Source organism: Pullulanibacillus camelliae (assembly GCF_014642655.1).
In the GTDB taxonomy this organism is placed as follows: domain Bacteria; phylum Bacillota; class Bacilli; order Bacillales; family Sporolactobacillaceae; genus Pullulanibacillus; species Pullulanibacillus camelliae.
The window spans coordinates 1-55342 of the sequence record NZ_BMIR01000014.1 but is presented as its reverse complement, the minus strand read 5'-3'; the positions used below and the strand labels follow the sequence as shown (position 1 = coordinate 55342).

The following is a 55342-nucleotide window of genomic DNA, read 5'->3' as shown; positions in this document are numbered from 1 at the left end:
ATACCGTTTCAAAAATGGATGAGATTCAGAGGGAGGCAATCGGTATATGAGCATAGAAAACAAAGTGCTTCCAGGAGACTTAAAAGAGGCGGTCGAACTGCTTGAACGCATAGAGGATGCAAATAGCAGGGCAAACATGGCTATCGTCAACAAAAATAGATTTCTTCTCCACGTCAGCCAAAGAGAGATTGAGCAATATTCAAGGAGATTGAATGAGTTGATGACAAAAAAAGATGACCATGACAAATTTATGCAAATATTAAGCGATCTTGATCAACGCGGATTAGTAGAGATCAAAAAAGTCATATTGGAGGTACATATTCATGGGTAAATTTGTTTGGTTCGTAACGCCAGTGTTAAAGGCTAGTGAAGTGAGAGATAACGCTCGGGCTTATATGGCGACTGAGGACAAAAGAAAAGCTATCACTTCGGGAAAAGTGACAGCTTAATACTAACTCACGGCAATAAATTCAAATTAATTTTACCATGCACGGGTAGAAACAGCAAGCTCGGTCTTGCTGTGAGAGGTACAAAGCAATGTGTCTCTCACAGTGCGACTAAGCACTCAACCGAGCGGAGCACGCGATGATATGAGCGGCGCCACAATACATGTGATGGTCACGCCACGACGGTTATTAAACTTTAGGAGGTTAAACATGGAAGATTTAGTTTTTGTCAACAATGGGCGACCGGCAACTGATAGTTTGATTGTCGCCGAAACATTTGGGAAAAGTCACGACAAAGTATTACGCGACATTCGTGAGCTTGAATGTTCAAAGGAATTTTCACTCTCCAATTTTGGAGAGTCAACATATACGAATGATCGAGGTCGTGAATATTCAAAAGTCATCATGACTGAACAAGGGTTCACACTTTTAGTTATGGGCTATACAGGCAAAGAGGCAATGAAATTTAAGGAAAAATACATTAAAAAGTTTCACGAAATGCGTGAAAAGCTTCAACAAAATGTAGTTCCGATGGATGAAAAGCAATCCTTAATCGCAGCCATGAAACTTTCGACAATGGTTGCAGAAGAAACGGAAGAATTAAAGTCAATTACTGCACAGCATTCTAAAAAGCTTTTGGAGCTTGATGGAAAGATTGAGGAACAAATCACACTTGATCATGGTGAACAAAGAAGGCTTCAAAAGGAAGTCGCCAAACGTGTTTACCATTTCACTGAAGATAAACATGAAGCAAGTCGATTGTTCAAAGAACTTTATCGTGAGATTAAAGACCGTTTCGGTGTTTCTTCTTATAAAGATGTTAAAAGAAAGGAACTCAATCAAGCTATTCAATACGTTGGTCATTGGATTCCAAGGAAAGTTTCATAAGTTATCCAGTCCAACAGTTTTAAGGAGGTGATAACATGCAACAAACCATCGAAAACCCGATGGTGCTCGCGCCGATCCCGGAATCAAAAGTCATCGACAACTGTGCTTGTGGATGCGGTGAGGAGATCGTCGAGGGATATGAGTACATCTATATGGATGGTTACTGGTTTGCAGATTACCCGTGTTTAATGCGCTATATCGGTGCTGACTGGCGCGGGGCATGAAAAAATCGACTGCGGGAACAGTCGATCGGAGGTTCTTGTTTATAGATCTACTTTTAATTTAACAAGAACCTCCCAAAGAATCAAGGAGGTTAGGGATGAGAGAGATTAAGTTTCGTGCTTGGGATAGAAACGAAAAGAATATGGTAAAAGTCACTGGGATTATATTCAGCGCTGTGCAACACACCCTTGTGCGTTATCGATATGTTAATGACAAAGGAAAAACAATCGACGAACAATCGCATATTGATGAAGAAGGATTCGGGAGTGTTGTCCTCATGCAATACACAGGTTTAAAGGACAAGAACGATAAGGAGATTTATGAAGGGGATATTGTTGTTCTTTACAACACGCAGGAAGGAAATGTGTCTGGAAGAGTTTACTGGGATGAACTGTTAGGGCGATATTTGGTTTTTCGTGATGAAGATAAACTCTACGATTTGTACGAGTTTTTATCTGAAGAAATGAATATAATCGGCAACATTTATGAGAACCCAGAACTTTTGAAAGGTGATGCACCATGAAACCCATAGAGATCCCATACAGCCCCCAACGCTTCGACCAATGGCGACTCTCACAAGTCGGCGGTGAAATCGTTTTTGATAAACGCGGGCTGCCAAAGTTTCGGTTTAAAACACGTCAGCAGTTGAACCAATACATGAAATTGAATAAAGAAAGGGGCTTACAGCATGCCTGAGTCAGCAATTGTCTTTACACCCACAAGTGATCTAAATCATCAAGAATGGTTAAAGGCTCGAAAAAAAGGCATCGGTGGATCTGATGTCGGCGCTATTCTCGGATTAAATAAGTGGCGTTCCCCGATCCAAGTTTACATGGACAAGATCGGCGAAGCTCCGGCAGTCCCGGAAAACGAAGCGATGTACTTCGGAAACATTTTGGAAGAGGTTGTTGCCCGAGAATTTTCAAAAAGAACCGGCAAGAAAGTCCGAAATCGCAATGCTATCCTGCAACACCCCGATTACCCGTGGATGCTTGCAAACGTTGATAGATTGATTGTAGGCGAAAAGGTTGGACTTGAGTGTAAGACGGCTTCGGAATACATGAAAGACGAGTGGGAGGGCGATGAGGTCCCGACATCTTATCTCCTTCAATGTCAACACTATATGGCCGTAACCGGTTATGAAGCTTGGTGGATCGCCGTACTGATCGGCGGAAATAAGTTTCGGTACAAAAAGATTGAGCGTGATGAAGAGATCATCCAAATGCTTATTGAAGCTGAGGAAGAGTTCTGGAACGCTCACGTGGTTCCGAGAATACCCCCGGAAATTGATGGTTCAGAAGCGTCTGAAAAACTTCTGAAATCCATGTATCCGGAGTCTGAGCCGGACAGCGAGACCGAACTTCCGGATGAAGCGGACAAGCTCATTGAAGCGCTCGAACAAGTCAAAACGGAGATTGACGAGCGCGAAGCATTGAAAAAAGAATATGAGAACAAACTCAAGCAGATGCTCGGCGAATTTGAGACGGGTCTCGCTTCAAATCACGTTATCAGGTGGAAGACATATGTTTCGAATCGCATCGACACTAAGCGGCTGAAAGCTGAACAACCCGATATATACGAAAGATACATTAAACCATCGAAATCACGTCGTTTCACCATAAAGGAGGCCAAATAAATGGCAACAAATCAAGATGTTAAAAACCAACTGGCAAATCGCCAACAACAAGCGCCAGCAACCAATCCTGCCAACACCATCGCGGCTTATCTCAAAAAGATGGGGCCACAAATCGAAAAGGCGCTGCCGAAACACATGGACCCGGATCGGATGGCCAGAATCGCTTTAACGACCATACGGCAGACACCAAAATTACTTCAATGTGAAATCCCTTCTTTGCTAGGAGCGGTCATGCAAGCGGCGCAGTTAGGTCTTGAACCCGGCTTAATCGGCCACTGCTATATCATTCCGTACGGAAATCAAGCGCAGTTCATCATCGGATATAAAGGCATGATAGACCTTGCTAGACGCTCGGGACATATTGAAAGTATTTATGCTCAAGTGGTTTATGAAAACGATGAATTTGAATATGAGTTTGGACTAGATCCTAAATTGGTTCATAAACCTTTGCTTGATGGCGATCGAGGAGCATTTAAAGCGGCTTACGGTGTGGCTAAATACAAAGATGGTGGCTTTCATATAGAAGTTATGGGTAAAGGAGACATCGAGAAAATTAGACAGCGTTCCAAAGCTTCGAATAATGGTCCTTGGAAAACAGATTATGAGGAAATGGCTAAAAAGACAGTTATCCGGCGCATGTGGAAGTACCTACCTATCTCCATCGAGATTCAACAACAGGCCGCACAAGATGAAGTGGTTAGAAAAGACATTACCGAAGAAGCAAAGTCAGTGTACGACGATGATTATATTGATGTAGAGATTTCTAATCCACAGGACTATGAAAATCAACCAGAACAATGAATCAAACAATAAATATCCCTCACGTCTATATCAGTCTCACAGAAGGCTATCAGAGACGTGGGGAGCTCTTTAAAAAGTATGTGGAAGGTTATCTATCCAAGAGTTATCCGGAGTTTAAATTAGTGAAGATAAAAGGCATGAAAGCGATATGTGAGAGGAAATAAGGGGTGATATCCAATTGTCGGGTTACATCAAGGATTATAGAAAAGAACTGGACAGTGATATATGGATGATGCCACCTCTCTATCATAGGATTTGGCAGTACCTCAAGTACAAAGTCAATCATCAGCAAGCTAAGATCCCGATGAGAGACGGAACGTTTTTAAATATACAACCAGGTCAGCATTTAACTTCTGTAAGAGATATCGCAAAAGCTGTCGGATGGTATGAAGGGGTTAAGTGGAAGGAACCTAATCCAAAAACAGTATCTACAATATTAGATTGGTTAGTGAAACAGTCAATGATCTCCATAGATAGAGGTAAGGGTAACAGACAGTATACACTCATAACCCTTATACAGTGGGAATCATACCAAGCGAAACAAGTAGAGGGTAACAGTAAGGTAACACCTAGGGAACACCTCGTGGATATAAACAAGAATGATAAAGAATGTCTTAATAATGATTTTACTACTACTACTACTACAAATGAACCGGATGGAGAAAGTGACGGGACGTTGTATCCCGACCCATCAAGTGGTGATCATCAACTGGTCGGAGTTGATGCAGAAATATCACATACTCCAGTGGATAAGCTATTAGATCATTATGCTGATTTGAGGAAAATTAGAACTGGTAAAGATGAATTTCCCACACTAGAAGATATTGATGCTGTAAAAGACATATTGGATAAAGTACCAGTTGACCAAGCTATGAAACTATTAACCAGTTGCTTTAATGACTTTGATCGTCGTAACAGTAAATATCCGGGTAAGCGTATTACATCGTTTAGATACTGTTACCCATACATTTTAGATCATTACAAGAGGAGTCAAGCTCGGAAGGAGGTAAAACATGGAGGCCATAAACAAAACCATCGAACAGATAGTGAGCCAAAACGAGGTAGTCTTAGAAGCCTCTCCCTATAAGTGTCCTTACTGTGGACGAGTAGTAGAACCAATTGAGGTCAACGTGTTTGGACGTAAGAGAACTGTCCAACCTAAGTGTGGTTGTGAGTGGCGAGAGGAAAAGAAAAAGATTGATGCGGCTGCTGATCTTAGACAAAAGCATGAGACCGAGAGACTGTTTGGGATATCCAATCTGGGCAAGCGATTTGAGGAAGCAACTCTCGAAAACATCCTCCCTCGTCCTGGTACAGAGAAAGTTATTAAACTAGCACATCGATATGTGCGTGAGTTCAAGAAGTGGGGGCAACAGTCCTTGCTTGTGTGGGGATCGCCAGGGAACGGTAAGACACATATAGCTTCGGCCATCGCTAACAAACTTCACCGACAAGGCTATACAGTGGTCTTTCAGAGTGTTCCAGAACTTCTTGGTAGGATAAAGAGCACCTTCAACAAAAGTAGCCGAGATACTGAGGCGCAGATCATGAAGGCGTTGCTCACATGTGACTTGCTCATCCTCGATGACATAGGCGCCGAAAAGTTATCGGAGTGGGTAGAGGATGTTATGTTTCGGGTTATCGATGGCCGTTATCGCAAGGAGCTTCCTATCATGTACACCTCGAATCTCGAGATTGACCAGATAGCTGACAGAGTGAGCGACAGAACTTTCGACCGGATTATGGAGACATCGGTCATCGTAGAAAACAAAGCGACTAGTTATCGTTTTGAACAGGCCCAAAAGAGAGCAAGGATGTTTTCTGGTGAATGACTTAAATATCGATAATAGAGCAATAAAAGGTATCGAAAAACTCCACATGAAACATGAGAGACGGAACATCCATACCTGCCTTGAGGATTACGACTTCCAATGGGATGAGGACCAAGTAAAGCAGTTCAGAATGATGTGGAATAACGGTACAGACATCTTCAAGATAGCACGCTTCTTTGGTCGCTCTCTTATCGAAGTAGTGATACTCATTATGGATCAGGCAGAGCTAGGGAAGATAAAGCAAAGGGAAAACGGATTAGGTTTTATGCACGCGATTGTTTATAAGGATTAGGAGGTAGAGGATGAGAGAGATTAAGTTTAGGGCGTGGGTTAAAAACCGAAGAAGAATGTATGAGGTTTTGCATTTACATTTAAAAACAATCATGAACGGCGGTATATGGGCAACGGTAAAAGGATACGACATTATCGATCAAAAAGACATACACCTTCAGATTCAGCCAGGAGATATTGAAGTTATGCAATACACAGGCCTTAAAGACAAGAACGGCAAGGAGATTTATGAAGGGGACGTTTTAGAAGCTGAACACAAACTAAAAACTCAAAAATTTAAGCGCAAGTATCAAGTTATTTTTAACGAAAAAGGGTATTGGGATGCGATTTCACTAGATGATAAACCTGTAAGGTTATGCTATGCGGGATTTGATAAATGCGAAGTCATCGGCAACATATACGAGGATCCTGAGTTAGTGGGTGATAGCAATTGAATAACGTTAATTTAACTGGACGGGCAACGCGCGATTTAGAACTCCGTTATACACCAAATGGCAAGGCGGTGGCTAACGGCTCCATAGCAGTCCAACGGAAATTTAAAAATGCTAACGGTGATTATGACGCAGACTTCGTTGATTTTGTGGCATGGGGAAAGACAGGCGAACTCATGGATGAATACATCAAGAAAGGTGAACATTTCGGAATTTCCGGTACATTGCAGACTAGGACATGGGAAAAGGACGATGGAACAAAAGTAAAAGTTACCGAGGTTAATGTTTCAGATTTCGATTTTCCTGTGAAGCCCAAAAACGGCTCAAATTCGAGTGGAAACCAAAACAGGGGCAATGAGTCTAGCAACCTATCAAACGCGTCAAATTCGGGCGGTCAGGGCTACGAGGACCCGTTCGCAGATGAGGGTAAGCCGATTGAGATTAATGATGATGATTTACCGTTCTGAGGGAAAGGAGAGGAAATTATGGACAAACTAGAAGAGTGGAAGAATCAATTAGAACGAGCAGAAGATTGGGATTGGTTCTTTGATAGACATACAGTGAAGGAAATGCTTGAGACAATCGAAAAACAACAGCAATTAATTAATTCGTTATCTAAACACGAAACAAATCGTTAAAGAAATTTGTAAGTAAATAATTCGCAATCCGTAAAGAAAGCGGAGAAGGGGTGAGAGGGTGAAACGAATTTTAAATTATCCAGGTAGCAAGTGGGGATTGGCAAATTGGATTATCGAACATATGCCACATCATGAAGTATACCTGGAACCATACTTTGGATCAGGAGCGGTGTTCTTTAATAAACAACCAGTCAAAATTGAAACCATTAATGACATAGATAGCAGGGTTGTTAACCTCTTTCGTGTGATTCGAGATAATCCAATAGATCTAGCGCGGTTAGTTGCTTTTACTCCGTTATCAAGAGAGGAATACAGGGGGAGTTATGAAACGTCTCCGGATCCTTTGGAAGATGCGCGGCGGTTCCTTATTAGGTGTTGGCAAGCGATAGGGGCTAAGACTTCAGACATTACTGGTTGGAGAGCATCAATATCAGCAAACAGTCCCAATAAAACAAGACAATGGAGTGATCTACCAGAGATCATTCTTTCGGTAACAGACAGATTAAAATCGGCACAAATAGAGAATCAAGATGCTCTTCAACTCATTCAAAGATATAACAGAGAGAACGTACTTATTTATGCTGATCCACCTTATGTAAGATCAACCCGGACAAATAGACATTATGCTTTTGAAATGGATGAACATGGCCATATGGATTTAATTGAGGTCTTAATGGATCATGAAGGGCCTGTGCTTTTATCGGGATATGATAATCCACTTTATCAAAAATATTTGAGCAGCTGGCACGTTGAAGAACGAATAGTGTCAGCAGAGGCAGGAGCAAAGAAAAAGGAATGTCTTTGGATAAATCCGATAGCTGCAGAACAAATGAGTCAATTAAGTCTCTTTGACTTAGTGGAGGGGTGAGTGAATGGATAGGTTGGAGGAAATCAAGGAAATACATGATAGAGCAAATGAAGCTTATAGCAGATTTGAATCATCGAGCGCATGTGCAGATCAAGATATGGTGACAGATATCTTAAATACCTTGTTCTATGAAGAACATACTGACTGGCTCATACAAACGGTTGAAGAGCAACGGCAATTGATTGAGTCGTTGAAATACAAAAATGAACATCTCTCCAATGATCTTGTTTTTTATAAAAACAAATCTAAGTCACTTGATCGAGAAAATGAAAAAATAAGTAGGAATTCTAGTCGTTACAATAAAATTTCTCAGGACTTTGCAAATGAAAACTTCCGACTGCGGCAGGCAATTCAAAAAGCATTAGATAAGTGTATTTGGAACAATAAGGAAACAATCACAATACTAGAAGAAGCCCTAGAAGGTGATGCCACATGATATGTCCTGTCTGCCATAAAAAGATGTCCATTAACAAAGAGACTGAGGGATATAAAGTGTTGCGGAATCAACGGTGTTCGGAATGTGGCCAAAAATTTAGGACGGTGGAGGTCATCATGGTAGACGGGCTGCCGGCGCACCTGCGGAAACGGGCATTTGATGCCATGAGGAAGTAGGTGATGACGCATGAAAACCCGTCAAAAAGGGGACAGATACCGTCCTGTTGTTACAGTTAGCAAGGTTAAGCAAGGTGGCCCAAGAAACGGTTTGCCAACAGTCATACAAATGAGCGGTGAAACTTATGTTCTTGCTCATAAAGATCAAAGACCAAAGGGAGAAAAAAGATGAATCTAGCAGAGTTGTACGAGATACAGAGAGGACTTGATGATCACATAGAACAGGAGCACCCGAGACAAGAGGGTGAGGATAGGCTTGCGGATAAGATACTCGCTCTTCAGACGGAATTAGGGGAGTGTGCGAATGAATGGCGCGGGTTTAAGTTTTGGAGAAAGGATCGGGAGCCTAGAATTAATCATACAGAAATTTACTTTGTGAACGGAGAAAATGAACATGGTCCAAGACAAAAATTAACTAACCCACTCCTTGAAGAGTACGCGGATTGCCTTCACTTTGGATTGAGTATTGGAAACGAAATGGATACAGATATTGAAAAGAATTTCCCTATTAGAACTGAAAGAGATATAAGAGAACAATTTAAGATGTTATATCACTTTATATCAGAATTAACTTTTATTGCTGAGGATTGTTCGTTTTACGAAAAATTAATGTCTTGGCTTTTAGGACTTGGCGGAATGTTTGGATTCACATGGGACCAAGTTGAAGAAGCCTATATGCAGAAAAACAAGCTGAATCACCAACGTCAGGAGAGTGGTTATTGATGGCCTCCTACGGAAAGCGTGGTATGACATTTGAAAATCTAGTGAACTACACCAACAAGATCTATAGCAATCAGAAACGAGCTGTAATTAACAAGCGGCCCACACCTATGAAAATCATCAGCAAAACAAGGATAGGACAAAATATATGCGTATTCGATTCAAAGAGCACAGTGGACTATGACGGAGTATACAAAGGTTATTCAATCCAGTTCGAAGCTAAGACAACAAAAGAGAAGCGGTTCCCCTTAGACATGATTACAAGTGGACAAGTTCAGTTCTTAAACAGTGCTGAATACCAAGGAGCTATATGCTTTGTACTACTCGAAATGAGGGTGACAAACAGCGTTTATCTTATTCCTAACCAGATGCTTCAGAAATACATCAGAGACGCACAGAACGGCGGTAGGAAGTCGATACCATTAGATGATATTGAAGTCTATGCACAATTAGTTAAAACAGGAAACGGAGCACCCTTAGATTATCTCACAGTAGTTGATGATCTCATATCGAAAGGTGTGGTTGGTTGTGAACGAGAGGGCAAGGTTACATCTTGAGTTAATGATGTGGAGAATGGCATTTTTCTTTGGCTTGGCAATAACGCTTGGGAGGTGTGCTCAGTGAGTAAAAAGGAACCGGTGATCGGCAGTGTCGAGTGGCAGCGGAAAGTCATTCGTGAGGAAGCACGTGAAGCTAAAAAGGGGATGAAGTGATATGTTCATCTCGAAAATAGCGGATAGGTTAGCCAAGCAGTTTGAAAGACTTTCAGCTTGGTATGAAGAGCATATTTGGAATTCTATGTTAAGGCACCAGAAAATTGTCTATTCATGCATGATTCTGTTCTTGATATTACCACCAATTATCAGATGGATATTCTAAAGGAGGATGAAGTGATGAAATTTTATGAAATATCGGAACCATATTATGCATTGATTAAAGCTAGAAGTGGTGAAGAAGCAGTTAAAAAGTATATTGAGGTCGTTGCTGGTGATGAAAGTGAATTTGAAATCTTGTTAGAGGATTGTAAATTGGTCCCTGATTATTATGCTTCTGCTAGATTTGCGCAATCGAGGGATGAGAAAGGAAATTTAATGGATTTTGATGAGGTCATTGAAATTTTAGAGAGTAATGAGACAGAAATTTTAATAATGGATGGTTCATTACTATAAAACAAAAGAGCCTAGCTCCCACTAGGCTCCAATACAAAGGCTCCAAATTGATATTGCAAACCAATTATAAAACACATAAGGGGGCTGGGCGATGGAAGAGCAAATGAAAGCGACGATTGATTTGATGGATTCCAAAAAATTATACGTGGTTAAAGACGGTCGCTTGATTAAACATGAGCTCCCAGAGTATGGAGAGACGGTTGTAATAATTACAATGGGCGGCCAAGTAGATCGTATAGAAACCACGATCAAAAGGAAGTTGTGATGCAATGGCACAGAGGCTTAATCGTTTTGTTGATCGCAAAAGAGAGCCACATCCTAATGATGAGATAGCTATAGGTCGATGTATATTTTCCAAAAGGGATATCCAAGTCATGTACATTGACCAAGGGGTGGGTATCGAGGAAATGGCAAAAAGGATTGGGGTTGGGCGTCGCAGAGCAAACCATATTTTAGATCGTTTTTCAATACCTAAAAGCTGGAAAAGTGAACTTACGCCAAGGCGATTACGCGTCTTACAATTTATTCGTCGTTATCAGAAGAAATATCATCAATCCCCTCTGTTGATTGAGATATCAAATGGTCTTGGTATCAGTAACGTCCATTATCATCTGACACAACTAAAAAAACACGGTTATATTGACTGGGATCATAAACATCGCAGTATACAGATATTAAAAATGAGGTAGGTGATAGCTTGTATCCATCACATTTACTCTATAAAGCATGGAAAAATACACCTAAAATCATCCATAATACGAAAGACGCAAAAGGCAATGAGTTGGTGAGAGAAATTGAATTTCAGGATCCTATGAAAACCAATGATATGGAGGAAACTAACGGAAATTGCTTTTTATGTGGCGACCCAATGACTCAAGGGATAAAGATAAAAAAAGCTTTTTCCTCAGTATTTACCGACTGGAATCAGGCTAATAATCCACAAGGCACTCATATATGTTCCGCCTGTGCATTCTCGGTCCTGACAAATAAAAAGGCACGAATAGGCGTACGAATGTTCTCACTTATCGCGGCAGATAAATTGTACATCACGAATCGCAAGGAACTACGCGAATGGCTATTAGATCCACCAGAGCCCCCCTTTTTAGCCATGTGTGCGGTGAGTCAAAAGAAGCATCTCATCATGAAAGCAATAGTTAATTATAGCCGAGACATCTTTTCAGTGCAGTATGAAGAAACGCCAGTAACAGTCGATCGGGTTAAGTTTACCAATCTATTAAATCTTATAGAACATTTTCTATATGGATTTACAAAAACGGAAATTTTGACGGGTCAATATAGCCAAAAACGCATTTTGGATTTTGGAATCGAGGAATGGGAAGCCTTTGAAAACAGAATCAAGCCATATCGGGGTACTGGATTATTGGATGTTGTGATGTTTGTGGCCCAAAAATTAGAAGAATGGGAGGAAATTGCATGTTTTATGGATTCAGAACTCAAAATCAAGAGGCAGGTGCAGCCGCATTACTCATCTACGCCGTCTATCGAAGCAGGAATAAAAAAAGAGGACCGAGTGGCGTCGACATGTGGGGACAAATCGAACGATTCACCAAAGTCGCAGCAAAGCGAGCAACTACAATTGGAACTTTTTTAGAAGCGTTCAAGCGAAAAATGGCGTGTGAAACCATTAACCCCAAATGGTGCGAAGCAGGTGAGCAAACGATCACCGGTTTCCAGGATGCTAATGGGAACATTATTGTGCCAGGCGAACAAGAAAAGAAGCGTCAGTTTTTGACGGAGGTCATAGAAGGCGGTCAAGATGAAGCGATTTTGTATCAGTTATATAAAGAAACAGCGCGGGCGGTCATGTTGGTAAGAGCGCGCCTTGAAGATGAGAAACCTATTGAACAAAATTTAGAATCTATTATCGAGGGAGAGATCGTGGAATGAAACATTATCGTTTGGAAACTATCTATACATTGCTACAGCCTTTATCGCATATAGGGGAAAGTGAGTCCACTCAAAGCTTTTTGAATACGACAACAGTGGTTAATGATGGCAAACCTGAAGAAGTCTTTGTCTACACAGGGAATGCATTGAGAGGGATGTTAAGAGACTGCGGTGCACGGTATCTTCTCGATAAACTAGCCATTCAGATACCGCTTAAAGCTTTTCATTTGTTGTTCAGTGGTGGGTCTATCGGTGGTGCTCAATCACTAGATTTAGACCAAGCTAAAGCCATCCGCCAGGCATTGCCCTTCGTTTCCATTTTCGGTGGTGGAGTAGGGAATCAAATACTAGATGGTAAGCTTAAACAAACCTTTGTTTACCCTATCTGTAGAGAGACAAACAGTATCCTTCCAAGTTATATCCAAAAATCGGATTATAGCTGGAGACATATGACGAATGTTTTAGAATTTACTCGAAAAGATGATATCAAAAACGTTAATTTATCTGATCAATTTTTAATAAGTCAGGATGAAAAGGAACTATTGGAGGGAGAAACCCAAAAATCTAAAGCTAAAAAGGATGGTCCTGCAACCCAAATGCGCTACGGTGTAGAATACTTAGCGGCGGGAGCAAAACTTTGGCATCGGTGGGATATAATTTGCGAAGAGGTTGAACTCGGTGCTTTTGTTTCATCAATCTTTGAGTGGCAAAAACAACCCTATCTCGGTGGTATGTCTGGGAAAGGCTTTGGTTTAGTCTCAGCTCAGATAGACCTTGTCACAGAAGATGGCAGGGAGCCCTTTATGCAAGTCGGACAAGAATATATCAGTCTCGAAGCAAAGGCTGAGCAGGCTAAGCGCGTATATGATGATCATCTTAAAGAACTTTATGATCAATATGTCATTGACAACAAAGAGGCATTCACAAAATTATTAGCAGGTGAAGTGAAATGAAACCCCTAAAGATAACAGCAGAACTTTTAGACGGTCGAGTGAATTCAGCTGATGGGCTATTTAATTTGGATAGTTTAATCGCCTATGCATGGATGAAAGAAAACGAACCAGATAGGCTTTACAATGGAGATATTATGAGGGACGGGCTCATTGAGCCTGATCTCCCCTTAGAATGGCGAGAGGACCATTGGGCTGCATCATCAGGATTTTATATCCAAGTCAGCGAATCCATAGAATATTGGCATCGTCATTTAAATGGCGATAGAGCTGAGAGATATGTCGATTTTAATGGTAAACGTGGTACAATAAATACAAAATCAGGAGAATATAAAGCTTATCGCATGCCGCAAACCATTCGGGTGATTCCGTCGATTGAATTTTATGCAATGGGTGACCCTATTGAGATTGATAGACTGCTAACAAAATATATCACAAATATAGGTAAGAAAAGCAGTCAAGGCTATGGTCACATTAAGTCATGGACAATACGACCTGTCGAAGAGGATTGGACGGAAAAAGGTCCTTATGGCATTATGCGCCCAACACCTTTTAATGGTGAATTGCCAAATAAAGAAGTATATCAAGTCAGGTCTTATGGACTAAAACCCCCTTATTGGTTGAAAGACAATCAAAGTATTTGCTTAATTCCCAATGTTAGGAGAGATTACCTTGTTAAAAGCGCGATTACCGATCAAATTTGAGGACGGCAAACAAATGTATGGAGCAGTTTTATCAATGATTAATAAACAAAGTCCTCCTTTGGCCACATTAATTCATAGTAATGATAAGTATAATCCATTTAGTCTGCAACTGCCCGATCTAGTCATCGCGCTAGATATTGCGACAGAGTCCCTATTCTTAAACATGGATGGAGTGGAAATTGTTGATCAGATGGATAGTCGCTCATTAATGCAACTTCCAACAATCAATGATGTCACATTATCGATTCATCATTTAATTAATAGCATCCATGGCATCATTACACCTATTGCTGATCCAACAAAATTGTTAAATTCTGTAAAGGATAAGTGGAATAGTTTATTTCCAGATAAAATAGATATGCATATAGCCCGTTTACATGACAAAGATTATCGCCCTAATAAGCCATTTATTAAATTGTCCTATGCTAATACGGTTACTAAAAGCTTAAAGATTGCTGATTGGAAACCGATCATGACATTAAATGGTAAGATACGATTGCGCGCCATTGGCAATGAAACATTCAAGAGTCAATTTTCGACTTTGGTGCATTTTGCCGAATGGTCTGGCATGGGAAGTAAAACATCAATGGGCTGCGGGGTGGTGCGGATTGAAAAATGAGGAAATTGAAACTTATATGCTTCATAGTCGACTGCCAGCCTTTCAAAAGAAAGTAAAATTGAGTTTTGACATTATAAATAAAGCGTTGAAAGAAATGAAAAATCCTTATGCTTCTATCTCATTTGGGAAGGATTCCATAGTTTTAATGCATTTGCTGTTGCAAATAGCACCAGATATTGATTTTGTCTGGTCAGATAGAGGATTAGAGGCGGAACTACCGGAAACTTATGACTATATCGAGGTCATTAAATCAAAATATCCAATCAATTTAACAGTGATCTACCCAGAAATGACCATGTTCGAAATCTATCACAAATATGGTATCCCTGGTATACATCGTAATGCTGATAAAACCATCGTCACAAAAAAGTGTATGATCGAGCCATTTGAGAAATATGCCAAAGAAAATCAAAAAGATGGTTATTTTCAAGGGGTTCGGGCAGATGAAAGTGCATCAAGGATTAAGATGGCGAAGTCTTATGGGCATCTTTTTTTCAGGAAAAGAGACAAAATGTGGGTGGCTAATCCTCTACTTGGTTGGTCAGGGAGAGATATTTGGGCTTATATTGTAAGTCGAGATATTCCTTATCATCCCGAATATGATCGTGACCTTTATAAAGGATCTAGGGAAAAAGTGAGAATCAGTAATTGGAGCGGTGTATTTAATGCTCATTTGGGGCGTGTGGCAGATTTAAAATTCAATCACCCTGAACTCTATCAAAAGTTAGTGGATGAATTCCCTGAGGTATCGACCCTTGGATAACTTTAATTTTTCCAAAAATCGGCATCCCTTTATCATAGGCTTATCTCTAGCATCGACTTGGGCATGGGGCGTTTCGGTCATTGTAGGGATGCAAGTCTTTCAACAAAAGGGATTTCTAGCTTATTTCATATGGGCATTAGCTAATTCTATAGCTCTTTTGATTTTTGGATTCATCACGAAAAAAGTCGATAATGCTCGATTTATATCTGACCTGCTCCCCAAGACGTTTATACCTATATATAGGATATTGATTCTTTTTATCCAGTTTTTTTCGATTCTCGTTAATTTAACAGCCATCAATCAAGGGATTGGCATGCTAGGGTTGCCGGACTTTTTAGGGATTGTTTTTTCAATAATACTGTTCTTAATTATCTTGACAAAGGGTTTCAAAGGTTCAATAGTTATGGGATCTCTTCAGTTTATCTTCGTTATTGGGATTGCTATTCTTGTTATTTTACTCGGTGGAGAGCATCATATTATCACACATTCAAACACCGAGGACATTCATTGGGCAATATGGTCATCACTTATCCTTATATCGGGGCCGATTGTCGATCAACAAATATGGCAAAGGCGCATTTCAACGGGATATTCAATTAGTCCATTTATATTATCAAGTCTCATTTTCGCATTTTATATGTGTTTAATAGGATTGCTGGCCTATTTTGGTAAAATGCATTCTATATTGATTGGAATCATTGTGATTGGTGTAGCAGGATCCACATTAGTTGGGGCGTTATCAGCAGTGGGATCATACGGAAAAACGATTTTTCAATCGAGAACTTGGATGGTGATATTATTTTTAATGGCTTTGATGGCATTGGTGGCTAAAACAAACATTTTAAACTTATGGACATTCTATGGATCAATACGTGTTCCTTTTGCTATTATAGCTGCATTTTGTATTATAATTAAAACACTAAAAAATAATTAGCCTAACCGAAAAACGGAGGGCACTTAGTAAGACGCAGAAATGCGCTTATTAGGTGTCCTTTTTATTTTGGAGTGATGACATGAAAAAGAAGAAACCTAAGCGGAAACGCACAGAAAAGCTATCTGATAGGGATTTGAAGGAACTCATGAACATAAACATGCCAAGGTACAAAAGAGCCAAGGGCGGGGCATTTAAACAATATTAGGGGGCGTTCTTATGGGAGTAGCAGTGACAACAAATACTTACATGGACTTATGTCGTGAAATAGATATTTTAGATATTCGCATATCAAGCCTAGAAAGGGAACGTGAGCACCTAAGACGAATGATGTTTGCTAATGCACCAAGCGGAGCGAGTACTGTAGATTACTCAAAAGAACGCGTCTCATCAAGTTATGAACCATTTCCACTGAATGAGATCGTGAGTCGGATCAATGGCATAGATAAATCATTAGAACCGTTGTATAAAGTTATGAATGAAAAAGAACTGGCCAAGCGTCAGATGGAAGAGAAGATCAGCGAGTTTGAGGGTCTGGATTATAAGGTGGCTTATCTTCGAATGCAGGGTAAATCGTTGATTGAGATTGCGGATGAATTAGGCTACAGCTATGACTGGATCAAGAAAGTGAGTTCGAGAATTAATAAAGGCACCTTTAAGGCACTTTTAGATTGATTTTTTATGATATGGTTATACCATGGAAGGCTGGACGGGGAGGCACTGTCTCCTTTCGGAGCCACAATTTAAGGGATCGGGGTTAGCCCGGTCGAATGATAATAAAGCACCTATCAGCGGCGAAATGAGTAGGAGTAATCCGAAGCAGCGTAGTCGACGGTGCTTTTTATATTTTATTGCAGGATTATCCTCTTTTCTGTCGAATGTTGATAATTAACACGACAATGGAGGGTTGGAAGTATGGAATTAAGTAAAGTAGAAAGATTATTGTTAATAAATCAGTACAGTATTTTAGGAGTTTTAGATCCTGATAATCAAAATGATTATGAATTAAATAAGGAAATATTGTTACAAGGTTATAAACAAAATTATGATGACCTTATTGAGTGGGTGTTGGATGATCTTCCAGAGGAAATAAGTGAGGAAGTTATTGATATTCTTCAAATGTATCGAAGTTTAAATTTTTCTTATAGGGGTTTGGATAAAAAAGAAAAGGAAAAAGTTGATCCTGAAAAGTTGAAATTTAAAGGTTTTGATGGCAATGACGAAACCCGATATATGGTTTACGCACGATTTTTTATGCATAAATTAGAAAGATTTGAGGAATTGTGGGGAGAAGGCAAAAACCCCGATTATAATACACACCATTCAACTTTGAGTAAGTATCGAAGAATGCTTGATACTTGGAAAAGCATCAGTGATAGGTACGATAGTAACTTATCTGCGGATAAAATCAATAGGATTTTAGAGTCATAATTTTTAGCACCTTAACAGGTGCTTTTTCTTTTGCTCCAAAACAAACACAAAATATGGAGGTGGCAGGTGATGTAGAATGGCCGAAAAATATGTGCTTGCTGAAAAAGATTATGTAAAAGGCATGAAATACAAAGATATCGCTGAAAAGTATGAGGTATCAATCAACACAGTTAAATCATGGAAAAAGCGATATGGTTGGAATAGGGAAAGGGGTGCACCCAAAGAAAAAGGTGTGCACACAAAAAAGAAGGGTGCTCCAAAGGGTAATATAAACGCCAAGGGTAATCGTGGAGGGGCAGCACCTAAAGGAAACCAAAACGCAACTACTCATGGATTGTTTGCTAAATATTTGCCGAAGGAAACATTAGACATTGTAAACGAAATCGATAACATTACGCCTTTAGATATACTTTGGATGAATATAAAAATGCAATTTGCATCTATTATGAGGGCGCAACAAATCATGTTCGTAGAAGATAAATGGGATATGACCAAAGAGGTCAAGAAAACCGAGTCATCGTCTGGTGACAGTTTTGACACAGAAAAGAATGAATGGGAAATTCAATTCGCTTGGGATAAACAGGCGAATTTTTTAAATTCTCAAAGTCGAGCCATGGGCGAACTCCGTAGCATGTTAAAACAGTTTAACGAGATGGCTAGTGAAGATGATATTAGATTACTAGAAATTAAAAGAATGCAAGCAAGCATAGAAAAGACTAAGAAAGAAACAGAGTTTATTATTGAACGCACCAAACTTATCCAAGGAGAGAAAAAGGATACTTCATTGCTTGAAACTCTTATTGATACGGTGACTTCTGATGACTAAGAAAATAATACTATCACCAAAACAAAAGAAGATAGTTAAAGCCCCTTTTGATGTTGGTTTAGAAGTACACGAAGGGACACCTCGTTCAGGAAAGACAACAGGTGTTCATTTTCGCTTAGCTTACTTATACAGTTTTTCCAGAGACCAAAACCACTTAGTGTCTGCTTATAACCAAGAGCAGGCTTTTCGTTTGTTTATGGATGGTGACGGTACTGGATTAATGCACATATTCGGAGATCTAGGGAAGATTAAGCATGATGAACACGGGGACCATTTGGAGATCCACACACCAAAAGGCGTTAAGAAGATTTATTACAAAGGTGGAGCCAAAGCGAATAGCGTTGGTGCTATAACTGGTATGTCGTTAGGTTCCGTTGCGTTTGGTGAGATAAACCTACTGCATATGTCATTTATTCAAGAGTGTTTCAGACGAACCATGGCAGCGCAAGACAGGTTTCACATTGCTGATTTAAACCCTCCTGCACCGAATCATCCAGTTATATCCGAGGTGTTTGACGTACAAAATACACGCTGGACACATTGGACGATACAGGATAACCCGATTATCAGCGAAGAACGAAAAGAAGAAATCTATGAAACATTGAAAAAGAATCCTTATCTTCTTGATCGTGACTGGTATGGAAAGCGAGTCATGCCTGAGGGTGTTATTTATTCGATGTTTAACCCTTCGGTTAATCAGATTCCAACATTGTTAGGAAAACCATATGAGATGTATTTCGTTGCTGATGGTGGTCAGTCAGATGCGACCAGCTGCAGTTGTAATATTGTCACTCGATATAAAGATACGTTTAGATTAAACAGAGTGGCGAATTATTATCATTCTGGTAAAGAAACAGGGCAAGTAAAGGCTATGAGTACTTATGCCACTGAGATTAAAAAATTCATAGAATGGTGTATTGATAAATATCAAATGCGATATTCCGAGGTTTTTGTTGACCCTGCATGTAAGTCTTTGAGAGAAGAACTCCACAAGATAAATATACAGACGAGCAGGGCGGATAATAACGCACAAGACGCCAAGAGGCAAGGCGGAGGAATTGAAGTGGGTATAGAACGTTTCCAAAATTCCATCACTAATAAACAGTTCTTTTTGGTAGAAACGGATAAATATGATCATTATTCGTTTATAAAGGAAATTGGTATGTATGTTCGGGATGATAACGGAAACCCGATTGATGACTGGAACCACGCAATGGACGAAGCAAGATATGCTAACAATTATTTTTATAAACGTTATGTCATATAAGGTGGTGAAATAATGTTTAAATCCATTATTCAAAAGGTTAGGGGGTGGATGTATAGGATGGGATTGATTAAAGGCATTAAGAGTTTAAGCGATCACAAGAACATCACAGAGAGTGATGAGCACTATAATCGGATAGACATATGGAATGCGCTCTATAAAGGCTATTATGAGGACTTCCATAAGATCCGTTACCATACTGTTGACGGTGAAAAAACACGGCGAATGAACACCTTGAATATGCCAAAGATTGTCTCTCAAGAAATGGCCGCATTAGTGTTTAACGAAAAATGTCAGATCAATATTTCAGATGAAGAATTATCGAATAACATTGCTGATGTTTTTAAAATGAATCACTTCTATAAACAGCTTCAGAGATACCTTGAATATGGTTTTGCTCATGGCGGGATGGCGATAAAAGTCTATGCCGATGACAAAGGTGTCCGAATTGGTTATGCCACTGCTGACTGCTTTGTACCCGTTTCAAATACCTCTGATGAGATAACAGAGGGTGTATTTGTTAGCGAATCTGTAAAGGGAAAAAAGTATTACACTTTGCTTGAATGGCATACCTGGGAAGGAACTGAGTATATCGTCACCAATGAGCTCTATCAGTCTGATTCGAAAATTGATTTAGGGATTAAAGTACCTTTAGAAACGCTTTATCCCGATATCGAAGAAGAAGTAAGAGTAAAAAACTTGTCTCGCCCCTTATTCGTGTATATTAAACCCAATACAGCAAACAATTTTGACACACAAAGCCCTTTAGGGATTTCTCTATACGCTAATTCATTAGATACCTTAAAGTCTTTGGATACGGCTTTTGATAGCTTTAATCGTGAATTTAGGCTTGGGAAAAAGCGTATTTTGGTACCTAGCTCGGCAATAAAGACTGTTTTGGATCCCGAAACTCAACAAATGGTTAGATACTTCGACGCAAACGACGAGGCTTATCAATCCTTTAATATGGGGATGGATGCTGATGCCATCAAAGATATTAGCGTCGAGCTCAGAGTGAGTGAACATATCTCAGCTATTAACGCTTTTCTTAACCTGCTCGCTATGCAAGTGGGATTTAGCGCTGGGACCTTTACTTTTGATGGGCAGGGCGTTAAGACTGCTACTGAGGTTGTAAGTGAGAACTCTAAGACATTTAGAACCAAGAACAGCCATGAGACCCTTGTTGAGGAAGGATTGAAGGAGTTAATCATATCCATTTGTGAAGTCGCACATCTTTATGGATTTTTTGAAGCGCCTGATGATTATGAGGTAGCCATAGATTTTGATGATTCAATTGCGGAAGATAGAAAGCAGAATGCGGATTATTATTCGGGCTTGGTAGGCCAAGGGCTCATGCCAAAAGTTAGAGCGATCATGAGGATATTTGATTTACCTGAGGATGAAGCAAGGCGTTGGTTTGATGAGATTAATCAAGAGACTGCTACAGCTACAGCGTCCCAAGTTGATATGTTTGGGATCGGGAATCAAAGTGGTGATGACTAATGGACTATCAGAAACAACAGCAACTCACCATTCCAGTTGTTCAGGTTTATTTAGCCATTGAAGAGCAGATATTAATTAACGCTGCAAAAAAGCTCAGAAAAGATAAAAGTTTACTTAATAATGATGTTCATTCTTGGCAATCTAAAAAGCTTGCAGAGTTGGAGTCTTTAACACAAACAAATATCATCATAATAGCTAAACACTCTAAATTGGCTGTCAATGAAGTAACTAAAATGCTTAGGCAAGCAGGATATAAAACGCTTGAAGAATTTGAAGGGGACCTCGAAGAAGCTGTTCAACAAGGTAAATTAATTCAACCACCGTCGATTAGTGAAAGTGTTGCATTAAATTCCGTTTTATCGTCCTACCAGAGGCAAGCCAAGGATACTTTTAATCTCATCAATAGTACACTCCTGAACCAAGGCAAAGAGGTTTATAGAGACATCCTAAGTCAAACGGTTGGAAAAGTGTTGACGGGTAACATGACAGGACAGCAGGCGCTTAGAGAGGTAAGTCAAAAGTGGGCAGAAAAAGGTGTTCCAGCACTCATTGATAAAGCAGGGAAACGTTGGTCAACAGAAGCCTATGTCAACATGGTCACAAGGTCGATGTCAAATAATGTGGCTAATGATATGCAGGATACAAGATTTGATGAGTATGATGTTGATCTCGTCGAAGTGTCGAGTCATGCAGGATCAAGGCCATCTCATATCCCTTTTCAAGGCAGAATTTATTCACGAAGCGGGAACAGTGATAAATATCCACCTTTGAGTGATACGGGATATGGCACCATAGAAGGCATTGGCGGTATTAACTGTATGCACGTGCTTTATCCTTATATTCCTGGGGTGTCGAAGAAGAGGTACCAACCTTATGATGCTAAGGAAAGCAAACGTGTCTATGCTGAAAGTCAGAAACAACGTTACCTTGAGCGGCGCATTCGTGCTGCCAAACGAGAAAAAATGATGTTGGAATCAATGGGTGATGAAGGGGGAGTTAAGCTTGCAAATAAGAAGATAAGAGAGAGACAAGCAGTAATGCGTGAATTTATTGATAAGACGGAAAGAACCAGAAGGCGAAATCGGGAACAAATCAGTTAAGAAGGGTGAACAAACATGGACCAACGCATTGATAATTAGGCGTTTTTATATGCCTTTTATTCGTTAGGCGTTAAAGAAACGAAAGGAAAATACCCTATTGGGAGGTAAATACAATGCAATCACAACATAAAATGGTTGACCAACTACCCAAGAAAGTTGGAGTGAAATACCCGTTAAACCTTCAGTTTTTTGCTGAAGTAGAAACCAATACGGATAACCAGCCAGTCGAACAGGAACAGAAAGGAACGGAGCAAGAAACACAAGCTGGAGGACAAGAACAGCAAACACAAGATGCCGCAGAAAAGGCGGAGGAGCAGGAACAGACATTTAAACAAGAAGATGTTAATAAGATTGCAGCTAAAGAGGCTAAAAAGGCTCAAGAAAAGCTTTTGAAATCGCTTGGCATTGATGACTTTGACAACGCTAAAGAGGGCATGAAAAAGTTTAAGGAATGGCAGGAGAGTCAGAAAACAGAGCAAGAAAAGCAGCAAGAAGAATTGAAAAAATTACAAGAAAATTATTCGACTGCCTCATCTGAAAATGAAACACTAAAAGCACAAATTAGTGCCATGAAGTCAGGGGTTAAAGCAGATTCAGTCGAGGATGTTGTCACTCTTGCTAAAAACCTTGTTGACGATGACACGGATATGGATGCGGCCATCGCAAAGGTAGTTGAAAAGTATCCTCATTTTAAGGTTGAAGAGCAACCGCAAGAAGACCATAAAGACTCAAAAAAGCCTAGTTTTACGACTGGGCAACATACCAAACAACCTGAATCAGAAATAGATAAATGGTTGAGCGCCTTCAAGTAAGAGGGCTTTTTTTATACAAAAATTTATTAGGAGTGAATTAAATGGCACAAGTAAATTATGCTGAACTTTATTTACAAGCATTGCAACAAAAATTTTCCCAAGGTCTTTCCTTTATCGATCTTTACAACACACCAAACAACTCAAATATTAAATGGGTGAACGCTAAGACAGTCCAAATTCCAAGAGTCTCAGTAGGTGGTTTTGTTGATGTCGATCGCGACGTTGTAGGATCTTTTACCCGTCGTGCCGATAACGATTGGGAAACTAAAACTCTTGAACATGATCGGGAGTTTCGGACACTTGTTGATACTCAAGACATCGATGAATCAAACCTTGCGCTTTCCATTGCGAATATCACAAGAGTTTTCAACGATGAAGAAAAAATTCCTGAGATGGATAAATATGCAGCATCTAAGTTATTCACAGAGTTTAATCAATATGGTGGAAAAGCAAATACCGACACCATTGATTCATCAAATGTTTTGGAAGCCTATGATGAATTCATGGCGACGATGGATGATGCCGAAGTACCACAACAAGGGCGAATCCTTTATGTCACACCGGCTTTTAATAAGCTATTGAAGCAGGCGGATAAAATTCAACGGTCAATCGAAGTCACTGGAAATAGCGGTCGAGTAAACCGCAATATTTATTCTTTGGATGATGTCACCATTAAAATGGTTCCGTCATCTCGAATGAAAACGGCATACAACTTTACAAATGGAGCCGTTCCGGATGATAGTGCGCAACAAATCAACATGATTTTAGTGCATCCATTATCTGTTATCACACCACAAAAATATGAATTTGTGAGCCTTGATCAACCGTCAGCTGCGACAGGGGGAAAATACCTCTACTACGAACGTAAGTATTGGGATCTTTTCGCCATTGAAAAGAAAGTGCCTGGCATCATGTTTAATGTCCAATCCGCTGATAGTGGTGATGATAGTGGCGGTACCGGAGAATAAGAGGGAGTGAAGAGCTCTCTCTTTTAAAAATGAGGAGGTAATTGATTTTGAGCGATACAGTAAAGATCAGAAAGAAAAATCGTATTTTACGAATTGAGAAAGATAGATTACCAGGTTTTTTAAAGCAGGGTTATGATCAAATCGATGAAAGCGGAAAGATTATAAAACGTGCTACCGGAGGACGGATGATCTCGGTAGCTGAATATAACGAGGTGATTGAAGAACTAGAAAAAATCAAAAAATCACCTAATAGTACAAAGGAATTTGAAAAAGAAATTGAAGATCTTAAGTCAGAAATTAAAAAGCTGAAAACCGAAAATACGAGATTGAAAAAGGCATTGGATGGTAATGAAGGAAAAGAGGGAAATTAATCTCTCTTTTCTTTTTTTAAGGAGGTTTTACCTCAATGGGTTATATAACACCTGAATATTACAAAACCGAATATATGGGTGAAGATGCGGGATCACAGATCGAAAAATACATTGAGCGTGCAAGCGACATCATCGATCAAGTGACGAATTACATCCTCCAAGGTATGGAATTTGATCGATTCGCCGAATTCATTCAAACTCAGGTCAAAAAAGCATGTGCATCTCAGGTGGAGTTTTATGTCATTAATGATGGTGACTCTGGATTAAATGCTGGCGAAGATTATTCAAATTTTAGAATCGGTTCTTTTGACTACAGTAAGGGCGGAGCATCAAAAAATAAACAGGCAGATAGGGTATCACCCGCTGTATGGACTTATCTCGAACCGACAGGATTGTTGTATAGAGGGATTGGCGTGGTTCAAGATGCCTACTATTAAACCTATTCCAAAACGATTATTAAAAGATTCAATTGAATATGAGGAATATCAAGGTAACAGCAATTTTGGTGAGTCATGGGGAGAGAAGGAAACGATAGATTTTGTCCGATTCGAACCGAAAACAGCCATTCGGGTGAATGACAAAGGCGAGGAAATTCAAACGACAGGGATCATCTTTCTGGATGCTATCAATACACCAAAATTCAAGGCGCTCAAAGTTAAGTCTAAAGTCACATGTAACGGTGATACGATGCGCGTCCATGCCTGCAATCCTTATTCTGCATTCAAGGGCATCCACCATTATGAAGTGGAAGTGGTATAGATGGGATAAGTGTAAAGGTGAATACCAAACGAATAGCTCCTAAAATTCATAAGGCTACTGGATTTGCTTTGCCTATCCTTACACAACAAGTAGTCAAGGATAGTAATTTTTATATTCCATACGATACAGGCGAAATGATGATGAGTAGTTTAAGAGCCTCGGATTTCAATAATGGTAAAGCTGTATGGGATACGCCATATGCAAAGAAAATGTATTATGGCATCAATTTTAATTTTTCTCATGACATCAATCCACATGCACAAGCAATGTGGCCTAAAAAGGCAGAATCTGCTCACAAAAAAGAATGGTCACAAGTGGCAAAAAAGGCGGTGGATAAAGGTTTATGAGCAATCTGAATGACGAAATAGACTTTTTAGAACGATTGGTAATCGATGTGTTGGACAAGCAAGGATATTATGCAACGGTTGTCTCGCCGACACTCGTGGATGGTAATAGCATAGCGGTCATGCCAATGCCAGCTAACGATTACGAACACTATTATGATGGTTCTTACCGACAAAGTTATGCCTTCCAGGTGCTAGCGAAGCATGAGCAACAACTCACCGCTTATCATACACTTTTGGATGTTGCGCGACTTTTGAAAGACATCGACGACATTCCGAGCGTCAATGAATCCTATACATTGGAAGGTGATGGGATTACGATCACTACGGATCCCAACCTCGTTAGCAAAGATGAACAATATTATATTTTTGCCGCGCAATTTAGTGCGGCTTTATTTATTAATGCGAAGGAGTGATTTAAATGCCAGATCAAGAATTTCCGTTGAATTATAAAAATAAATATGAAATTGATACGGATCCATCCACAGAGGAAGGTGATTTTGCACCATTAGCCGCTGGTATTCAAACCGTAGATCCGTCTTTTGATGATGAAACGGACGATACGGCATATTATGATGGCGAAGGATTCGGCAACTTAGATGTTACAGGTATTAGCGCTGCTCTCCAATTTACGGGACATAGGAAGTATGGAGATAAAGCGCAGGATTACATTGCAGGACTAGCTTTTGAAGTAGGTAGTAAGAGAAAAACTAATTTAAGGTGGACTCAACCTGACGGTAAACAAATTACTGGTCCTGTCACCATTTCGGGTATCAAAGCCACTGGTGGTGATGCTAATGCTAAGAGTGACTTTGAATTTACCGCAACTTTCAATGGCAAGCCGGAAGTGACTGATGCAGGAAGCAGTGGAGGCGGAGAAACTGGAGGTACAGGTGAATAAAAATGTTCACGCTGACCGATCGACTTGAGGATGAAATAGAGATCGAGGGCGAAGTCTATCCCCTCGATCTTTCATTTGATGTTGTGCTTAGGTTTTTTGATCTAATGGATGACGATATTTTCTTCGATACTGAAAAAATCGATATCTCTTTTCAAATGTTCGTTCTTGCAGATATTGATTTTGACTTTGAGACCAAATATAAGGTCGTTCAAACCATCGTGGAGACGTTTATTGTAGACAAGGAAGATTCGCCTTCTAGCGATTCAAGCGGCGGTGACAATAAGAAATTATACGATCTGAAGCAGGATGCGGAATATATCTATGCATCTTTTATGCAAGAGTACGGTATTGACTTGATCGACATGCAAGGTGAATTACGATGGGAAAAGTTTATAGCATTGCTTGGTGGACTACGTGACAAAACCAAATTTAAAGAGATTATTGGTATTCGTGGCGCAAAATTGCCATCGGGTAAAGAAATGGCTGACGAGCGCAAGAGACTGAGGGAATTAAAACAGATATACGCATTAAAGAAAGATCAAAAGACCAAAGAGCAGGAATTAAATGATATGTTCAACATACTATCAGGAGGGAAAAAAGATGGCCATTAAGATTCAAGAAAAGAAACCAGAAATACCCGTTGAAATTGGGAAATTAAACTTTGCTTTTACCGTAACAGACGAATCTGTTGCGGCATTTCGTAAAAATGCTATTGCGGCGCAAAAAGAGTTCGATAAAATGAAAGAAAGCGAAAATGATGAAAAATCATTGGAAAGAGCAAAATATGTGCTTCAACGTTCTTTTGATATGATCCTAGGACAGGGCGCCTTTAAAAAAATATATGATATGACTCCATCGGTTGCCTATTTATTAGATTATTTTATACAACTAGTTGAAGGGTTAAGTGAAGAACTAAAAGATCTTGGTATTGATCAAGAGCAAACCAAGAAATATATTCGGAAAAAGTAAAAACCTTGATTTATGATATAATGTTCCCAAAATTTATTTTTTTGGGGGATTGTTATGGGATTCTGGAGAGATAACTTTTTAAGAAAGCAAACATCATTTGAAGTCATTGGTGGTCGAAATTACTTTAAGAAGTCATTAGGTAATGTGTATCACATGATACAGATTAAGGAAAAAGGTGAAGGCGTAGTAAAAATAAAAGGTAAATTATATTATTTTTTAGGCGCTTTCAAGGAAGAGAAATATAAACGAAGTGCAGGAAAGGCCGCAACTGGTGCTATTGTTGGTGGATTATTAACAGGCGGAGTAGGGGCGATTGCTGGTGCTGCAATTGGTGGAAGAAAAAAGGACAATTCTACTTTTTGGATGGACTTTGTGGATTATGAGACAAAACAAGAATTTTCGGTGCAAGTTAAACAAGGTTCCGGCCAATTTAGTCAGATTTCAAACTTTAAAGTAGCCAATCCAATAGATATAGGATTAGAAAAGTAAGAAATATTTTTAGAGAATCCCAAAAAAGGGGTTCTTTTTTTATTGCCCGAAAGGCAGGTGAAAAATATTGTCTGATGGGAAAGTTGTTATTGATGTTGATCTTAATGATGGAAATGTTGATAAAGGTGTCGAGAATGTAAATAGACAATTATCAGGAATAAGAACTAATGGAGAACAGGCATCATTGAGTCTTGGAAAACTTGTTTCCACTTTAGGACTTATAGAACTAGCAAGAAAAGGTATTGATCTCGTAAAAGAGTCTTTAAGTAGCGCCTTTAATCGTATAGATACCATGGAGCGTTTTAATCGTGTCATGACCACTATTACAGGAAGTTCCAAAATAGCTAATGATGTATTGGATCAAACGAATAGCATTGTTAAAGGGACGGCTTATGGTCTTGACGTCGCTGCAAAGAGTGTGCAAAACTTCGTTACCAGGGGTGTTAATACAAAAAAAGCTACAGGATATGTTAAGGCTTTTGCAGACGCCGTAGCGTTTTATGGTGACGGCTCTAATGAGCAATTCGAAAATGTATCCGATGCCCTATCTAAGATGGTTACTGCTGGTAAAGTAGGCATGGATCAGTTGGATAGGCTTTTCGATGCCGGCATTGATGCTGTAGGTATGTATGCAAAAGCGACTGGACGAAATGCCGCAGATGTACAAAAGGACCTTTCAAACGGTAAAATAAGCGCCAAACAATTTATTGATACTGTATCTGACGCGATGGAAAATGGTACGGGTGGCGTTCAAAAAATTGCGGGCGCCGCTAAAGAAGCTGGGGCATCATGGAACGGTACATTTGATAATATGAAAGCTGCTGTTGCTCGTGGTGTTACCGATATTATCGATAGTATAGATAATCTTCTTAAAGATAATGGACTTCCTGATATGCGAACAATGATCGCTGATTTCGGGAAAAATTTCGAACTAACATTGCAAAAAGCGGCAAATAGTTTACCTAAAATTATCAATAAAATTAAATCTGTTTATGATACTTTATCTCCATGGATTCCACTCATTAAAACTGTTGTCGCAGTCGTAGGGACATTTGTATTATCTTTAGCGACATTAAATACAGGAATCAAAGCGGTAACTGTCACGATGAATATTTTACAAAAAGTATTAGAACTTAATCCATATACTGCAATAGCCGCTGCGGCCATTACTGCTATTGTCCTTATTATTAAATATTGGGGTCCTATTTCTGGATTTTTTTCAAAACTATGGGACTCGATTAAGACGACATTTTTTAATGTGTGGAATGGTATAATAGATTTCTTTACCGGAATCATCAATAGCATCAAAAATACTTTCCATGCATTTATTGAAGGATACCAAAATGGCTTTGTCGCAATGCAGACTAAAACGGAAACAGTGGCAGCATTTATAGGTAATATTATTTATAATTTAGTTAGTGGATTTAAAGCGGCCATTAGTGGTTTTGTAAACTTTTGGGCTAGTGTATGGGATGGTATGGTGAATATCACGACAACTGTGGTTAATACCGTCATAGCTGTTTTTACACCAATCGTCGCATTCTTTGCGTCAATATGGACAAATATACAAACGGCCGCAATGGCTGCTTGGGACATTATCAAAAATGTGATACTTGGTTCTGTATTGTTGTTGATTGATTTGGTAACTGGTAATATCACAGATTTTAAGTCTCATCTCTCCCAAATATGGAACAATATTAAATCTGATGCGCAAGCAATTTGGACAGCGTTTAAAAATGTAGTTTTGTCTATTATTAAAGCATATGTTAAGGCTGTTAAACTTGAATTTAAATTGTTTGTTACAGCTGTGAAAGCAGTTTGGAATGCTATTAAAACAGCGGCGGTCGCAACATGGAATGCTATTAAGTCAGCAGTTATAGCAATTATCAAAGGCTTTGTCAATACAGCAAAGTCTATTTTTAATGGTTTGAAAAATGCTATTAAATCTATTTGGAATGCTATTAAATCGGTAACTTCGAGCATATGGAATGGCATTAAAAATACTGTGATCAATCTTGCATCCGGTATAAAAAATGGATTAATCAAGGCTTGGAATACGATCAAGTCAGCAACGAGTAAAGCATTCAAATCAGTGGTTAACTTTATAAAAAATCCACTTAAATCAATCAATCTGCTTTCGATTGGAAAAAATATCATTAAAGGATTAATTAATGGTATTGGATCAATGAAAAAAGCGGTTGAACAAAAGATAAAAGATGTTGCCGGCGGCGTGAAAAGTAAAATCATGTCTATCCTAGGGATTCACTCTCCCTCACGTTGGATGCGAGACATGATTGGTAAAAACATGATGCTAGGTTGGCAAAAAGGTATTGATGACCAAAGAACTGCAACAATTAAGAAGGCTGGACAAGCTACTGATTGGATGAAGCCTGATGTTCCAATAGTTAGTGGTTTTATAAATAAAATGCGAGGTATGACAGCGCCGGTTGGTAATGTGATGCCTATTAGCTTTGCAGCTAATAATGGGGCAGCTGTTATTAATAGTTCCCCAAAAAATACAAGTGGTGCGATTGTCGTACAATTACCTGATGGAATACGTGTAAATATAGCCGGACATGAAGCGAGCGGCCTTATTGATTTTATTACAGAAAAACAAGAGAAGAAAAAAATACGAGTTGAAAGGTTTGATGGATGATGCTCACTTTTAATAATTACGATTTTAAAAGTATATTTGGTCAAAAATTTAGAGTGAGCGAAATAACTGGAAGAGGTCCGTTTGGAGAAGAAAACAAAAATCAAATTGTTCCCGGTATACCTGGTTCATATCCAATGGGTAGCAGGAGAAAGGAGCGTATGATAGGTGTTAAATTTTCTCTAATTGCAGATAGTAAAGAAGACCTAAGAGAATTGGTTGATCGATTTAACTCGTTAATCTATTCAGATGATGAGGTTCCATTTGGTTTCGATGATGAGGCTGCAACCTATTTTGGGAAAATAGATGGGGATCCCGATTGGTCCGAAACTAAAACCGGTATGGCAAAGGGACTAATAACCTTTAAATGTTCTGATCCAAATAAATATGGACCAGAGTTAACCCAAACCATTAATGATCCCGACGGTGATGCTGATGAAATCGTCACCAACGAAGGATCAGCAGAAACCTATCCAACGTTCACAGCAACCATTCTTAAGCCGACAACCTTTTTACAAATTGTTAGCCCTGAGGCATATATGCAAGTGGGGCAGGCTGTGGATGTTGAGGGATCAACCGTTCAAGAGTATGAGTTACTTATCGATGATGATATGTCGTCTCTTAACGGTTGGGGGCAGTCGGATTTTGTTACGGATGGCTATGCATTAGGGACTATTGAGACTGATGGCACGAGGTTTTATCCAACAAGTTTCGGTGCTGCGCAGACACCTGAGCGTTGGCAAGGACCAGCTTTAAAAAAATCTCTCCCAGAAGAAGTGCAAGATTTTGAAATGAATGCTGCCGTTCGAGCTGAAAATGTCGGTTATGAGACCGGGATGGTCGAAATCTATTTGCTAGATGCTCAAAATAACCAAGTGGCACGTATCCATATGGCGGACTCATGGACAGCATATGCTAAAAATGAGGGGCGGGTACAGTTGGGGAGTGGCGATGCCGCACGTTTCCCCTATGTTACCAATCCACCGGGGCAAAAGACAGATTGGAATAATTTTTATGGCATTCTTAAACTCCAGCGTCGAGGGAATCGATGGTGGTTTTATTTTGCTAGGGTAGATGGTGATACTAGGATTCAAATATCAGATAAACATTATATCCCACCTGATGGCCTATACATGGATAAGGTCGCTCAAGTTCAGATAGCATTCAGAAAATGGCCAAACACTAACCATTCACGCATGGGAGTTTACGCACTTAAGTTTTGGAAGTTGAATGATGTAGGAGAACAGCAAGTGCCTTATATAGCTGATGTAGGGGATAAGATTATTTTTGATCATAAGCGCGCACTTATTACTAATAACGGCGATGAGACATTTATCCAATATAAAGACTTTGGCGCAAGCTATTTTCCGATAGGCAAAGGATCGACTCAATTGGCTGTTAATCCTCCTGATGCCGCCAAGGTAGATGTGAATTGGAGGTCAGCTTACAAATGATACATTTACTTGATCGCAATGAAAAAATCATAAATGTATTGGCCAATCCAAGTGAAAGTAAAGGATATTGGGATACTAAGATGACCGAGGATATAGACAACAGCCTATTAACTTTTGACTTTACTACTTTTGGTGATATTGATTTTGACAAGGTTATTAAAATAACGGCACAGGATCAGGACGGTAACCACCGTCTTTTTATTATCTCTGATATTAATAAAACTCATGATGATAATGGTCTTGTACAAACAATTGAGGCAGATGGTGACCATGTGTTCTTGGGCAAGGACAAACCTCTGCGTCCGCAAACTTTAACGGGTGCAACCCTTGAGACTGCTGCAGAATTTTGCTTGCAAGGCACTAATTATCAGCTCGGACAGGTGGATTATTTAGGTGCGCAAGACGTTGTCATCAAAGAATATCTATCTCCATTGGCTTTTTTACAGCAGCTTAAAGATCAGTTTAAATGTCAGCTTAGATTTAGGGTCGATATCGTAGGTAACACCGTAGTGCGATATGTTGATCTGCTCGCGCCTACTGATGCATTTAGCGGCAAAGAGATTGAGTTTGGCAAGGACATCGTTGGCCTTACCCGCAAAGAGGACCGATCTAGTATCGTCACTAGGATGATTGGAGAGGCATTTGATGCTGATGGTAACCTTGTCACTTTTGAGAGCATTAATGATGGTAAAGATTATGTAAGTAGCCCTGAAGCCTTTGATCGATGGGCGATAAACGGTCAACATATCTATGGTGTCCATCAATACCAACCTGATGATGGCGGAGATATTGATAAGCAAAAAATGATGGACGCCACCTATGCGGCGCTCGAAAATACCAATGATGCGGTCGTATCCTATGAGTTGACCAATGCAGCACTTGAGCAGATCACAGGCTATGAGCACGAGCGGGTCAGGGTCTATATGAATGTTAGGATAAAGGACGTTTACTTTAATCCTGCTCTATATTTAACGGCTCAGGTGCAACATACAGAGATGCCGGAGCTGCATGATAAGTCTAATGATTTTGTGTACCAGTTTGGTAATTACAAAGTCGTTAAAGTGACGACCAGTAAGCAAATCAAAGATTTGCAATCTCAATTATTTCGCCATTCCAACGTATGGACATCGGCCAAGCCTACCGCAGTCGCCGCTCAACAAACAGCTAATACTGCTAACCAAACTGCCAATACCGCAGCGGATACAGCTAATCAGGCTTATACTCAGGCGACTAATGCTGCTCAAATGGCTGATGATGCACTGACAGCGTCTAATGGCAAAAACACTAACTATTACGGTCCAGACCCACCCGATGCACCTATCCCCGGAGACAATTGGTTTGTGGAGGATGATAATGGGACGATTACTGCCATTAAACATTGGGATGGCACGCAGTGGGTCGTTGACGTGGACAATACATCTATTAATAATGCGATTGCCCAGGCACAACAGGATGTTACCAACGCATTAAATCAGGCTAACAGCGCTTTTGATACGGCTAACCAATTGTCTCAGGATGTCACAACAGCCGTTAATAAGGCACAAGATGCCTTTGATGCAGCGGATGCTCTTAGCCAAACCGTTGACCAAAACACAGGAGACATCAGTACATTAAAACAGACAGCGCAGGGCTTACAGTCTGACGTCCGGGATAATGCCAATAACATATCCAGCGTCACTCAGTTAGCTACGGGATTACAATCTCGCATGACGAGCGCTGAGGGGGATATTAACACTCTTACTCAGACGGCGGATAGCTTGACGAGTACGATTACTAATTTGCAGATTGGTGGGCGTAATTATCAAGTAAACTCGGCATTCCAGGATGGCACAACAAATGGGTATTCTATATCAGCATCAGCCACGGTTAATTTAAGTGGTTTTAATCCAGTAGGAGCTCAATACGAGTTAAGAGTCGATGCTTCAAAGGGTAATTATGTATATCAAGATCTTAATAAATCCAATGTGTTTGCTGGTAAAAATATGATATGGAGTTTTTATTACTCAGCTGGATCGCTCACTGGAACTTTTCAAGCCTATATCAGGATTACAGATTCATCTGGAAATTATACTTATATCGATTCTAATAAAGATAGAGGTCGATCTGGATGGCAGAGAATTATTATACCCTTGGATTTAACCGGATACTCCGAGTCGGATATATCTGAAATTAGGTTAACTCTTAATTTCGAGCATTCTACTGGCGGAACAATTTATTTAACAGCTTTTAAATTTGAAGAAGGAACTAAGCCAACCGATTGGTCTCCAGCACCTGAAGACATGGCCACTGCATCCCAAATATCTCAGCTCGCAGATGACATCAATTTAAGAGTCGTCCAAAAAAATGATGTAATTAATCAACTTAATATTTCGACCGAAGGTATATTAATCGCAGGCAATCGAGTCCATATCACGGGGCAGACGACGATCGATAACGCAGTCATCAAAGACGCTATGATTGATAGCGTCAGCGCTAATAAGATATCAGCGACATCTTTGAGTGCGATAAGCGCTAACTTAGGTAACATTACTGCCGGGACGATCAGAGGAGCTGAAATTTACGCTAACGGACCATTGGGGCAAGTAGAAATTACTGATGCAGGATGGCTAGTAAGAGATGCCAATAATAATGTCCGTATGGGCGTCACCACGGAAAGTGTTGACTGGGCCGATGATAATCCATCTGGTATCAATTTTTTGAGCACCAATGGCACCTGGCTGGGTTGGATAGGCACACAGCAAAATGCACAGGATAGCGGAGTAACAGCATCCTTGCAAATGCAAGGTTATAAAAGCATCACAATATCTGCTCCAAGCATTGATATTGGGTCGGCCAGTAGTCTTAATATAGATGGATCTTTAATTGCTAATAGCTATATGTATTCTGACGCTTTGGATAGCAACCCTAATAGCGCAGGTATCCATATCTATATCCGTCCAAAATCAGGCGGCGAATTACGAGCAACAACAACAGGATCCACCAGTGATTATGCGGATATAAGAGGTGCATTTTTCTACGGTAATGCGTTTGACATTAACACTGGCACGCATGTTTATATGAGACCTACGTCAAGCGGCGAGGTGCGGGCAACCGCAACAGGCAGTACGAGCACATACAGACCTGTTCGGGCATCATCCTTTCCAACCTCCTCGTTGGCGGATTATAAAACTCACATCAAGCCTTGGACGGATAGCGTCTGGGACATTGTTAAAAGCATGGAACTTTACGAGTACCAGCTCAAGGATGATGTGGCGGATGGTGTGGACTTTGTCAGACATGGATTTGTCATTGGTGATGGATACAACACACCTGAGATGGTGATGACGCCTGATGGCGAGGCAGTCGAGCAATATTTGATGAATAGCTTGTCCCTAAAAGTTGGACAAGAGCTTATTGTGCGGGATGAGCTAAAAGAACAGCGTATTCAAGTTTTAGAGGAACAAAGTCAAAATATTATTGTCAAACAAGCGGACCATGAAGATAGAATTTCGGAGCTTGAGCAGGAACTTGTGGAAGCCAAACAAAGAATATCTCAATTGGAGGCGGCATAAATTATGAAAATCGAAATCGAAAACGGAAAATTACAACAGTCTATTGATTATTTATTTACTTTAAAATTATCGAGAAAACAATCTCGTGCCCGTAGGCATTTGATTGATCAACTCAAAGAGCGTAAAAAACGCGTGGATGCCGATCGGATGGAGCTTATCAATGAATATTCCAAAAAAGATTCGGAGGGAAATCCCGTCGTTGAGAATAACATTTATATCATGAAAGATCAGGAAGCATTTAACGAGGCCATTAATGAATTAAACGAAGAAAAAATGGTCATTGAGGGTGGAGATAACCGAGAGATGATTCGGACAGTTAGACGGGTGCTTAGAAAACTTATTGATGATGAAGTGGAGTATGAGGGCATTCCTAGCGAAACTTTTGATTATCTATGCGATCAATTTAAGGCCGATGAAGATAACGGCGGAGAAGAAGGAGAGGATAAATAATGGAATTTCAGCTTACCACAATCGGATTTAATTATTCCGACAGGTCCAAAGGTGACTATGACAGTGTGCGGTTAAATTTTAGGAGCACCGGAGGTACATTTGCAGTCAGTGGCTACATCGATATCACCAAGGACCAATATAAAGACGCTGCGGGTGATGTCGATAAATTTGCAGACCTTATCAAACAAGGTATTGTCACTGCGATTAATGGTGACGAGACAACCAAAGCCGAATAGGCTTATTTTTTATGGATTGAAAGTGTGAAAGGGGGCAGACGATGAGTGAGGAGAGGAATAGCATGGACCTAAAAGAATATACTCTAACTCAATTATCTAACGATGTTTCAGCATTAAAAAAAAGTGACGCAGAACAAAATGAAAAGATCAAGCAACTCGAACTCAACGATAAGCTCCAAGATCGTGATATTAATTTCTTGCAAAATAGCTTAAATGAGATCAATGAAAACACAAAATGGCTTAGAAGAATGTTTACAAAGACACTGGTGACTGGAATTATCGGTGTCTTTTTTACGGTCATCGGTGGATTGATCCTTTGGTATTTCACAACAAAATAAAAGGAGAGTGTTTGGATTGGCAAATTTGAAAGGTTTAGACGTATCTCATTGGCAAGGTGATATTGATTGGTCAGCCGTTAAAAAGGCTGGCTATTCTTTTGCATTCATTAAGTTAACCGAGGGTACAAGCTATGTAGACCCCAACGGTGTTAAAAACGTTCAGAGCGCTCAAAAGGCAGGTTTCATGGTTGGTGGCTATCACTTTTTCCACGGGGACGCTAAGGAGTCTGATCACTTCCGTTCAGTTGCTAAAGGTCTTGGGTTAGATTATGTCATTTTGGACAGTGAGGATACAAGCCTTGAGGGTGATCTTACAGCTGCTTCAGTATCCTTTCTTGATGCGGTTGCTGATCTAGGGGTTGCGGTTTTTTACAGCAATCCGTCCTATATCCACAAACACTATAATAAGGCGATTACTAAATATCCTCTTTGGATTGCACACTATGGAGTTAAAAATCCCGAGCTATATCTGTGGGAGGATTGGGATGCTTGGCAGTATGATGACAAAGGTAAGGTACCAGGTATTTCAGGAAATGTCGATCTCAATTACATGAAGGAATCCTTTGGTATCCAACAACTGTCAGAGGTGAAAAAGGACAAGCCAAAGTCTAAACCTAAGCCAGCACCTAAAAAATCTAGCGGCGGCACTTACACCGTTAAGGCAGGGGACTCCCTGAGTGTCATTGGAGCTGATCTAGGTGTTGACTGGCATGAGATCGCCAAGCTCAATAATATTAAGGGTCCTGACTATGTTATCCAGACTGGACAAAAGCTCAAGCTCCCAGGTGGCGCCAAAAAAAGCAAGCCTAGGTCCAACGGAGGCACTTATACTGTTAAGTCAGGTGATACCCTGTCTGAGATCGGTGCTGATCTCAATGTTGACTGGCACGATATTGCAAGCCTTAATGGGATTAAAGGACCTAAGTATATCATTCAAACGGGTCAAAAACTTAAGTTACCTAGCGGCGCAAAGCAGTCCGCAAAATCCAAAGCTAAATATCACACTGTTGTATCGGGAGACACAGCTTGGGGTATCGCACAGGCCAATCATACGACCGTGGCGGCGCTCGAAAAACTTAATCCATCCATCAAGGACATGAGCATCATTAAGCCAGGTCAAAAAATCAGAGTTAAATAATACACATCCTTTTCCGGGTGTGTATTTTTTATAAAAAAAATTAAGGGAGAGATTAATTTGGAAACACATGTATTGGAATATGTATGGAGTGCCATTGGAGTTTTTGTTACTGGACTATTAGGATATGCGATTAAATCTGCGGTTAAGTTTATTGTTGAGAAAAATCTTGAAACATTGGCAGGACGTGCTGTGCACTTCGTTGAGGAAACGTTTAAAGACATGGGTGGACAGGAGAAGTTTAAAAAGGCTGCAGAGTGGTTGGCCAAAGAAATTAACACTAATTTCGGTCGATTTTTCCGCAAGAAAATTACCGCTGAAAAAATCGAAGCCCTAGTGCAGTCGGCAGTTAATAAGATGCGTCAGGATGTTAAGCAGGACCTTAACAGTAATGCAGATTTATATCTCCCCGCGCGGGCTGGTGGGGAAGTAAGGGTAAATACAGAAGATAATAAAGAGGATAACGAAGCACCTCAACCTGATACCGTCCCTGCGAACGTCTCTGATATGACCACTGATCAGCTTAAGCAAGTGATCGCCGATGCGATAAAAGCAGAACAACCGAATAAATCAGCATAATCAAAAGCCCTCATGTCCTTTAGTGGATATGAGGGCTTTTTTGTATTGACAGTGATAATTTATCATGCTATTCTTAATTCAAGCTTTTTTCTCGCCTCCTGAGGGCGAGTGGTTTGAAACATTGTTATTTTTATCCGCATCAAAAACCGTCTTAGCTCACTGCTTTGGCGGTTTTTGATTTTACCGCATCGTTAGCAGTTGCCATTTGTAACCGATCGCCTCGATTTCTTCTATGGACAAAACTTTTCCTTCGGGCGGGCGACCGTTGAGCTTAAACACAAGCGCCTGTTGTCCGGGTTGTTGCTCAAACATTTGCCGATGGACTGGCACATCCACACCCAGCAAGGCTGTCATGATCTGTGCGGTAGACTCATGTCCAATGGCACTATCTAGTCCACTTGCGCTATCGACTAGAGCCTTAGCATCCTCCAATGTGATGGTGCGTAGAGTAAAGTCTCCGTCTGCCGTTAGAATTGATGTGTTAAGTAGAGCTAATGGTAATTTCTTCATTTTATCCTCCTGCGTTTAAAGACCGCCGTCTATTAATTTTTTATTCAATCATTTACGCTAATGCCCTCTAAAGTAAATCGCTCGTTTGAATCAAAAAACTTAACAATTCTCTCGTGCTCTTCCTTGTTTTTTGGGGCTATGATTTTATACTTTTCGTAATCATAGGATGTTTTACCCCACCTTTCATCGAGTTTGGAAATATGAAACTCGTGTATACCATTGCCATAGGCGTTTATGGTTTCCTTTATTAGATAGCTGACTTCCGGTTCCCCGCTTTTTTGCCACTCTCTCAATTTTACAATTTCTTCGACAAAGGGATAAAACGAGGTACTTTCGTCTGTACCAATCTCTACCTTTCCGGAGCCCCGCTCATCGTCATAGTCAAACCAAAACTCACCTGATATAACTACAACGTGATTACTGCATGTCGTCCATTTAAAATAAAAATCACACCAACTTGACTCTCCTGGTAATTCGGGTACTCCAGCATCTAATTTTAGCTCTAGATGAGATTCACTTCCGGGATTTAGTTCATCCGTCAACTTTAAGTCGACGGACATTGCGCCCCCGAAACCAAAATGTGGATAGATTGCGTCAAATCTTGTTAACTCAAAGTGTTTGGATAGATTGTCAATCATCACTCCAGCATCGTAAAAATTTTTGAACGTATGAATAGTTTTCATTTCCATTTTTTAAACATCCTTTCTAGCGTCGGTCGCTACCCTGTATTTTTTTTTTGATAATTCCCGGATTAATACCGGGGGGAATACTAACCAATTAACTTAAAATCGTTATGATCGATATCCTCAAAACCTTGTTCTTCGATAAATTTGTTCTTGTCGAAGTCTATTAAATTCAAGACTTCCTCAATTGTGATCGAGTGGTTGACTAAAACCTCAGCCACCAAAATATCTTCATAATAAAGTTTCACTTTATTCACCCCCCTTTCTTTGGTGGGTTATCTTAACCCTTGATTAAATTATAACCCAAATGTATATACAAGTCAATACATTTTTATTTTTCTTCGTTTTTATTTATATAATCCGCAATCCACTTACGGATTAACAAAGAAGGGTTTTGAGCATTTTTATCAGCGATTTTATAAAATTTATCGCGAATTTCCTCTTCTATTCTTACGATGATATTTTTGGTTTTTTTCATGTTTACCCTCCTAAAATGCAGATAGTACCTCGACTTCGGTAACGTTTTTAATGCTACCATTTTGAATTTTGATATAACGGCGCTGGCCACCATCACAAACATCATATAATCCATCGGTTAGTGTGTAAATGCGATTGGGATAATCCTCAGAAAAATCGTCAACAAATTCGCGGTCGAATTTGTAAGTTGCGTGTCTGCCAACAATTTTAGCTACCCAAGACTTATGGTTACGGCTACCCATTTTGATTGTAAGAACAGTTTTCGCAGATTTAATAGATTTACTCACTTTAATATATCCTTCCTTTACAGCTCTCCAGGCCAATTTAAGAGCCATTTTAAGATAATCTTTTACTTTACCTCCGAAGTTTTGTTGTCCGTGTCGCGCCATTTTCCAAGCAAGTTCCATGATTTCTTTCATTTTTTTATCCTCCTGATCTTTTTTATACTCTTATTATAACCAGTTTGTATATACTTGTCAATACATATTTTAAAATTTTTATATTGTTTACATGCGCTAACGCATATGTTATATTAAGGACAAAACATGCGCTAACGCATATAAAAGGAGAGATAAAAAAATGTTGGATACTATTATCGGAGTGGACAAGGCAGCTGAGCTGTTAGGGTTAACACCTGGAACGGTCAAAAATTATTGCTCTGAAGGAAAATTAAATGCAACAAAGGTCGGCAACACGTGGATATTAGATAAGAGTGATCTTAGGATTAATGTGAAAAGAAAAAGAGAGCTCAAAGGTTTAAACGACCTATTTTTTAATGGGCGCAGGCTTAAAAGCATGACAAGTGTATCAGCTGATGTTGACAACAAAAATAGATACTCCGCACATTTTATGGATGTTAATCCTAGCCCAAGGGATAATGTCAACCACTATAAAGTGACGTGGGATTTGACCTATTTTCTTACGGCAGAATCCCAGCAGGACTTTGAGTGGGGTAGACCTCATTTCTTGTCGATGGATAAGGATCCAGAAACCACTATTAGTTATTTTTCCAAATTTACAACCTATGACAAAGAGATTTCTATAGGAGGTCAACATTTAAAAATTATAAACAGACCCGTCAGCTTATCTTCTGGCGTCGAATACTGGGCAGGGGCAATAGATGGAGAGGGTAATGCTTATAAGCTGTTTTGGAATGTCGCCAACATGATCGACCCGTATAAAATTGAGATGATTAATGATCAAAAGCTATACTGTCACAAATGTTTAAAACCATGGGCATCACACGATACAAAATGCGTAGATGAGGATGGCCATGAATATAAACTCAATAAATAAAAGGGAATCTTAATAAGTTTTGGGTACCAAAATCCGTTTGTATATGAGGTGATGTTGTGGGATTTGTCGATCTAAAAGATAAAAGATTTGGCCGCCTGGTTGTCGTAGAAAAGTTAGACATCCGAAAGCAAAGGCGTGTTGTTTGGAGATGCAAGTGTGATTGTGGCAATTACGTTGATGTCATGAGCACTTATCTAACAACCGGGCAAACAAAGTCGTGTGGATGTCTAAAAAAAGAAAAAGAACGTAAGAATCTACGTGAATCCTATGATAACAAACGCGTTGATGGTGTTGTTAAGCCACTATATAAGGGACAAGAGCCACGTAAGGATAGCTCCACGGGATTTAGGGGGGTCGCCAAATACTACACGCGCAAATCAAAAGAATTGAGATATCGTGCGTGGATCACCGTCAAGGGCAAGAAGTATTATAAATCAGGTTTTAAAACGGCCGAGGATGCCTATTATAATGGCCGTTTAAAATTAGAAGAATTGCATTTACCAAAGGAGGATAAAAATGAACCATAATGAAATAAAAACTTGGCTTAACCATAACTGATCTATCCAAGCAACTAGGATATAAGACTGCACACGGTTACTATTACATGGAGCATGGCCGTAATCAAATATCGGCAAATAAGCTTGCGGAGATCGCTGAAGTCCTCGGTGTTGAGATTATGGACCTATATAAGTGGGTAAATAAAAAAGGCCCTTCTTAGTCGAAAGGCCCTAATCGCTCTTTGCGTTCTTCAAGTAGCTTTTTAAATTCCTTAATATCCTCAAGGGTAGCGTGCTTACGGATAAAGCTGCGTGCCCTGGAACGATCGCTAAGATACTTTGCACGCTCTTTATTTTTAGCCTGCCATTTCTTATTTGCTTCGGTCTGATTTTTCGTCATCCATTAATCGCTCCTTTTCCTTTTTTAAATTCCCTTTAATTCCGAGCAACACTAATTTCCATGCACTGAGAACGACAGCGATCAACAGAATGATCAGGAATAATATTTTCATTATTTATGTGTTATACTTAGGACGAGAGAGGGGATTAACCTCCCCTTCTCATCTTTCTTATTTCTTGCCTTAGTTTCTTGTTTTCTAACCTTGACTTTTGGATGGATAGCCAAAGTTTATAGATGGTTAGAATCGAGATGACTAAGGCAATTATTTTTTCTAAGTATCCCACTCGTTCACCTCCTTTCTATGCTTTTATTATACTACGCATAGTATATAAAGTCAAGAGATTATAGTAAAAATTTTATAAAAAATAGCCCTTAATCGGGAATATGCGATATTGGAAACAGACTAATGATCTTATTCTCAACCCAAGCAGAGGCTAAGGATGGATGATAGATGATTTTATGTTCCCAACCTCGGACCCAAGCCTCATATGATAACTCACCCTTACGGTAAAACCTCATATTTTGTTTAAATACTTCGGTTTTGGTATCCCTTAACTCATCTTTTAATTGTTTGAGCGTTTGCTCTAGGAGCAGGCGGTATGGGCTTTTAAATTTTAATTTACTGGTCTCCAGCTGCTTGAGATCATTTTCGATGACCCTGATTGTCAATGGCAGCAATACGTAGTTTTGGATTAGATTATCCTCATCCTTGGTTAAATATATGGACATATTTCCACCTCATAATAAAAATATATGTTCGCATTATATAACAAAAAGGCTTGAAATGCGAATAAACGTTTGTATATAATGGTTGTAATGAATGAATATTCTTATTAGGAGGGGTTTTAAGTGACAGCAGTACCAAAGCCAACAAAAACTAAAAAGAGTAATAAAACTGCAGGACCACAATTGACAGAAGATGATCTTATCGAGATCGGAGAAAGACTTGCTGAAGCTTATGAATATAAAACAACTATTACTATCACCACATTCTTTAGAAAGAAATACGAAACATTTACGGGCATTATAAAAGGTGTAAATCCCGAGACAAAGATGATCTCTTTTGACGTAGGTGAATTAGACCCGATAAAAATAAACGCAAACATAATTGTAGATGTTAAATGATTTCAGTTCCCCCTCATTCGAGGGGGGATTTTTATTTGTGTTTAATAAAATCTAAATTGATTATAATAGTTAAATGCATGGTCATAATTTGGTCATAACTTAATTAAATTAAGATAAATCATAATAAACATTTTTAGATATTTTTCACCTAAAATATGTTTAATAATCTAATATTAAATTAAGATAAACCTCATTAAAGTGCTATTTTACGGTTTCCTAAACCATGCGTCGGAGGTTCGAATCCTCTCGGGGCCGCCATCATTTAATAAACGGACAACAAGACAAGGGGAATGCACCTTGTTTTTTTTTATAATGTTAGAATTTATAACTTTGCGCATATAAACTAAGGAAAGGATGAGGAAAAGGTGAAGATACAAGCCTTAGCGCATAGAGGCTATCCTGTGAAATATCCCGAGAATACATTAGCTTCCTATCGCGCAGCCTATGAGCTGGGATTTAGTCATTTAGAGATCGATGTCCATTTAAGTAAAGATGGAATTCCAGTTCTCATGCATGATACAAAAATAAATCGAACCACAAATGGTCAAGGATATATTAAGGATTTTACACTTAAAGAGTTGAAGTGTTTGGATGCAGGTGAAGAAGAGACTATTCCAACCCTGAAAGAAGCGCTAGAATTTGCCAAGGGTAGAATGTTCGTGAGCATTGAATTAAAACAACAGGGCGATCTTTATCCAGGTTTAGAGGAAAAGGCATTACAGGTGATTCAAGAAATGGACATGCTAGATCAAGTATACGTTAATTCCTTTGATCATTATGCAGTAATGAGGATGCGTCAGCTTTCTGATGATATTGATTTGGGCATCATTCAGCATGGGGCTTCACCTGCTGTCCTTCCTTTTATGAAGAAGATTCGAGCCCATTATTTGTCCCTGCGTGTTGAATATTTGACAGGGGGTTATGTTGAAGCTTGTCATGAGGCGGGGGCACGTATTGTTGTATGGCCTGTCGATACAGAGGAACAATTTCTAAAAGTCCTTCAACATCCGTCAGTATTGAGCACGACCAATCAATTAGAACGGTTTAAATCATTATATGAACAGTATGTTATCCAGAAAGAAGAAAGTTAAAAGTGGTAAAAAGCTACAGCATACAGGCGATTGTTTTATTTCATACTAAGACTACCCCAATGAAAGGTGGTTAGGAAGCGTGGTTGATCCTGGAGAAAAACGTTACCCAGTTCAGAATGAAAATTCGATTCAGCCTAGGGCGAAGGACGAATATTCCCCAAAAAGAGCAAACGGGCAAACAAAAGATCATCCGATGGAACGGATGCTGATGTCTAATCAACGGCACCAACATGAAGAATAATCGGAGGGATTCTTATGGGTAAAAGGAAGCAAAGTAGTAAATTCGCTTCAGAATCTAAATCAGATATTTTCCAATCACCACATGCGAATCCAAAACACGCCTCACATCAAGTGAATGGGGAGACGGAAGCGAACCTGCATACACAAATGACGCAGATTCAGACAAGAAAACGCGTTCCGTTTCAATAACGAGAAGGAAGCCTACAGGGGCTTCCTTTTTACATAGGTATGCTAAAATGAGGGTAAGGAGAGAAAGGGGTGGGACGATGAGTGAAGCTGATCTTATCAAACAGATGCAGATTCCCGTCACAAAAAGATCTTTAGTTCGTGATTTAAGACAGCTCGGCTTGGAGTCAGGGATGACGGTGATCGTCCATTCTTCACTTAAAAGTATTGGCTGGATTTGTGGCGGTGAGGTTGCGGTTGTTCAAGCTTTGTTGGATGTGTTAACGGAAAAAGGGACGCTGGTTATGCCAACACATTCAGCCAATCTTTCGGATCCAAAACACTGGGAAAATCCTGCTGTTCCTGAACAGTGGCAAAGAACGATTAAAGAAGAAATGCCTGCCTACGATCCGAAGGTTACCCCTACCTTTTTTATGGGGAGAATTGTTGAAGTCTTTCGGTGCTTTCCAGGTGTGATTCGTAGTGATCACCCGACAGAATCCTTTGCGGCTTGGGGACATAGGAAAAGTGAGATTATTGCCCACCATTCGCTTGATTTTGGCTTAGGAGAGGCCTCCCCTTTAGCGAGACTATATGACCTTGAAGCGAAGGTACTATTGATCGGTGTTGGCTATGAAAATAATACTTCCATGCATTTGGCTGAATATCGTGCTGGCGGAACCATCACTGAAAATGCCAGTCCAATTTTTATTAACGATCAGCGAGAATGGACAACCTATAAAGACTTAGACTATCAGGATGAATACTTTGAGGAAATTGGTGCACGGTTTGAAAAAAAGCATCCTGTTAATAATGGAAAAATAGGACAGGCGCATGCCAAGCTGATCGACCAAAGAGCTTTAGTGGATTTTACAACAGAGTGGTTTAAAAAATGATAAGATGATAGGCATGTTGAAACCTTGGACACATACAATCGTATTAACATGTAAACATATTCAAGTGAATCTTTATTTCGAAAGGTAGGAAAACACATACATGATGAACGAAACAGTTGTTAGTTCCTCACATAAACCCTATGCCAAGTTATTTGCTGCACTTTTTTCAGGATTAATTGTTGCCACCATTGGTTTATATGCTGGACAATTTGTGCCAAGAGCTTTATTTTTCCCATTAGCTATTGTTGAAATCATCATGCTCTTCATGATGATCTTTGCAAGAAAAAGAAAATCCATGGGCTACTTAATGATGTATGCTTTCATGCTGATTTCTGGATTAACATTGTATCCAGCGATTAGTTACTATGTAAGTGCGCTTGGAGCAGACGTCGTGCTTAGGGCCGCAGGGATCACAGCTATTGCTTTTGGTGGAACGGCTCTTTATGCTGTGATTTCAAAAAGGGATTTCCGTTTTCTAGGTAGCTTCCTTTTTATCTCCGTTCTCGCGCTTTTAGCCATGGGCATTTTACAGATTTTCTTCCCTGTTTCGGGGACTGCCCAGTTAATTTATTCTGCTTTCGGCATCTTTATCTTTATCGGCTATACGCTTTATGATTTCAGCCGCCTGACGATCAATGGATTTACAGATCGAGACATTCCGATGATTGTTGTCAGTATTTATTTAGACATTGTTAACCTCTTTTTGTATATCCTGCGCTTTATTGGGGTGTTGAATGACGATTAAAAAATAGACCATCCTGAGGAGTTACCTCTTCAGGATGTTTTTTTTTTAAGAAAAGAAAATATAAAATTTCTGGTCATGAGGACGGTGCGCGATTCCGCTTCGGGCAGCTCGCTTTCCGCGGGGGAGTGGTAAGCCTCCTCGCGCTGCTAAGGTCTTACCGCTCTCTCACTTCCCGCAGGAGTCTCGCGCCTTGCGCTCCATTCCACTTGACCAGGCAATGAAGCCTCTTTCATATATCATGATGCTCTGTACCAAGCCAAGGACCGGGCATGCTCTTCGTCCGGTTTTTCTTAAAAGATCACAAAGTATAAAATTTTTGGTCATGAGGACGGTGCGCGATTCCGCTCCAGGCAGCTCGCTTTCCTCATGCCCACTCGATGTGGGTAGGGTCGGCGTTCGACGCACCATCGGGGTCCCCGAAAAGTGTTCTTTACTTTTTCAGGGGCCTGAGGTGCGAGCTTCGGTGTTATCACATGGATGTGATGTTTTTAGCCGATCGTCCTTAGCGGCTCAGCTCATTTTGGAATAGTTTTATCTGTGTTCCAAAGTATTTATGATTAAAAAACCCCTGTTCCTGCGTCTACTTGTACCGCTTCGTAGTCCGCTTTCTTGGAACAACTCGAGGTTTATCGTGAAGTAATGCTGGTTCCGTTCCCGTAGGAGTCTCCATATTTCGACTACGCTTCCCGTTTCCCTGGCTACGTATCGTTCGGTATGAGGGTGATTTCTTTTTGTTTTGTCTCACTCTCTTTATCTTGGTTAGCTCATTTTTAATGATCAAGGCACCTTTAACAGGAATGATTAAACGACCCTTTGTCTCCAATGTGACCATCGCTTCAAGGTCATTTATTGTGTTAGCCTTCAACTAAATGCTTCCTTAAGGGGAGCCGGTCAGTGGGTGTTGTCCTCATTCCTTGATCGCTCATTTTAATCATTCTCCGTTGAGACATTAAAGCAGCCTTTAAGTCTATAGGAGAGTCGTGGCAAAATAGGGAGCCTCTTGAAGCTGTCAGAAAAAATATTAGGAAAAAGCACAGAATGGTGTCGATAACTGTTATAGATTAAGCTATAATAACAAAGATATATTTTTGTACATACTTAGTATTGTGGAGGAAGGAGTCCTGTCATGAAGCAGCGCACGATTCAAGTGGATGAACGTCCACCATTGGCACAGAGCTTGCCATTAAGTTTTCAGCACTTATTTGCCATGTTCGGTTCCACTGTTCTTGTTCCTATCTTATTTCATGTTGATCCAGCAACTATTTTATTAATGAATGGTATTGGCACGCTCTTATATCTATTTATAACTAAAGGTAAGATCCCGGCGTATTTAGGCTCTAGCTTTGCTTTTATTTCTCCGGTCACAGCGGTGCTTGCGGATAAAGGATATTCATCCGCATTAGGAGGATTTATAGCAGTTGGAATTGTTTTTATCCTCATTGCCTTAATTATCCGTTTTGCGGGAATTGGCTGGCTTGATGTTGTCTTTCCTCCTGCTGCCATGGGGGCCATTGTAGCAGTCATTGGCTTGGAACTTGTACCAACAGCAGCGGGCATGGCAGGAATAATCTCTGATGGTTCTGCAAATTGGCAGCCTAATACGACGAATATTACTGTTTCTATTTTAACACTTGTGATTACGATTATTGGTTGGGTCATGTTTCGCGGCTTTTTGAAGATCATTCCAATTTTAATGGGGATTATCATTGGCTATATCATTGCGGCGATTGCCGGTATTGTTGATTTTTCAGGTGTTCGGGATGCAGCTTGGATTTCACTCCCTCATTTTTATGCCCCTCATTTTGATCTAGGCAGTATGATCATGATTTTACCTGCAGCCTTTGTCGTTTTAGCTGAACATATCGGACACCTTGTTGTTACAGGCAACATTGTTAAAAAGGATTTAACAAAGGACCCGGGGCTAGGACGTTCTATCTTAGGAAATGGGATCTCGACCATTATTTCTGGCTTTGTGGGATCAACGCCAAATACTACTTATGGTGAAAATATTGGCGTGCTGGCGATTACACGCGTGTATTCGACATGGGTGATTGGTGGAGCAGCTATCTTTGCTATTTTACTTTCCTTCATTGGTAAATTAGCTGCCTTGATTTCAGCTATCCCGCAGCCGGTTATGGGTGGTGTCTCATTGCTCTTGTACGGTGTCATTGCGGTGTCTGGTTTACGCATGCTTGTAGAGGCGAAAATTGACTATAGTCGCTCACAGAATTTGATTTTGACCTGTATTGTTCTTGTCATTGGTTTGAGCGGCGCGACCATTAATATTGGGAAAGTTTCGCTATCGGGTATGGGTTTAGCAACAGTGGTTGCGATTATCTTAAGTTTGTTTTTTAAGGTGATCAACGTCCTTCGTCTATCTAATGATGGGGATGAGGCTTAAATAAAAGAGGCATTCGGGCCTCTTTTTGCCTTTAAAGTCGCTATGATGAGGAAAGGAAAAATTTCCTTTACACTATTAATGCAGGAATAGAGGAAAAGCAATGCAGCATGAAGATTTTATGAAACTAGCCCTTGAAGAGGCTGACAAAGCCGAACAATTAATGGAAGTACCGATTGGTGCGGTAATCATTAAGGATGGAGAGGTGATTGCGCAGGCTCATAACTTACGAGAAACATCCCAGCAGCCATTAGCCCATGCGGAATGCTTAGCCATCGAACGTGCCAGTAAAGCGCTTGGCACTTGGCGCTTATCAGGGTGTACGCTTTATGTCACCTTGGAGCCCTGTCCGATGTGTGCGGGAGCTATATTACAATCGCGTATTGATACATTGATTTATGGCGCATCAGACCCTAAAGCAGGCTGTGCCGGGACATTAATGAATCTGCTAGCTGATCCACGTTTTAATCATCAAACTGAAGTGATCCCAGGGATATTAAAAGAAGAATGTGGAAGTAAGCTCACGCGTTTCTTTAGACGCTTACGACAAAAATCTTAAATAGCAGTCTCCGTTGAAAAGGATTAAGAGATATGCTAATATATATAGTGTCGTTCATTTGGAGGCGTACCCAAGTCCGGCTGAAGGGGACTGACTCGAAATCAGTTAGGGCGTTCACGCGCCGCGGGGGTTCGAATCCTCTCGCCTCCGCCATACATAATTTTGTAATATAACCTTCCTTGTTCTCTGGGAGGGTTTTTTGTTGCTTAAAAATGGCTATTGTAAAAGAATGAACGCTGGTTTTAGCTGTGCATGCTTGGTAGCTAATAATATTTATACGATTTTTTCTTAAATTGAATAGCAAGACTAATGAATATGATGATGAAAATATAGCTCAGTTTTTAATAGGGGAGTTTAGGCACCGCCAGTCATCTCTTATTTAGGGGATAACATTAGCACAGATTTAAAAAATTACAGTGGCTATAGCTTTTAAATGAATAAGGGTACCTATAGGGGTGCATAAATGCAAGGAAAAAAGGGCAATCTTTTTTTACAGATATTAGTAAGGAGGAAGGGGTCAATGCCGAAACATCCCAAAATGAGTGCTTCGGAATTGGGAGCATTGTGGGTGACTTATCAAAAAAAAACAATGATTTTACGGCTGTTGGAGCTATTTATAGAAAAAGCAGATGATCCTAGAGGAAAGGACCTAATGACTGGATTGTGGAAGAAGCTCCGCCTTAAAGTCGTTGAGATAGAAAAACTATTCGAAGCTGAGGGGGCGATTGCCCCGAAAGGATTTACACAAGAAGATATCTATTTGGATGTGCCAAAACTGTTTGCTGATCATTTTGATGTAATGCTTTGTCGCATATTAAAGGAAATAAGTATGGGAATGTATGTCTTACACCTTACTATTTCTTATCGTGAGGATATTATTAAGCTTTATCAAGAACTTTCTATGCTCACACAAACTTATTATTATTATTTTACTCAATATCTCCTGGAAAAAGGCGCTCTTCTCCATCCTAATCATGCCCCTATGCCGACATCCTACGATATTATCACCTCAAGGGATTACATGAAAGGAACCAATTTTTTTGGTCACAAACGCCCTTTAAACGCTGTCGAGTATGGACTCCTTTACCATTCTATTGAAACCAATATCATTGGTAAATGGCTCATGACAGGTTTTGCACAGTGTGCAAAGGATGATGCCGCTAAGAAGTATTTTAAAAAAGGACAAGAGCTGTCCGACAAAATATTGAAGGACACCCTGGAGGTCCTGATGGAGTATGAACTTCAGCCCACGACACTTGGTGGAACTGTCACACTTTCTACAGAAGCGCCATTTTCCGATAAACTTATGATGTTTTGTAGCTTCCTTCTATGTAGTTTTAGTCTTGGTGGTCAGGGATTTAGCACCAGCTTTAACTTTCGGAATGATTTAGATATTAAAACAGTGTTATTTGGTAAAGATATTTATACTTTTACGCGGGATGGTGTGTCCCTCATGATGTCTAAGGGTTGGTTAGAGGAACCACCTAGTATGGTTCATTAACATAAGACATGCTTTTAAAAAAGGGAAAAAGAGGGATCTGAGTGAGATTGACAGTTCCTTTTTTTTTCGTTACAATAAAGTCTATCGTGCTAAGCGGGGAGGTAGCGGTGCCCTGTACTCGCAATCCGCTATAGCGAGGCCGAATCCCTTCTTGAGGTTTTGACATTGTAAGGTCAGCCTTAAGTAAGTAGTGTTGACATTCGGGTCCTGCGCAACGAAAACTCATGAACCCTGTCAGGTCCGGAAGGAAGCAGCAGTAAGTGAGACCTTTCGTGTGCCGCGGGGCAGCCTGGATCGAGCTAACTGCTTAAGAAGCGCTTATGATGTTGGGATCGACGGAAGGTGCACGATATACATAAAGAAGAAACGACACGTCAGCATAAGTTGGCGTTTTTTTTTGCTATCGATTTTTCAGGCGGATGAAAGCTTGAAGACATATTTGTTGATAAGCCTACATAGTTGAGGTGTTGGCAGGGCGAGTACAGGTTGAGTTTGCCTTATTTTTCATTAAGCTATTATTCGCCACTTTCCCTTCCTACACTGAACGAGTATAATGGAAACATAAGATCAATGAATACTCTATGGGTTGTGATAGCATGGGTTACCAAGCGCTCTATCGAGTTTGGCGCCCCCAGCAATTTAAAGATATGGCCGGACAAGAACATATAACGCAGACCTTGCAGAATGCCCTGGTAAAGGAAAAGTTCTCTCATGCTTACCTTTTTAGCGGCCCAAGGGGAACTGGAAAGACAAGTGTTGCCAAAATCATCGCTAAGGCCATTAACTGTGAAGAGGCACCTACACGGGAACCATGTAATGTATGTGCAATGTGTAAAGGAATAACTGACGGCAGTATTTCTGATGTGATTGAAATCGATGCCGCTTCGAATAATGGTGTCGATGAGATCCGGGAAATTAGAGACAATGTAAAGTATGCGCCAACAGCAGCGCGTTATAAGGTCTATATCATAGACGAAGTGCATATGCTTTCTCAGGGTGCGTTTAATGCCCTTTTAAAAACATTAGAAGAGCCTCCTAAACATGTTATTTTTATTTTAGCCACAACCGAACCCCACAAGATCCCTTTAACAATAGTATCGAGATGCCAACGCTTCGATTTCAAAAGGATTGCCAATGATTCCATCATTAATCGCCTGAAATTTATTGTGGATCAAGAAGGACTGGCAGTTGAAGACGATGCTTTGGCCCTTGTTGCGAGAGCGAGTGAAGGGGGAATGCGTGATGCTTTAAGCATTTTAGACCAGGCATCTGCATACGGTGGTGAGTCTATTGGTGTCGATGATGTGTTAGATGTGACAGGTATGGCATCAGAGGAAACGATGGCAAGGCTGATCAATGCCTTACTATCTAAAAATGTCACAGAGGCCATTCAGCTTATTAATACCCTTTTCACACAAGGGAAGGACCCGAGTAAGTTTGTTGAGGATTTAATTTTTTACTGTCGGGATTTGCTGTTGTATAAAGCATCTCCTAATCTCGAAGATTTGACAGAAAGAGCGCAATCAGGTGCGGCGTTTACTGAATTAGCTGATAATGTACCTGTTGATGTCCTTTACGATTTTATCCATCAATTGAGTCAAACCCAACAAGAAATGAAATGGACAAGTCATCCTCGTGTTTTTTTAGAGGTTGTCATGGTAAAATTATGTCGGGTTCATACAAATGAAAAAAGGATAGCCACTGCTCCTGAAGCGGATGGATTGAAACAAAATAGTGAGCTGATACGTAGAATTGAACAGCTTGAAGAAAAGCTTAAAACCATAGGGACACCCCAAGCAGAGACACCTTCTCATTCCAATGAACGACGGCCGGCAAAACGAGTGGCTTCTTCTGGAAAAGGGTTAGCGCTACAGATGGGGGCCATGAAAAAAGTGTTGTCGGAAGCAACCAAATCGGATTTGCAGGCATTGCGCGCTTCTTGGGCGGATGTCATGGAAAAAGTGAGACAAACGCATGTGGCTGCCCACGCTTGGTTGCTAGAAAGCAAGCCTGTGGCGAGCTCTAGTGGGGCATTCCTCCAAGCCTTTAAGTATGATTTTCATTGTCAAATGGTTTTGGAAAATAAGAATAACGTGTTACAAATGGTTGAAGACATCCTTAGTGAGGTTGTCGGTGTTCGAAAAAAAATGTATCCTATTCCAATAAAGGCATGGGAAGATTTAAGAGAAGAGTTTATCAAAGAAAAAGATACAAGTGATGACCCAGATGAAGAAATCCAGCAACCGGAAGAGGATCCATTAATCACCGAAGCGGAAAAATTAGTTGGACCTGATTTATTAGAGATTAAGGAATAAAAAAGGAGGAAGTTAGAATGAAGGGTAATATGAATAACATGATGAAGCAAATGCAAAAAATGCAAAAAAAGATGATGCAAGCACAAGAGGAATTAAAAGACGAAATTGTTGAAGGCACAGCAGGTGGTGGCGTAGTCACTGTCAAATGCAACGGACATAAAGAAGTGACAGAAGTCCTTATAAAGGAAGAAGCTGTCGACCCTGATGATATTGATATGCTACAGGATTTAGTTTTAGCGGCTGTAAATGAAGCCTTGAAAAACGCTGATGAGCTAACCAATAGTCGTATGGGTCAGTTTACCAAAGGATTGAATTTGCCAGGTTTTTAAGGAGGCACTTTACCCATGCACTATCCGGAGCCGATTGCGAAGTTGATAGATAGCTTTATGAAATTGCCAGGCATTGGGCCGAAAACAGCGGTTCGACTGGCTTTTTTCGTTATAGATATGAAAGATGATGACGTCATGGATTTTGGCCGAGCTTTGGTCAACGTGAAGCGTCAGCTCGTCTACTGTTCTGAATGTCAAAATATCAGTGATCATGATCCTTGTTATATTTGTGGGGATACATCCAGAGATCGTACAACAATCTGCGTTGTACAAGAACCAAGAGATGTGATTGCGATGGAGAAGATGCGAGATTATCGCGGATTGTATCATGTCTTACATGGCGCCATTTCCCCTGTTGATGGTGTTGGGCCTGAGGATATTAAGGTCGCTGAGCTGATCAAACGCCTGCAAAACGAAGAGGTGCAGGAAGTGATTTTAGCGACTAATCCAACGATTGAAGGGGAAGCTACAGCTATGTATATTTCTCGTTTAATAAAGCCGGCAGGGGTGAAAACCTCGCGCATTGCTCATGGCTTACCTGTAGGCGGCGACTTGGAATATGCGGATGAGGTCACGTTATCTAGGGCATTAGAGGGGCGGCGTGAGCTTTAACTTAATACCTTCTTAAAAATACCCTTATAATTTCGTGCGTACAAGGGAGAGAGCGACTATGTTCAACCGAAAGGCTAAACTTCGCCAAGAATTAGATGATCATTTGGTTGATGTGTTAACCCAATGTAAAAATCAATGGCTGAGTCAGAAGCGTATCATAGAAGGAAGTATTGAACCTTCTGAAGAAGTCCTTCATCAATTGCGTTTATCTGAGGCAAAATATTTATTTTTACTAAAAGAGGCACGTCAGAAGAAAATGCAAATGAAACACCAAAAATAGTTCTAAATCAAACAAGCCCTCCGTAAACTAATGATGAAGAGTTTTTTGGGGGGTGTTTGTTTGAATCCTATTGTTATTATTTCAGTGATTGTTGGGATTATTTTATTCTTACTTTTGTTTGGCGCTTCATTTAAACCTGTACGTTTTATAGGACAAGCTTGTATAAAGCTTGTAATAGGCGCGCTTTTCTTGTTCCTGCTCAATACCTTCGGAACGGCCATTAATCTTCATATTCCTATCAATGCCATTACGACAGTTGTTTCTGGCTTTCTTGGTATTCCAGGTGTTGTGGCAATGGTCATTATCAAATATATCGTTATCTAAATGCATCTGGTACTTGTCTTGAAACGATGATGTTTTCGTGTTAATATTAGATTTACTACGTTATGAAGACGAGTGATATAATTTAATTTTTATTTTAAAAAAGTTATTGACTCTTCTTTGTGTAGGTGGTATCATATAAAAGTTGTCGCTTTAGGATACTAAGGTTATCAAGAAAAACTATTGACAACTAATTTTGTACCTGATATATTAATTAAGCTGTCGTTGAAAAACGGCGCGATCGTTCTTTTAAAACTGAACAAAAGCCAAGCGCAAAAAGGGAAACCTTTTAAATGACGCCAAGATTTAACTTTTAACCATAAGGTTGATGAGTGATCAT

General features: G+C 40.0%; 79 protein-coding genes, 1 tRNA gene, 1 other RNA gene and 1 pseudogene (1 of these 82 cut by a window edge). 74 read left to right on the top strand and 8 right to left on the bottom strand.

The window, feature by feature from the left end; translation table 11 throughout:
- The 55 genes from IEW82_RS13920 to IEW82_RS13655 form a co-directional block, all read left to right on the top strand.
- On the top strand, positions 1 to 50 hold the final stretch of the coding sequence (locus IEW82_RS13920; protein ID WP_188695479.1) for a hypothetical protein. Its footprint begins 556 nt before the window's first position; the window shows 50 of its 606 coding nt (coding positions 557–606); its start codon lies off the left edge, out of view; it ends in the stop codon at positions 48 to 50.
- Complete coding sequence (locus IEW82_RS13915) at positions 47 to 331, top strand: hypothetical protein (protein WP_188695476.1); 285 nt, start codon at positions 47 to 49, stop codon at positions 329 to 331. Before IEW82_RS13920 ends, IEW82_RS13915 begins: the two co-directional genes overlap by 4 nt.
- Positions 324 to 449: a hypothetical protein gene (locus IEW82_RS20235; RefSeq protein WP_268237373.1), complete on the top strand. Its 126-nt coding sequence runs from the start codon at positions 324 to 326 to the stop codon at positions 447 to 449. Before IEW82_RS13915 ends, IEW82_RS20235 begins: the two co-directional genes overlap by 8 nt.
- 207 nt (positions 450 to 656) lie before the next feature.
- Complete coding sequence (locus IEW82_RS13910) at positions 657 to 1334, top strand: Rha family transcriptional regulator (protein ID WP_188695473.1); 678 nt, start codon at positions 657 to 659, stop codon at positions 1332 to 1334.
- A gap of 35 nt (positions 1335 to 1369) precedes the next feature.
- The gene (locus tag IEW82_RS13905) at positions 1370 to 1558 is read left to right on the top strand and encodes a hypothetical protein (protein WP_188695470.1); all 189 of its coding nucleotides are present in this window, start codon (positions 1370 to 1372) and stop codon (positions 1556 to 1558) included.
- A 95-nt stretch (positions 1559 to 1653) separates the two neighbouring features.
- Positions 1654 to 2079: a YopX family phage-derived protein gene (locus tag IEW82_RS13900; RefSeq protein ID WP_188695465.1), complete on the top strand. Its 426-nt coding sequence runs from the start codon at positions 1654 to 1656 to the stop codon at positions 2077 to 2079.
- Positions 2076 to 2252 carry a YjzJ family protein gene (locus IEW82_RS13895; RefSeq protein WP_188695462.1) on the top strand — a complete coding sequence of 59 codons (177 nt, stop codon included), beginning with the start codon at positions 2076 to 2078 and terminating at the stop codon, positions 2250 to 2252. The genes IEW82_RS13900 and IEW82_RS13895 overlap by 4 nt, the downstream gene beginning before the upstream one ends.
- Positions 2245 to 3192, top strand: a complete 948-nt coding sequence (locus IEW82_RS13890; RefSeq protein ID WP_188695459.1) for a YqaJ viral recombinase family nuclease — start codon at positions 2245 to 2247, stop codon at positions 3190 to 3192. The genes IEW82_RS13895 and IEW82_RS13890 overlap by 8 nt, the downstream gene beginning before the upstream one ends.
- Positions 3193 to 3993, top strand: a complete 801-nt coding sequence (recT, locus tag IEW82_RS13885; RefSeq protein WP_188695456.1) for a recombination protein RecT — start codon at positions 3193 to 3195, stop codon at positions 3991 to 3993.
- A 178-nt stretch (positions 3994 to 4171) separates the two neighbouring features.
- The gene (locus tag IEW82_RS13880; protein WP_188695453.1) at positions 4172 to 5080 is read left to right on the top strand and encodes a hypothetical protein; all 909 of its coding nucleotides are present in this window, start codon (positions 4172 to 4174) and stop codon (positions 5078 to 5080) included.
- Positions 5007 to 5825, top strand: a complete 819-nt coding sequence (locus IEW82_RS13875) for an ATP-binding protein (protein ID WP_188695450.1) — start codon at positions 5007 to 5009, stop codon at positions 5823 to 5825. Before IEW82_RS13880 ends, IEW82_RS13875 begins: the two co-directional genes overlap by 74 nt.
- The gene (locus IEW82_RS13870; protein WP_188695447.1) at positions 5818 to 6117 is read left to right on the top strand and encodes a helix-turn-helix domain-containing protein; all 300 of its coding nucleotides are present in this window, start codon (positions 5818 to 5820) and stop codon (positions 6115 to 6117) included. The genes IEW82_RS13875 and IEW82_RS13870 overlap by 8 nt, the downstream gene beginning before the upstream one ends.
- Positions 6118 to 6127: 10 nt before the next feature.
- Positions 6128 to 6550 (top strand): YopX family phage-derived protein, encoded by a 423-nt coding sequence (locus tag IEW82_RS13865; RefSeq protein ID WP_188695443.1) that lies wholly within the window; start codon positions 6128 to 6130, stop codon positions 6548 to 6550.
- A complete protein-coding gene (locus tag IEW82_RS13860) occupies positions 6547 to 7014 on the top strand; it encodes a single-stranded DNA-binding protein (protein ID WP_188695440.1) in 468 nt (155 codons plus the stop codon). Before IEW82_RS13865 ends, IEW82_RS13860 begins: the two co-directional genes overlap by 4 nt.
- 18 nt (positions 7015 to 7032) lie before the next feature.
- Complete coding sequence (locus IEW82_RS13855; protein WP_188695438.1) at positions 7033 to 7185, top strand: hypothetical protein; 153 nt, start codon at positions 7033 to 7035, stop codon at positions 7183 to 7185.
- Between the two features lie 58 nt (positions 7186 to 7243).
- On the top strand, positions 7244 to 8053 hold the full coding sequence (locus IEW82_RS13850) for a DNA adenine methylase (RefSeq protein ID WP_188695435.1): 810 nt from the start codon (positions 7244 to 7246) through the stop codon (positions 8051 to 8053).
- Between the two features lie 4 nt (positions 8054 to 8057).
- Positions 8058 to 8489, top strand: a complete 432-nt coding sequence (locus IEW82_RS13845; protein ID WP_188695431.1) for a hypothetical protein — start codon at positions 8058 to 8060, stop codon at positions 8487 to 8489.
- 186 nt (positions 8490 to 8675) lie between these two features.
- Positions 8676 to 8837, top strand: coding sequence for a hypothetical protein (locus IEW82_RS13840; protein WP_188695429.1), 162 nt, complete (start codon positions 8676 to 8678; stop codon positions 8835 to 8837).
- The gene (locus IEW82_RS13835; protein ID WP_188695425.1) at positions 8834 to 9388 is read left to right on the top strand and encodes a dUTP diphosphatase; all 555 of its coding nucleotides are present in this window, start codon (positions 8834 to 8836) and stop codon (positions 9386 to 9388) included. Before IEW82_RS13840 ends, IEW82_RS13835 begins: the two co-directional genes overlap by 4 nt.
- Positions 9388 to 9942: a Holliday junction resolvase RecU gene (locus IEW82_RS13830; RefSeq protein ID WP_188695601.1), complete on the top strand. Its 555-nt coding sequence runs from the start codon at positions 9388 to 9390 to the stop codon at positions 9940 to 9942. The genes IEW82_RS13835 and IEW82_RS13830 overlap by 1 nt, the downstream gene beginning before the upstream one ends.
- A gap of 336 nt (positions 9943 to 10278) precedes the next feature.
- Positions 10279 to 10554, top strand: coding sequence for a YosH family protein (locus tag IEW82_RS13825; protein ID WP_188695423.1), 276 nt, complete (start codon positions 10279 to 10281; stop codon positions 10552 to 10554).
- Between the two features lie 91 nt (positions 10555 to 10645).
- Complete coding sequence (locus IEW82_RS13820) at positions 10646 to 10819, top strand: DUF3954 domain-containing protein (protein ID WP_188695418.1); 174 nt, start codon at positions 10646 to 10648, stop codon at positions 10817 to 10819.
- Between the two features lie 4 nt (positions 10820 to 10823).
- Positions 10824 to 11243 carry a LexA family protein gene (locus IEW82_RS13815; RefSeq protein WP_188695415.1) on the top strand — a complete coding sequence of 140 codons (420 nt, stop codon included), beginning with the start codon at positions 10824 to 10826 and terminating at the stop codon, positions 11241 to 11243.
- 8 nt (positions 11244 to 11251) lie between these two features.
- Complete coding sequence (locus IEW82_RS13810; RefSeq protein ID WP_188695412.1) at positions 11252 to 12166, top strand: hypothetical protein; 915 nt, start codon at positions 11252 to 11254, stop codon at positions 12164 to 12166.
- On the top strand, positions 12097 to 12462 hold the full coding sequence (locus IEW82_RS13805) for a hypothetical protein (protein WP_188695409.1): 366 nt from the start codon (positions 12097 to 12099) through the stop codon (positions 12460 to 12462). Before IEW82_RS13810 ends, IEW82_RS13805 begins: the two co-directional genes overlap by 70 nt.
- Entirely contained in the window at positions 12459 to 13415 is a 957-nt protein-coding gene (locus IEW82_RS13800) for a hypothetical protein (RefSeq protein WP_188695406.1), read from the top strand. Before IEW82_RS13805 ends, IEW82_RS13800 begins: the two co-directional genes overlap by 4 nt.
- Positions 13412 to 14116 carry a Csf3-related protein gene (locus IEW82_RS13795; protein WP_188695404.1) on the top strand — a complete coding sequence of 235 codons (705 nt, stop codon included), beginning with the start codon at positions 13412 to 13414 and terminating at the stop codon, positions 14114 to 14116. Before IEW82_RS13800 ends, IEW82_RS13795 begins: the two co-directional genes overlap by 4 nt.
- A complete protein-coding gene (gene cas6 / locus IEW82_RS13790) occupies positions 14085 to 14735 on the top strand; it encodes a CRISPR system precrRNA processing endoribonuclease RAMP protein Cas6 (protein WP_188695402.1) in 651 nt (216 codons plus the stop codon). The genes IEW82_RS13795 and cas6 overlap by 32 nt, the downstream gene beginning before the upstream one ends.
- Positions 14725 to 15498 (top strand): phosphoadenosine phosphosulfate reductase family protein, encoded by a 774-nt coding sequence (locus IEW82_RS13785; protein WP_188695399.1) that lies wholly within the window; start codon positions 14725 to 14727, stop codon positions 15496 to 15498. Before cas6 ends, IEW82_RS13785 begins: the two co-directional genes overlap by 11 nt.
- On the top strand, positions 15491 to 16432 hold the full coding sequence (locus IEW82_RS13780) for an SLC5/6 family protein (RefSeq protein ID WP_188695396.1): 942 nt from the start codon (positions 15491 to 15493) through the stop codon (positions 16430 to 16432). The genes IEW82_RS13785 and IEW82_RS13780 overlap by 8 nt, the downstream gene beginning before the upstream one ends.
- Positions 16433 to 16648: 216 nt before the next feature.
- Complete coding sequence (locus tag IEW82_RS13775; protein ID WP_188695393.1) at positions 16649 to 17104, top strand: hypothetical protein; 456 nt, start codon at positions 16649 to 16651, stop codon at positions 17102 to 17104.
- A gap of 240 nt (positions 17105 to 17344) precedes the next feature.
- Complete coding sequence (locus tag IEW82_RS13770) at positions 17345 to 17860, top strand: YfbU family protein (protein ID WP_188695391.1); 516 nt, start codon at positions 17345 to 17347, stop codon at positions 17858 to 17860.
- 76 nt (positions 17861 to 17936) lie between these two features.
- Positions 17937 to 18686, top strand: a complete 750-nt coding sequence (terS, locus tag IEW82_RS13765; protein ID WP_188695388.1) for a phage terminase small subunit — start codon at positions 17937 to 17939, stop codon at positions 18684 to 18686.
- The gene (locus IEW82_RS13760) at positions 18679 to 19953 is read left to right on the top strand and encodes a PBSX family phage terminase large subunit (protein ID WP_188695386.1); all 1275 of its coding nucleotides are present in this window, start codon (positions 18679 to 18681) and stop codon (positions 19951 to 19953) included. The genes terS and IEW82_RS13760 overlap by 8 nt, the downstream gene beginning before the upstream one ends.
- Before the next feature lie 12 nt (positions 19954 to 19965).
- Positions 19966 to 21453 (top strand): phage portal protein, encoded by a 1488-nt coding sequence (locus IEW82_RS13755; RefSeq protein ID WP_188695383.1) that lies wholly within the window; start codon positions 19966 to 19968, stop codon positions 21451 to 21453.
- Entirely contained in the window at positions 21453 to 22553 is a 1101-nt protein-coding gene (locus IEW82_RS13750) for a phage minor capsid protein (protein ID WP_188695378.1), read from the top strand. The genes IEW82_RS13755 and IEW82_RS13750 overlap by 1 nt, the downstream gene beginning before the upstream one ends.
- A gap of 113 nt (positions 22554 to 22666) precedes the next feature.
- Positions 22667 to 23365, top strand: coding sequence for a hypothetical protein (locus IEW82_RS13745; protein WP_188695375.1), 699 nt, complete (start codon positions 22667 to 22669; stop codon positions 23363 to 23365).
- Positions 23366 to 23406: 41 nt separating this feature from the next.
- On the top strand, positions 23407 to 24333 hold the full coding sequence (locus tag IEW82_RS13740; RefSeq protein ID WP_188695372.1) for a capsid protein: 927 nt from the start codon (positions 23407 to 23409) through the stop codon (positions 24331 to 24333).
- Positions 24334 to 24380: 47 nt separating this feature from the next.
- Complete coding sequence (locus IEW82_RS13735) at positions 24381 to 24704, top strand: hypothetical protein (RefSeq protein WP_188695369.1); 324 nt, start codon at positions 24381 to 24383, stop codon at positions 24702 to 24704.
- Between the two features lie 35 nt (positions 24705 to 24739).
- Positions 24740 to 25141 (top strand): head-tail connector protein, encoded by a 402-nt coding sequence (locus IEW82_RS13730; RefSeq protein ID WP_188695366.1) that lies wholly within the window; start codon positions 24740 to 24742, stop codon positions 25139 to 25141.
- Positions 25128 to 25463, top strand: coding sequence for a putative minor capsid protein (locus IEW82_RS13725; protein ID WP_188695363.1), 336 nt, complete (start codon positions 25128 to 25130; stop codon positions 25461 to 25463). The genes IEW82_RS13730 and IEW82_RS13725 overlap by 14 nt, the downstream gene beginning before the upstream one ends.
- Before the next feature lie 17 nt (positions 25464 to 25480).
- On the top strand, positions 25481 to 25810 hold the full coding sequence (locus tag IEW82_RS13720) for a minor capsid protein (protein WP_188695361.1): 330 nt from the start codon (positions 25481 to 25483) through the stop codon (positions 25808 to 25810).
- Positions 25807 to 26223, top strand: a complete 417-nt coding sequence (locus tag IEW82_RS13715) for a hypothetical protein (protein ID WP_188695358.1) — start codon at positions 25807 to 25809, stop codon at positions 26221 to 26223. The genes IEW82_RS13720 and IEW82_RS13715 overlap by 4 nt, the downstream gene beginning before the upstream one ends.
- A 5-nt stretch (positions 26224 to 26228) precedes the next feature.
- Positions 26229 to 26708: a phage tail tube protein gene (locus tag IEW82_RS13710; protein ID WP_188695355.1), complete on the top strand. Its 480-nt coding sequence runs from the start codon at positions 26229 to 26231 to the stop codon at positions 26706 to 26708.
- 2 nt (positions 26709 to 26710) lie between these two features.
- Positions 26711 to 27319, top strand: a complete 609-nt coding sequence (locus tag IEW82_RS13705; RefSeq protein ID WP_188695352.1) for a Gp15 family bacteriophage protein — start codon at positions 26711 to 26713, stop codon at positions 27317 to 27319.
- Positions 27309 to 27677 carry a DUF6673 family protein gene (locus IEW82_RS13700; protein WP_188695349.1) on the top strand — a complete coding sequence of 123 codons (369 nt, stop codon included), beginning with the start codon at positions 27309 to 27311 and terminating at the stop codon, positions 27675 to 27677. The genes IEW82_RS13705 and IEW82_RS13700 overlap by 11 nt, the downstream gene beginning before the upstream one ends.
- Positions 27678 to 27731: 54 nt before the next feature.
- Positions 27732 to 28166 carry a hypothetical protein gene (locus IEW82_RS13695; protein ID WP_188695608.1) on the top strand — a complete coding sequence of 145 codons (435 nt, stop codon included), beginning with the start codon at positions 27732 to 27734 and terminating at the stop codon, positions 28164 to 28166.
- A gap of 67 nt (positions 28167 to 28233) precedes the next feature.
- Positions 28234 to 30822, top strand: a complete 2589-nt coding sequence (locus tag IEW82_RS13690; protein ID WP_188695346.1) for a phage tail protein — start codon at positions 28234 to 28236, stop codon at positions 30820 to 30822.
- Positions 30819 to 32273, top strand: a complete 1455-nt coding sequence (locus IEW82_RS13685; RefSeq protein WP_188695344.1) for a distal tail protein Dit — start codon at positions 30819 to 30821, stop codon at positions 32271 to 32273. The genes IEW82_RS13690 and IEW82_RS13685 overlap by 4 nt, the downstream gene beginning before the upstream one ends.
- Positions 32270 to 35824 carry a phage tail spike protein gene (locus IEW82_RS13680; protein WP_188695340.1) on the top strand — a complete coding sequence of 1185 codons (3555 nt, stop codon included), beginning with the start codon at positions 32270 to 32272 and terminating at the stop codon, positions 35822 to 35824. The genes IEW82_RS13685 and IEW82_RS13680 overlap by 4 nt, the downstream gene beginning before the upstream one ends.
- A gap of 3 nt (positions 35825 to 35827) precedes the next feature.
- Entirely contained in the window at positions 35828 to 36274 is a 447-nt protein-coding gene (locus tag IEW82_RS13675; protein WP_188695338.1) for a DUF1617 family protein, read from the top strand.
- A complete protein-coding gene (locus tag IEW82_RS13670; protein ID WP_188695336.1) occupies positions 36274 to 36510 on the top strand; it encodes a hypothetical protein in 237 nt (78 codons plus the stop codon). The genes IEW82_RS13675 and IEW82_RS13670 overlap by 1 nt, the downstream gene beginning before the upstream one ends.
- A gap of 62 nt (positions 36511 to 36572) precedes the next feature.
- Positions 36573 to 36848 carry a hemolysin XhlA family protein gene (locus IEW82_RS13665; RefSeq protein ID WP_188695332.1) on the top strand — a complete coding sequence of 92 codons (276 nt, stop codon included), beginning with the start codon at positions 36573 to 36575 and terminating at the stop codon, positions 36846 to 36848.
- Between the two features lie 16 nt (positions 36849 to 36864).
- A complete protein-coding gene (locus IEW82_RS13660) occupies positions 36865 to 37986 on the top strand; it encodes a LysM peptidoglycan-binding domain-containing protein (protein WP_188695329.1) in 1122 nt (373 codons plus the stop codon).
- A 57-nt stretch (positions 37987 to 38043) separates the two neighbouring features.
- Positions 38044 to 38562: a phage holin, LLH family gene (locus IEW82_RS13655; RefSeq protein WP_188695324.1), complete on the top strand. Its 519-nt coding sequence runs from the start codon at positions 38044 to 38046 to the stop codon at positions 38560 to 38562.
- 180 nt (positions 38563 to 38742) lie between these two features.
- Here the strand turns inward: IEW82_RS13655 and IEW82_RS13650 are convergent, their stop codons facing one another.
- The 5 genes from IEW82_RS13650 to IEW82_RS13630 form a co-directional block, all read right to left on the bottom strand.
- Positions 38743 to 39072 (bottom strand): YddF family protein, encoded by a 330-nt coding sequence (locus tag IEW82_RS13650; protein WP_188695322.1) that lies wholly within the window; start codon positions 39070 to 39072, stop codon positions 38743 to 38745.
- 44 nt (positions 39073 to 39116) lie between these two features.
- Positions 39117 to 39761, bottom strand: a complete 645-nt coding sequence (locus IEW82_RS13645; protein ID WP_188695319.1) for a hypothetical protein — start codon at positions 39759 to 39761, stop codon at positions 39117 to 39119.
- Between the two features lie 80 nt (positions 39762 to 39841).
- Positions 39842 to 40003 (bottom strand): hypothetical protein, encoded by a 162-nt coding sequence (locus tag IEW82_RS13640; protein WP_188695316.1) that lies wholly within the window; start codon positions 40001 to 40003, stop codon positions 39842 to 39844.
- Positions 40004 to 40086: 83 nt separating this feature from the next.
- Positions 40087 to 40233: a hypothetical protein gene (locus IEW82_RS13635; RefSeq protein ID WP_188695313.1), complete on the bottom strand. Its 147-nt coding sequence runs from the start codon at positions 40231 to 40233 to the stop codon at positions 40087 to 40089.
- 10 nt (positions 40234 to 40243) lie between these two features.
- Positions 40244 to 40651, bottom strand: a complete 408-nt coding sequence (locus tag IEW82_RS13630; protein WP_188695310.1) for a hypothetical protein — start codon at positions 40649 to 40651, stop codon at positions 40244 to 40246.
- Positions 40652 to 40811: 160 nt separating this feature from the next.
- Here IEW82_RS13630 and IEW82_RS13625 point away from each other — a divergent pair, with 160 nt between their 5' ends.
- From IEW82_RS13625 to IEW82_RS20440, 3 genes and pseudogenes are all read left to right on the top strand, one after another.
- Positions 40812 to 41528 carry a helix-turn-helix domain-containing protein gene (locus tag IEW82_RS13625; protein ID WP_188695307.1) on the top strand — a complete coding sequence of 239 codons (717 nt, stop codon included), beginning with the start codon at positions 40812 to 40814 and terminating at the stop codon, positions 41526 to 41528.
- Positions 41529 to 41584: 56 nt separating this feature from the next.
- On the top strand, positions 41585 to 42055 hold the full coding sequence (locus tag IEW82_RS13620) for a hypothetical protein (RefSeq protein WP_188695303.1): 471 nt from the start codon (positions 41585 to 41587) through the stop codon (positions 42053 to 42055).
- Positions 42056 to 42075: 20 nt separating this feature from the next.
- A pseudogene (locus IEW82_RS20440) lies at positions 42076 to 42246 on the top strand (helix-turn-helix domain-containing protein); the annotation flags it as partial.
- Here IEW82_RS20440 and IEW82_RS13610 read toward each other — a convergent pair.
- Both IEW82_RS13610 and IEW82_RS13605 read right to left on the bottom strand, forming a co-directional pair.
- On the bottom strand, positions 42243 to 42425 hold the full coding sequence (locus tag IEW82_RS13610; protein WP_188695300.1) for an LYR motif-containing protein: 183 nt from the start codon (positions 42423 to 42425) through the stop codon (positions 42243 to 42245). The pseudogene IEW82_RS20440 and the gene IEW82_RS13610 sit on opposite strands and share 4 nt — an antisense overlap.
- Positions 42426 to 42797: 372 nt before the next feature.
- Entirely contained in the window at positions 42798 to 43154 is a 357-nt protein-coding gene (locus tag IEW82_RS13605; protein WP_188695298.1) for a YhjD family protein, read from the bottom strand.
- Positions 43155 to 43274: 120 nt separating this feature from the next.
- Between IEW82_RS13605 and IEW82_RS13600 the strand changes: the two genes are divergently transcribed.
- From IEW82_RS13600 to IEW82_RS13575, 6 genes are all read left to right on the top strand, one after another.
- Positions 43275 to 43550 carry a YolD-like family protein gene (locus IEW82_RS13600; RefSeq protein WP_188695295.1) on the top strand — a complete coding sequence of 92 codons (276 nt, stop codon included), beginning with the start codon at positions 43275 to 43277 and terminating at the stop codon, positions 43548 to 43550.
- 365 nt (positions 43551 to 43915) lie between these two features.
- Complete coding sequence (locus IEW82_RS13595) at positions 43916 to 44641, top strand: glycerophosphodiester phosphodiesterase (RefSeq protein ID WP_188695292.1); 726 nt, start codon at positions 43916 to 43918, stop codon at positions 44639 to 44641.
- Positions 44642 to 44720: 79 nt separating this feature from the next.
- Entirely contained in the window at positions 44721 to 44882 is a 162-nt protein-coding gene (sspK, locus tag IEW82_RS13590; protein WP_188695289.1) for a small acid-soluble spore protein K, read from the top strand.
- A gap of 14 nt (positions 44883 to 44896) precedes the next feature.
- The gene (locus IEW82_RS13585) at positions 44897 to 45070 is read left to right on the top strand and encodes a YpzG family protein (protein WP_188695286.1); all 174 of its coding nucleotides are present in this window, start codon (positions 44897 to 44899) and stop codon (positions 45068 to 45070) included.
- A 77-nt stretch (positions 45071 to 45147) separates the two neighbouring features.
- Entirely contained in the window at positions 45148 to 45942 is a 795-nt protein-coding gene (locus IEW82_RS13580; protein ID WP_188695283.1) for an AAC(3) family N-acetyltransferase, read from the top strand.
- 103 nt (positions 45943 to 46045) lie between these two features.
- Positions 46046 to 46687, top strand: a complete 642-nt coding sequence (locus tag IEW82_RS13575; RefSeq protein WP_188695596.1) for a Bax inhibitor-1/YccA family protein — start codon at positions 46046 to 46048, stop codon at positions 46685 to 46687.
- Positions 46688 to 47267: 580 nt separating this feature from the next.
- On the opposite strand, the gene IEW82_RS13570 is transcribed toward IEW82_RS13575, so the two are convergent.
- The gene (locus tag IEW82_RS13570) at positions 47268 to 47552 is read right to left on the bottom strand and encodes a hypothetical protein (RefSeq protein WP_188695280.1); all 285 of its coding nucleotides are present in this window, start codon (positions 47550 to 47552) and stop codon (positions 47268 to 47270) included.
- Positions 47553 to 47813: 261 nt separating this feature from the next.
- On the opposite strand from IEW82_RS13570, the gene uraA reads away from it, so the two are divergent.
- From uraA to IEW82_RS13520, 10 genes are all read left to right on the top strand, one after another.
- On the top strand, positions 47814 to 49088 hold the full coding sequence (uraA, locus tag IEW82_RS13565; RefSeq protein WP_188695277.1) for a uracil permease: 1275 nt from the start codon (positions 47814 to 47816) through the stop codon (positions 49086 to 49088).
- Between the two features lie 100 nt (positions 49089 to 49188).
- Entirely contained in the window at positions 49189 to 49644 is a 456-nt protein-coding gene (gene tadA / locus IEW82_RS13560) for a tRNA adenosine(34) deaminase TadA (protein WP_188695275.1), read from the top strand.
- A 60-nt stretch (positions 49645 to 49704) separates the two neighbouring features.
- A tRNA-Ser gene (locus IEW82_RS13555) sits at positions 49705 to 49797 on the top strand.
- A gap of 367 nt (positions 49798 to 50164) precedes the next feature.
- Positions 50165 to 51145 (top strand): DUF3231 family protein, encoded by a 981-nt coding sequence (locus IEW82_RS13550; protein ID WP_188695271.1) that lies wholly within the window; start codon positions 50165 to 50167, stop codon positions 51143 to 51145.
- Positions 51146 to 51229: 84 nt separating this feature from the next.
- Positions 51230 to 51495, top strand: an RNA gene (gene ffs / locus IEW82_RS13545) — signal recognition particle sRNA large type.
- Between the two features lie 246 nt (positions 51496 to 51741).
- Positions 51742 to 53460 carry a DNA polymerase III subunit gamma/tau gene (gene dnaX / locus IEW82_RS13540; protein WP_188695268.1) on the top strand — a complete coding sequence of 573 codons (1719 nt, stop codon included), beginning with the start codon at positions 51742 to 51744 and terminating at the stop codon, positions 53458 to 53460.
- 17 nt (positions 53461 to 53477) lie between these two features.
- Positions 53478 to 53789: a YbaB/EbfC family nucleoid-associated protein gene (locus tag IEW82_RS13535; protein ID WP_188695265.1), complete on the top strand. Its 312-nt coding sequence runs from the start codon at positions 53478 to 53480 to the stop codon at positions 53787 to 53789.
- Between the two features lie 15 nt (positions 53790 to 53804).
- Positions 53805 to 54401 (top strand): recombination mediator RecR, encoded by a 597-nt coding sequence (gene recR / locus IEW82_RS13530; RefSeq protein ID WP_188695262.1) that lies wholly within the window; start codon positions 53805 to 53807, stop codon positions 54399 to 54401.
- A 58-nt stretch (positions 54402 to 54459) separates the two neighbouring features.
- Positions 54460 to 54681, top strand: a complete 222-nt coding sequence (locus tag IEW82_RS13525) for a YaaL family protein (protein ID WP_188695259.1) — start codon at positions 54460 to 54462, stop codon at positions 54679 to 54681.
- Between the two features lie 60 nt (positions 54682 to 54741).
- On the top strand, positions 54742 to 55005 hold the full coding sequence (locus IEW82_RS13520) for a pro-sigmaK processing inhibitor BofA family protein (protein WP_188695256.1): 264 nt from the start codon (positions 54742 to 54744) through the stop codon (positions 55003 to 55005).
- Positions 55006 to 55342 lie beyond the last annotated feature (337 nt).

Coding starts and splice junctions, on each gene's coding strand:
- IEW82_RS13835 (WP_188695425.1), top strand. CDS start 8,834: ATGAATCTAGCAGAGTTGTACGAGATACAGAGAGGACTTGATGATCAC.
- IEW82_RS13855 (WP_188695438.1), top strand. CDS start 7,033: ATGGACAAACTAGAAGAGTGGAAGAATCAATTAGAACGAGCAGAAGAT.
- IEW82_RS13795 (WP_188695404.1), top strand. CDS start 13,412: ATGAAACCCCTAAAGATAACAGCAGAACTTTTAGACGGTCGAGTGAAT.
- IEW82_RS13830 (WP_188695601.1), top strand. CDS start 9,388: ATGGCCTCCTACGGAAAGCGTGGTATGACATTTGAAAATCTAGTGAAC.
- IEW82_RS13775 (WP_188695393.1), top strand. CDS start 16,649: ATGGGAGTAGCAGTGACAACAAATACTTACATGGACTTATGTCGTGAA.
- IEW82_RS13895 (WP_188695462.1), top strand. CDS start 2,076: ATGAAACCCATAGAGATCCCATACAGCCCCCAACGCTTCGACCAATGG.
- recT (WP_188695456.1), top strand. CDS start 3,193: ATGGCAACAAATCAAGATGTTAAAAACCAACTGGCAAATCGCCAACAA.
- IEW82_RS13905 (WP_188695470.1), top strand. CDS start 1,370: ATGCAACAAACCATCGAAAACCCGATGGTGCTCGCGCCGATCCCGGAA.
- dnaX (WP_188695268.1), top strand. CDS start 51,742: ATGGGTTACCAAGCGCTCTATCGAGTTTGGCGCCCCCAGCAATTTAAA.
- IEW82_RS13550 (WP_188695271.1), top strand. CDS start 50,165: ATGCCGAAACATCCCAAAATGAGTGCTTCGGAATTGGGAGCATTGTGG.
- IEW82_RS13635 (WP_188695313.1), bottom strand. CDS start 40,233: ATGAAAAAAACCAAAAATATCATCGTAAGAATAGAAGAGGAAATTCGC.
- IEW82_RS13575 (WP_188695596.1), top strand. CDS start 46,046: ATGAACGAAACAGTTGTTAGTTCCTCACATAAACCCTATGCCAAGTTA.
- IEW82_RS13750 (WP_188695378.1), top strand. CDS start 21,453: ATGGACTATCAGAAACAACAGCAACTCACCATTCCAGTTGTTCAGGTT.
- IEW82_RS13805 (WP_188695409.1), top strand. CDS start 12,097: ATGTGGGGACAAATCGAACGATTCACCAAAGTCGCAGCAAAGCGAGCA.
- IEW82_RS13695 (WP_188695608.1), top strand. CDS start 27,732: ATGGGATTCTGGAGAGATAACTTTTTAAGAAAGCAAACATCATTTGAA.
- IEW82_RS13605 (WP_188695298.1), bottom strand. CDS start 43,154: ATGTCCATATATTTAACCAAGGATGAGGATAATCTAATCCAAAACTAC.
- IEW82_RS13800 (WP_188695406.1), top strand. CDS start 12,459: ATGAAACATTATCGTTTGGAAACTATCTATACATTGCTACAGCCTTTA.
- IEW82_RS13670 (WP_188695336.1), top strand. CDS start 36,274: ATGGAATTTCAGCTTACCACAATCGGATTTAATTATTCCGACAGGTCC.
- IEW82_RS13685 (WP_188695344.1), top strand. CDS start 30,819: ATGATGCTCACTTTTAATAATTACGATTTTAAAAGTATATTTGGTCAA.
- IEW82_RS20235 (WP_268237373.1), top strand. CDS start 324: ATGGGTAAATTTGTTTGGTTCGTAACGCCAGTGTTAAAGGCTAGTGAA.
- IEW82_RS13865 (WP_188695443.1), top strand. CDS start 6,128: ATGAGAGAGATTAAGTTTAGGGCGTGGGTTAAAAACCGAAGAAGAATG.
- IEW82_RS13715 (WP_188695358.1), top strand. CDS start 25,807: ATGAGCAATCTGAATGACGAAATAGACTTTTTAGAACGATTGGTAATC.
- IEW82_RS13625 (WP_188695307.1), top strand. CDS start 40,812: ATGTTGGATACTATTATCGGAGTGGACAAGGCAGCTGAGCTGTTAGGG.
- IEW82_RS13740 (WP_188695372.1), top strand. CDS start 23,407: ATGGCACAAGTAAATTATGCTGAACTTTATTTACAAGCATTGCAACAA.
- IEW82_RS13705 (WP_188695352.1), top strand. CDS start 26,711: ATGTTCACGCTGACCGATCGACTTGAGGATGAAATAGAGATCGAGGGC.
- terS (WP_188695388.1), top strand. CDS start 17,937: ATGGCCGAAAAATATGTGCTTGCTGAAAAAGATTATGTAAAAGGCATG.
- IEW82_RS13610 (WP_188695300.1), bottom strand. CDS start 42,425: ATGACGAAAAATCAGACCGAAGCAAATAAGAAATGGCAGGCTAAAAAT.
- IEW82_RS13815 (WP_188695415.1), top strand. CDS start 10,824: ATGGCACAGAGGCTTAATCGTTTTGTTGATCGCAAAAGAGAGCCACAT.
- IEW82_RS13730 (WP_188695366.1), top strand. CDS start 24,740: ATGGGTTATATAACACCTGAATATTACAAAACCGAATATATGGGTGAA.
- IEW82_RS13840 (WP_188695429.1), top strand. CDS start 8,676: ATGAAAACCCGTCAAAAAGGGGACAGATACCGTCCTGTTGTTACAGTT.
- IEW82_RS13710 (WP_188695355.1), top strand. CDS start 26,229: ATGCCAGATCAAGAATTTCCGTTGAATTATAAAAATAAATATGAAATT.
- IEW82_RS13580 (WP_188695283.1), top strand. CDS start 45,148: ATGAGTGAAGCTGATCTTATCAAACAGATGCAGATTCCCGTCACAAAA.
- IEW82_RS13650 (WP_188695322.1), bottom strand. CDS start 39,072: ATGAAGAAATTACCATTAGCTCTACTTAACACATCAATTCTAACGGCA.
- IEW82_RS13645 (WP_188695319.1), bottom strand. CDS start 39,761: ATGGAAATGAAAACTATTCATACGTTCAAAAATTTTTACGATGCTGGA.
- IEW82_RS13820 (WP_188695418.1), top strand. CDS start 10,646: ATGGAAGAGCAAATGAAAGCGACGATTGATTTGATGGATTCCAAAAAA.
- IEW82_RS13665 (WP_188695332.1), top strand. CDS start 36,573: ATGGACCTAAAAGAATATACTCTAACTCAATTATCTAACGATGTTTCA.
- IEW82_RS13875 (WP_188695450.1), top strand. CDS start 5,007: ATGGAGGCCATAAACAAAACCATCGAACAGATAGTGAGCCAAAACGAG.
- IEW82_RS13700 (WP_188695349.1), top strand. CDS start 27,309: ATGGCCATTAAGATTCAAGAAAAGAAACCAGAAATACCCGTTGAAATT.
- IEW82_RS13725 (WP_188695363.1), top strand. CDS start 25,128: ATGCCTACTATTAAACCTATTCCAAAACGATTATTAAAAGATTCAATT.
- recR (WP_188695262.1), top strand. CDS start 53,805: ATGCACTATCCGGAGCCGATTGCGAAGTTGATAGATAGCTTTATGAAA.
- uraA (WP_188695277.1), top strand. CDS start 47,814: ATGAAGCAGCGCACGATTCAAGTGGATGAACGTCCACCATTGGCACAG.
- IEW82_RS13675 (WP_188695338.1), top strand. CDS start 35,828: ATGAAAATCGAAATCGAAAACGGAAAATTACAACAGTCTATTGATTAT.
- IEW82_RS13845 (WP_188695431.1), top strand. CDS start 8,058: ATGGATAGGTTGGAGGAAATCAAGGAAATACATGATAGAGCAAATGAA.
- IEW82_RS13525 (WP_188695259.1), top strand. CDS start 54,460: ATGTTCAACCGAAAGGCTAAACTTCGCCAAGAATTAGATGATCATTTG.
- IEW82_RS13535 (WP_188695265.1), top strand. CDS start 53,478: ATGAAGGGTAATATGAATAACATGATGAAGCAAATGCAAAAAATGCAA.
- IEW82_RS13825 (WP_188695423.1), top strand. CDS start 10,279: ATGAAATTTTATGAAATATCGGAACCATATTATGCATTGATTAAAGCT.
- IEW82_RS13755 (WP_188695383.1), top strand. CDS start 19,966: ATGTTTAAATCCATTATTCAAAAGGTTAGGGGGTGGATGTATAGGATG.
- IEW82_RS13910 (WP_188695473.1), top strand. CDS start 657: ATGGAAGATTTAGTTTTTGTCAACAATGGGCGACCGGCAACTGATAGT.
- IEW82_RS13770 (WP_188695391.1), top strand. CDS start 17,345: ATGGAATTAAGTAAAGTAGAAAGATTATTGTTAATAAATCAGTACAGT.
- tadA (WP_188695275.1), top strand. CDS start 49,189: ATGCAGCATGAAGATTTTATGAAACTAGCCCTTGAAGAGGCTGACAAA.
- IEW82_RS13915 (WP_188695476.1), top strand. CDS start 47: ATGAGCATAGAAAACAAAGTGCTTCCAGGAGACTTAAAAGAGGCGGTC.
- IEW82_RS13900 (WP_188695465.1), top strand. CDS start 1,654: ATGAGAGAGATTAAGTTTCGTGCTTGGGATAGAAACGAAAAGAATATG.
- IEW82_RS13890 (WP_188695459.1), top strand. CDS start 2,245: ATGCCTGAGTCAGCAATTGTCTTTACACCCACAAGTGATCTAAATCAT.
- IEW82_RS13630 (WP_188695310.1), bottom strand. CDS start 40,651: ATGAAAGAAATCATGGAACTTGCTTGGAAAATGGCGCGACACGGACAA.
- IEW82_RS13760 (WP_188695386.1), top strand. CDS start 18,679: ATGACTAAGAAAATAATACTATCACCAAAACAAAAGAAGATAGTTAAA.
- IEW82_RS13680 (WP_188695340.1), top strand. CDS start 32,270: ATGATACATTTACTTGATCGCAATGAAAAAATCATAAATGTATTGGCC.
- IEW82_RS13585 (WP_188695286.1), top strand. CDS start 44,897: ATGGGTAAAAGGAAGCAAAGTAGTAAATTCGCTTCAGAATCTAAATCA.
- IEW82_RS13745 (WP_188695375.1), top strand. CDS start 22,667: ATGCAATCACAACATAAAATGGTTGACCAACTACCCAAGAAAGTTGGA.